This is a genomic window from Actinoplanes sp. NPDC026619 (assembly GCF_040638295.1).
Classification (GTDB): domain Bacteria; phylum Actinomycetota; class Actinomycetes; order Mycobacteriales; family Micromonosporaceae; genus Actinoplanes.
The window spans coordinates 1-57,671 of the sequence record NZ_JBEZYA010000045.1; the positions used below are offsets into that span (position 1 = coordinate 1).

Below are 57,671 nucleotides of genomic sequence, written 5' to 3' on the forward strand. Positions count from 1 at the left end.
ATCGGCTTCAGCGCGCCCAGACCGGAACCGGCCGGCTTCTCCGGGCTGCGCTTGAAGAAGATGTTGAAGAACGCCAGGAACCGGTGCCAGGCCACGCCCATCGTCGGGTTGAGCCCGATCGTGATCAGCCAGCCCATCGAGATGAACAGCTTGACCAGTGCCACCCACGTCGGGCCGTCATGCGCCTCGGGCAGCGCGCTTCCCACCGCGTGACTGAGCGGGGTCGCCCACGCCGGGAACTCGAACGTGTCGTTGGCGACCTTGAAACCCCGGATCAGGAACCCGCAGACGAGTACGCCGAGGATGACGGCCTCGACGAAGTACGCCTGCCACATGGTCGATCCGAGGAACCTGCTCCGCTTCGCACGGATGGTCCGCTGCCGCACGTAAATCAGGTAGAGGATGCCAAGCAGACCGAGGATGCCGATCCACTCGGTGACGAAGCCGTAGACCAGCCAGTGCCCGACGATCGGCAGCCCGCCCTCGGGGTCGACGACCTCGAAGTACGCCTCCACGACCAGCAGGAACAGGATCATGAAGGAGACCATCACGAGCCAGTGGGCCGCGCCGATCGTGCTCCACTTGAGCATCCGGGTGTGACCAAGCGTCTCGGTCAGCATCTTCCGGGTGCGGGTGCCTTTGTCGGTGAAGCGCTCCGGAGCCGGCTGTCCCTGCCGGATCACCGCGGTGATTGTCAGGACCGCCCGCACGGCGAGCACGACAGCCGTGATCGTGACGGCGCCCGCCAGGACGGTAGCGATGATCTGCGCTATCCCCACGTTGTGCCTCCTCGATCGGCCGCCCGTCGGCCCATGTTACCCACGAGTAATAGACGGCCGCGCGCCGTGGGTCAAGTGGCGCCTGGTCGCGCGTAGGCGAAAAGCGCACCCCGCGCATAGCGCGGGATGCGCTCAATTCGGACGAAGATCACACTACCCACACCAAAGCGGGCACCGGGGCCTAACGCCAGCGAGACAGGATGCCCAGCGACGCGACCATGCAGCCGAAGCCGACCGCAAGGTTCCAGTACGACCACGACTCCACCGGCCAGCGCTGCGAGGACAGGTAGTAGACGACCAGCCAGGCAATGCCGACCACGATCAGCGCGACCGCGGTGATCGGCAGCCAGACTGGACTCGGCTTCCTGCTGGCCGCGGCCGCCGCTGCTGGACGGATGTCCGTAGGCGGGGTGTAGACCTTCTTCTTGCGAACCTGAGACTTCGGCACGGTGCTCTCCTGAAGGGCAACAAGTGGTGAACAACCCACCGCTGAGCGGCTCGGGATGTCCCCGATTGCTGCCCGTGGCGAATACTGTTCGACAGCTAGCGTAGTCAAGGCGGCACGCAGACCGGCACCCGCCAGGCGACAAAAATACTTAGCGCGGTATTTCGGGAGGCTGATGCCTTTCGTAACTCGCTTTTTCGGAAGGGATGGGGACGTGGAATACACGACCGGCGCGCCCTCATGGCGGCTGGTGTTGCGACGCGCCCTGGGCGGCCTGCGACCCCGCCGGCGCACCCAGCGCACCCGCGGCTGGTCGGTCGTGGTGCCGCTGATCGCGCTGGCCGCCGGCCTCCTCTTCACCACTTCCGCCCGCACGGCCGACGGCACCCAGTTGCGCGACGACCGGCGGCCGCAGCTGGCTCAGCTGATCGCCGACAAGCGCACCCGCCTGGCTGCCCGGGCGAAAACCGCCGCCAAGCTGCGCGCCGAGGTCGACGCCGACTCGGCCCGGCTCGCCGAGACCAACCTTCCGGTCAAGGAGGCCCGCGAGCGGGCCGACGCGTTGCGCGCGGAAGCCGGCTTCACCGCGCTGAAGGGCCCCGGCCTCACGGTCACTCTGAACGACTCGCCGCGACGCGCCGCCGACATCGGCGCGGACGCCCCCGACAACGACGATCTTGTCGTCCACCAGGGTGATGTTCAGGCAGTCGTGAACGCCATGTGGGCTGGTGGGGCCGAGGCAATGTCGATCATGGATGTCCGCGTCATCTCCACCAGCGCGGTACGCTGTGTCGGCAACACGCTGCTGCTACACGGCCAGGTCTTCTCTCCACCATTCAAGATCACAGCGATCGGCGAACCCACAGGTATGCGTCGAGCGTTGGAATCCGCGGAGGGAGTCCAGCAATTCCGGGACGCCGTGGCCGATTTCGGCCTGGGCTATACGGAAACCGTCGAGAGGAACGTGACTGTGCGGGCGTACGACGGATCGAGTGATCTCCGATCCGCGCGGGTGGCTGAGTGATGGCTCCGGAAAATCCGGCCGCCAACTCTGGCCGCCATCGCGCGCCTGACAGCGAGGCCCAGACGGCTTACATCCCACGCATCACCGACGCGTCCTCCGACGGCGTCCCCGGCGGCCCGCTGGCGCCTCCGGTCGGCCTGGGCGGCTCCCCGGCCCCACCCGCGTCAGCCCCACCTGCTTTGCCCGCGTCCGGCCTGCCCGCATCGGCCCCGCCGGCGTCAGCCTCGCCCGCACCCCCACCGGCCGCTCCACGCACGCCGCCGCCTGCGTCGACGCCGCCGGCCGCGATGGCCGCAGCGCCACCGCCGTCCTCGCCGTCCGTACCGCCGCCGGCCGTGATTCCTCCGGCTGACGAGACCGCCGTGATCGGCACCGACGCGGAGGCCGAGCGACGCATCGCCGCCTTCGCCCGGCCGGCCTCACCGGCGCCAGCAGCTTCGACCCTCCCCGCCGGACAGTCACGATCGACTGATTCGCCGAATTTTGCGAGTCAGCCTCCACGGACGACCCGGCCGGCCGCACCTTCCAGGGGTCCGTTCATCACCCCGTCTGCTCCCGCCGCGGCACCCGGCCCGAACCGCGCCGACGACGTGCACGCCGCCGCGGCGGCAGCCCGCACCCGGAGTCCCGAGCCGCCACCCGCCACACCGAGCGGCAACGCATTCGACTTCTTCGCAGCCGCCACCGACCCAGCCGCCGCAAGCCCCGCCGCCGCAAGCCCCGCCGCCGCAAGCCCCGCCGCCGCAAGCCCAGCCGTCGCAAGCCCCGCCGCCGCAAGCCCGACCGCCGCAAGCCCGACCGTCGCAAGCCCGACCGCCACGAACTCGGCGCACGCGAGCCCGGCTGCCCCAGGCCAGGCCTTCGCCAAACCAGCCGTGGCAGGCCCCGCGGCCCAAGACCCGGCCTCGGCGAACCCGGGCCCCGCGAACTCGCCCTTCGCGAACCCGGCCACCGGAGGTCCGGGCTTCGCGAGCCCGACCGCAGTCGGCCCGGCCTCAACGAATCCCCGCGCCGCGAGCTCGCCCTTTGCGGGCCCAGCTGCCGCCGGGGCAACCTTTGTGAGCCAGGCAGGCGCAGGATCGGATTTTGCGAACCTGCCGGGTCCCGCCGGCGAGCCGTCTCGCTCGGCCGCCGCCTTCGCGCCCAGGGAGCCGGCACGCCGCGAGGCCCCGGTGAACGGACACGTCCCGGGCGTTGAGGCGAACGGCTATCCGGGCCGGCGCGACGAGGCCCGCACCAGCGGCTACGCCGACCTGAACGGGCAGGGTCCAAACGGCCTGGGCTTGAACGGGCCGGGCGCAAACGGCCAAGGCCTGAACGGGCACGGCGCCGGCCATCCGCTGCGCGCGCCTCAGCCTGCCGAAACCTTCCCCGCGGCGCATTCCGGCCGGGGCGGTGGTTACGCGAGCGAGCAGCCGACCTACCCGCACCCGGTTAACCCGGATCTCTTCGGCAGCACCGGCTCGATGCCCGGGCCGCCCGGCGATGGGTTCCCTGGAAGCCCCGCGGCTCGCAGTGCCTTCCCGAACAGCCCCTTCGCGGCCGCCCCGGCAGGTCGGCAGCCCGCGTTCCCCGGCGACCCGGCCGCCGGCCAGAACTTCGCGCCACCTCGCCAGGACGAGCACGGCTCCCTGCACCCTCGCCAGAACGGGTCTGGCTCCGTGCCACCCCGTCCGGACGGAACGACGCCCCGCCAGGACGGCCACGGCTTCGGTGCATCCCGGTCGCGGCCTGACGCCGTACCCCATGATGGGCAGTCGCTCGACCCGAGTCAGACCGCCATCCTTCGGACCGACAGCGCGCCCACCGGCGTACTCCCAGCAGTCAAACCCAGAGTGACCACCCCGCCGCCGGCGGTGAAAGAACCCACCGCTCTCCTGGCCGCGGTGCCCGGACTTGCGGCGAAGGCCGCGAAGGCCGGCGCCGACCCGAACGCCGCACTCGGCGCGGCCGCGGCCCCACCGGTGCGCCCCGGTGGCCCCGAGAGGCAGCCGGAGCCGTTCGACGGGGGCGAGGACGTGAAGCCGAAACGCGGCGAGCGGGTGGTGAAGCTGCGTCCCGAGCAGACCGGCGAGGGTTACAAGAGCGTCTATTCCGAGATGACCCGGCCGACCGTCGGCTCGCGGATCCGGACCGGCGTCCGGTTCTCCGGCGAAATGATGATCACGTTCGGTCTGATCATCCTGCTGTTCGCGGGCTACGAGGTGTTCGGCAACTCGGCCAAGGTGCAGGACGAGCAGAACGCGCTGGGCGACGAGCTCGACCAGCAGTGGAGCGACCCGACCGTGGCACCGACCGCGTCGGCGGCCAAAGCGCCGGCCGCTCCCGGCAACGGCCTGGTCGGCCGCCTCTACATCCCGAAGCTCGACAAGGAGTGGGTCGTCGTCGACGGTGTCCGGCCGCAGGACATCAAGTACGCGCCCGGCCACTACCCGGAGACCGCGCTGCCCGGCCAGGTCGGCAACTTCTCGGTCGCCGGACACCGCATCCGGAAGATCTTCTGGCGGCTCGACGAGTTGAAGCCCGGTGACGTGATCGGCGTCGAGACCAAGAATTACTGGTACGTCTACAAGGTCTACGGCCACGAGGTCGTGAAGCCGAGTGCCGTCGAGGTGGTCGCGGCCGTGCCCGACAAACCGGAAGCGAAGCCGACCAAGGCGCTGCTCACGCTGACCACGTGCAATCCGAAGTTCAACAACTACCAGCGCCTCATCGTGCACGCCGAGCTGGCCTCCAAGGTGCCGCGCAACCAGTCCCTGGCCGACGCCGGCATGCCGGCCGAGATGAAGGCGTAGACACGATGTACGCCTGGATCTGGCGCAAACTCCCGTTCGGCATCTGGGGCAAGCTGACCGGCTCGATCGGCCTGGCGCTCGCGACCACCGCCCTGCTCTGGTACGTGGTCTTCCCCTGGGCCACCCCGTTGCTGCCGTTCGACGACGTGCAGGTGGGCTCGGGCACCGAACAGGGCCCGGCGCAGGAGGACCCGAACGTCATCTCGTCGACCAGCAACGACGGCCCCGACGAGATCCCGTACAGCACCGAATCCAATGCCCCGCACCCCTCGGGCTCCGCCTCCCCCTCGAAGACGAAGGTCGTTCTCCCCGGTGACTGACGTGCGCATCCTCGTGATCGACAACTACGACTCTTTCGTCTTCAACATCGTGCAGTACCTCGGCCAGCTCGGCGCCGAGTGCGAGGTGCGGCGCAACGACGAGATCTCCGTCGCCGACGTCGGCACCTTCGGCGCCGCCGGCATCCTGCTCTCACCGGGGCCGGGCACGCCGGAACGCGCCGGCATCATGATGGAGACAATCACGGCGTACGCCGGAAAGGTCCCGATGTTCGGGGTCTGTCTGGGTCATCAGGCGATCGGCGCGGCCTTCGGCGCCACCGTGACCCGCGCCCCGGAGCTGCTGCACGGCAAGACGTCCGAAGTGCACCACAGCGGCGCCGGTGTGCTGGCCGGGCTGCCCGAGCCGTTCACCGCGACCCGATACCACTCTCTCGCGGTGCTCCCGGAGACCCTGCCGGACGAGATCGAGGTGACCGGCCGCACCGAGTCGGGCGTGGTGATGGCGATGCGCCACCGCACGCTGCCGATCGAGGGTGTGCAGTTCCACCCGGAATCGGTGCTGACCGAGGGCGGCCACACCATGCTGGCGAACTGGCTGGCCACCTGCGGCCTGCCGTCGGCGCTGGAGAAAGCGCCGCCGCTGGCCGCCGAGGTCGAAACCCGGCGGCGAGCGGCTTTCGCGACTGCCTAAGAGTCCTCGCGGATGGTCGCGAGGGCGCCGCCGATCACGTCTCCACCACCGGTGCCGCCGCCGTTGCCCGGCGTCGACGGATCGGTGGACGGATCGCTCGACGGGTCGGTCGAGACCTCGCCGACCACCGTGAGGACGACCTTGTCGCCCTTCTCGACGGTGGCGTTCGCCTTCGGGTTCTGGTCGATGACCTGGCCCACGACCGCGTTCGGATCGTTCGAGACGACGGTGTTCGTGCTGACATTGAAGCCGCCGACCTGATCGAGGACGGCCCGGGCGGCATCCTCCGACTTACCGGTGACCGGCGGCATTTTGATCTGGTTGGCCTTCGAGACGCTGACCGTGATCTTGGTGCCCGGGTCGACGCTCTCGCCGGAGTGCGTGACACTGGTCACCTGGTCCAGTGGCGCCGCGCTACTGACCGACTTGAAGGTCACCTGCAGGCCGAGCTTGGTCAGCGCGTCCTGGGCGTTCTGCTTCGAGTTGCCGACGAGGTTGCTCGGCACGGTGACCTGGTCCGGCTTCTGACAGATCTGGTAGCTGACCGTCGCGTCCTCACGGACCGTCGAGCCCGCCTTCGGATCCTGGTTGAGAACCGTGCCGTCACAGTCCGGACTGGTGCTCGGCGACTGAGTCTCGATCTTGGTCAGGTTGACCGCGGCGAGCGCCTTTCGCGCGTCCTCGTCGGTCAGGCCGACCAGCTTGGGCATCGGGTGCGTGGCGACCTGCTGCTGCTGGTTGTCGCCGGTCTTGTCGTCGTTGCGCGACATCGCCAGCGCGACCCCGAGCACGACCACCACCAGCACACCGAGGGCGGCCAGCGCGGCCATCACCCACGACGAGGACTTCCGCTCCGGCGGCCGCGGCGGGCCGCCGACCGGGCGCTGCATGGTGGTGGCGCCCTGCGGCTGCCACTGCCGGGTCGGGTGACCCTGCATCGCGATCGTCTCGGCCTCGGTCATCACCGGGGTGGCCAGCACCGGGCGGCCGGAGACGGCACGCAGCGCGTCGGCGCGCATCTCCTGGGCGCTCTGGTAACGGTTCAGCGGGTTCTTGGCGAGGGCCTTCAGGACGATCGCGTCGACGTCACGTGGCACGTCGGGGTTGATGTCGCTGGGCGCCTTCGGGTCTTCCCGGACGTGCTGGTAGGCCACGCTGACCGGGCTGTCGCCGACGAACGGCGGGTGCCCGACGAGGAGCTCGAACAGGACGCAACCCGCCGCGTACACATCGGATCGGGCGTCGACCGACTCGCCGCGTGCCTGCTCGGGCGAAAGATATTGCGCCGTGCCGATGACCGCGCTGGTCTGCGTCATGGTGGTCGCGCCGCTGGCCAGGGCCCGCGCGATGCCGAAGTCCATGACCTTGACCTGGCCGTTCTGCGTGATCATCACGTTGCCGGGCTTGATGTCCCGGTGGATGATCCCGTGCCGGTGGCTGAACTCGAGGGCCGCGCAGATGTCCGCGATGGTCTCGAGCGCCCGGCGCGTCGGCAGCCGCTGCTCCTGAGCGAGAACTTCCTTCAGGGTGTGGCCGTTGACGAACTCCATGACGATGAACGGCAGTTTTTCGCCGGTCGAGGAGATCTCCTCGCCGGTGTCGTAGACGGCAACGATCGCCGGGTGATTGAGTGCCGCCGAGTTTTGGGCCTCGCGCCGGAACCGCTCCTGGAACGTCGCATCCCGAGCCAGGTCGGAGCGCAGCGATTTGATGGCCACGTCGCGACCCAGCCGGAGGTCACGTCCGCGGTGCACCTCGGCCATGCCGCCGTAGCCCAATAGCTCGCCGACCTGGTATCTGCCACCGAGCAGGCGGGCCTGCGCCGTCATAACGTCTGTCGTCCTTCGTTAGCGAGGGTCCAGCCGGGTTTGTCGCCCGCCTGTCTGGTTAGACGGTACGACGCCGCCTGCGGTTCACTGTCGGCGGTGCCCATCTGGGCGACAGACACCGGGGTCAGTCGGCCAGTCGACGTGTTCTGCTTGCTCTGGTTGTAGAGGAACGAGATCACGCCGGCGCACAACAGAACCAGAAGTGCGAGAACGACGGCGAGGACGATCAGCACCTGGCGGCCGGCGGAACTCTCCGGCTTCGTCATCGGCATCGGCTGCGCCGGAGCCGGGCGGGGCGCGGCGTACGGCGGGCGGTATGGCTGCGGCTGCTGCACCGGCGGACCGGAGGGTACGGAGGCCGCGCCGCGCGCGCCCGAGGTGGGCCGCGGCACCGGAGGGTACGGCGGACGGGCGCTGCCGGAGACCGGTGAACCCGGGAACGGCGCGGGGCTGGCCGGGGCGGCCGCACGGGCGGACTGACCGACCGGCTGCTGTGCGGTGCCGGCCAGCGCCGACGCGGCCTGCCGGGCGACCGCGGCCATCGCCGAGGCGGACGGCCAGCGGGCGGCCGGGTCCTTGGCCAGGGCGCGGTCCACGATGGCGCGAACCGTCGGCGGGATGTCGGCGGGCAGCGGCCGCGGCGTCTCCCGGACGTGCTTCATGGCGATCTCGATCGGCGTGGAGCCGTCGAACGGCCGGTGGCCGGAAAGGCACTGATACGCGACGACACCCAGCGCATAGACATCGGAGGCGGCCGTCGCGACGTCGCCGGAGGCCTGCTCCGGCGAGATGTACGACGCGGTGCCGAGCACCGAGCCGGCCACCGTGAGCTGGCCGACCAGGGCGGACCGGGCGATGCCGAAGTCGGTGAGCACCAGCGTGCCGTTCGGACGCACCAGCAGGTTGCCGGGCTTCACGTCGCGGTGCACGATGCCGTTCGCGTGCGCGGCCTGCAGCGCGTCGGCGGCCTGGGCGACCAGCGCCATGGTGCGGGCCGGGGTGAGCCGGCCGACCCGGCTCAAGGTGCGGGACAGGGCGTCGCCTTCGACGTACTCCATGACCAGGAACGCGAGCTGCTGGTCACTGCCGTAGTCGTAGACGTCGACAACCCCGGGGTGGTTGATCGTGGCCATGGTGCGGGCCTCGCCGCGGAAGCGCTCGGCGAAGCCGGGCTCGTCCAGCAGGGCCGGGAGCAGGATCTTGACAGCGACCGTCCGGCCCAGCACCTCGTCGGTGCCGCGCCACACGTCGCCCATCCCACCGCCGGCGATGCGCTCGTCGAGGCGGTAGCGGCCGCCGAGGGTCACCCCAGGGCTGATCATTCAGTCCCCTCCCCCTCCGGCCGCGGCCTTCATGATGAGCCCGGAGATCCGGGCAGCCTCGGCGCTGGCATGGCCACCGGGCACGTTCTCCAGCATGACGCAGACCGCGGAGACCGGCTCACCCTTGTCGTTGTAGGCGAAGCCGATGAACCAGCCGTGCGGGTCGGCGCCGACCGCGTTCTGCGCCGTACCGGTCTTGCCGCCGACCGTGTAGCCCTTGATCTTGGCCTTGGTGCCGGTGCCGTTCTCGACGACGCTGACCATCATGTCCTTGAGGTCACCGGCGACGGTGTCGGTGATCGGCGTGCGGGCGACCGTCGGGCTGACCGTGTAGATCGTCCGGCGGTCCGGGCTGAGTTCCTTCTCGACCAGGTAGGGGCGCATCTGCTTGCCGCCGTTGGCCACCGTGGCGGCCATCAGGGCGCCCTGCATGGCGGTCATCCGCACGTCGCGCTGGCCGATCGACGACTGGGCCAGCGCGCCTTTGTCGACGCTGCCGTCCGGGTTGGCGATGTCACCGGTGCGGCTGGCCGCGACCGGCAGGCCGCCGCCACCGAGGTTGCCGACGGTCAGCTTGTCGTCCTCGAAGCCGAACGCCTTCGCCATTCCGACGACCTTGTCTTTGCCCAGCGTGACGCCCAGCTTCGCGAAACCGGTGTTGCAGCTCTCGGTCAGCGCTTCCTTCAAGGTGACCTGGCTGCCCGGGCAGACCTCGTCCTCGGCGTTGTGGATGACCGCGCCGCTCTCCTTGTAGGTGCTGCCGGCCGGGATCTCCGTCTCCTGGGTGTACTGGCCGCTGGTGAGGGCCGCCGCCGAGATGATCACCTTCATCGTCGAGCCGGGCGGCAGCGTCTCCTGCGTGGCCCGGTTGAGCAGCGGCTGGTCGTCGTCCTTGAGCAGCTTGTTGTACGCCGCCGCGGCCGCCTTCTCGTCGTGGCTGACCAGCGGGTTCGGGTCGTAGGTGGGGATCGACACCATCGCCTGGACGGCGCCGGTGCGCGGGTCGATCGCGACCGCGGCGCCCTTCTTGACGCCCCGCTCGTTGTTGAGCAGTTCCTTGTACGCCGTCTCCTGCGCCGCCGACTTCAACGACAGCACGATGTTGCCGCCGCCGGTGTTGTTGCCGGTGAACATGTCCTTGACCCGGTCGGCGAACAGCTTGTCGCTCTCCCCGGAGAGGAAGTCGTTCTCGCTGCTCTCGATCCCGGTGGCGCCCAGACTGACCGGGCGATAGCCGAGAACGGGCGCGTAGATCTCCTTCTTCGGGTAGACCCGCAGGTACTTCAGGGCGTCCTCGGTGACCTTGTTCTCAGCCAGGCCCTTGCCGCCGACCTCGATGATGCCGCGCGGGCGTTCGTACTGCGCGACGACCACCCGGCGGTTGAAGTCGTTGGTGCGATAGTCGTCCGCCTTGTATGCCTGAACCCAGTTCAGGTTCGCGAACAGCAGGCCGAACAGGACGAGGATCACCACGCCGGCCCGTCGCAGGGGTGCATTCACGGCTGGATCACCTCCGTCATGGCGCCGTGCAGCTGAGTGGGGGCTTTCTTCGGTCCGGGACCGGGGCGGTCCGAGCCACCGCTGCTGGCGGCCGGGCCTCGCGCCGCGTTCGAGATGCGCAGCAGCATCGCGATGAGCAGCCAGTTCGCCATGAGTGAGGAACCGCCCGCGGACAGGAACGGGGTGGTCTGGCCGGTGAGCGGAATGAGGCCGGTGATGCCACCAAGAATGACGAAGACCTGCAAGCCCAGCGTGAACGCGAGACCGCCGGCGACCAGCTTGCCGAACGAGTCGCGCACCGCCAGGGCCGACCTCATGCCGCGCTCGACGATCAGCAGGTAGACCACGAGCAGCGCGGCCAGGCCGAACAGCCCGATCTCCTCACCCATGCCGGCGAAGATGAAGTCGGTCTGCACCTCGGGCACGAAGCGCGGCGAGCCGGCCCCCGGTCCCGAGCCGAACAGGCCACCTGTGCCCAGCGACAGCAGGCTCTGCACCAGCTGATAGCTGCCGCCGTTGCGCTCGTAGTTGGTGAGGGCGAACGGGTCGAGCCAGACCTGGGCCCGGTCGTAGAAGTTCGCGAACGGCCCGCCCACTGAGGCGCCCAGCAGGTAGGCCAGGTAGACGCCGCCGAAGAAGAGCACCAGGCCGATGATCAGCCAACTGGCCCGCTCGGTGGCGACGTAGAGCGTCACGATAAACAGGCCGAAATACAACAGGGCGGTTCCGAGGTCCTTCTCGAAGACCAGGACCAGGAGGCTGAGCAGCCAGACCGTGACGACCGGGCCGAGGTCGCGGCCGCGCGGGAAGTCGATGCCGAGGAACCGCTTGCTGGCCAGCGAGAGCACCTCGCGCTTGCGCACCAGGTAGTAGGCGAAGAACGACACCAGGGCGAGCTTCGCGAACTCACCGGGCTGGATCGAGAACCCACCCAGCTTGATCCACAGCTTGGCCCCGTTGACCTCGGACAGGCTGGCCGGCAACACCGCCGGAATCATCACCAGCACAATGCCGACCAGGCCCAAGGTGTACGCGTACCGCGAGACCACCTTGTGGTCGCGGACCACCAGGAGCAGGACCGCGGCGAGAACGAGCGAGCCGAGCGTCCAGGCCAACTGGCGGCCGCCGATGCCCGCGAAGATCCCGGGAACCGGCAGCTTGTCGGAGAGCGCATCACCGATGTCGAGCCGGCGCAGGAAGCCCACACCCAGCCCGTTGATCAGGGCAACGGCCGGAATCAAGACCGGATCCGCGTACGGCGCGGTGAACCGGACCACGAAGTGGAGCCCCAGGAACAGCACGCTGAGCAGCGCGGCCGGCACCCAGAACGTCGGCGTGATCTCGCCGATCCGGTTCGCCTCGACGGTGGCGCCGTACGCCGCCACCAGCACCATCACGAAGGCCAGCAGGCCGAGCTCCGCGTTGCGCTGGGTCTTCATTCCCGGGATACGGGCCATCTCGCCCGTGGAGGCGGGCGTTGGAGCCGGTACTGCGGGCGCGGTCAAGACATCCCCAGACGTGTCGAGCGGATGGTCAGTTGACGGTCCGGCACCCGACCGGATCGTCAACCGGCGGGACGCTCTCAGTGACCTGAGCGGACGGTGTGGTGGCCACACTGGGCGCGGTCACGGCGGGCGCCGAGGACGGCACAGTGCCGGCCGGCGCCGTGGTGGCGCCGGTGGACGGCGCGGTGCTGGCGGTGGAGCAGAGCGGCTTCAGGTTGGGATTGGTCGGGTCCTCGTCGGTGAGCTCGGCGAGAGTCTCCACCGCGTCGGACCGATCCTGTGCGTGAATGCCCTGCTTGACCCGCTCCTGCGCGACCGAGGTCAGGTCCTCGAGCCGAGCCGGACTGGTCTCGTTGACGCTGGACAGGTCGAGCCCGGCGATCTGACCCGGGACACCCCGGAAGATCGCGAGCTGACCGGCCTCGGTCGAGCCCACGTAGTACTGGTCCTGGGTGTACCGGTAGCCCAGCCACAGGCCGCCGCCCAGCACCGCGAGCAGCACCACCACGAGCACGCCGGTGCGCACCGGGTGCCGTTTCGGCCCCGGCTCGCGGCCGTCGTAGTTCGTCGGCTCGGCCGGTTCCGGCTGTGCCGGGCGCGGCGACTTCAGCGCGGCCGCCCGGGCTGCCGCCGTCGAGCTGTCCGCCACCGTGGTGTTGCCCCGGTCGAGGGAGGCCGCGCCACCCACGATCGGCGCCTGCTCGATGATGTCGCCGTCGGAAGCGTCGGCGATCACCACGGTGATGTTGTCGGGCCCACCGCCGCGCAGCGCCAGCTGCACCAACCGCTCGACGCACGCCTGCGGGTCGGCGATCTCTCGCATCGCCTGCCCGATGGTGTCCGCGCTGACGACGCCGGACAGGCCGTCGCTGCAGATCAGGTAGCGGTCACCGGCAAGCACCTGGCGAACCGAGTACTCCGGGTCGATGTCGCGCCCGTCCAGCGCCCGGGTGAGCAGCGACCGCTGCGGGTGGCTGCTCGCCTCCTCGGGGCTGACCCGGCCCTCGTCCACCAACATCTGGACGTAGGTGTCGTCCTTGGTGATCTGGGCGAACTCGCCCTTGCGCAGCAGATAGGCACGGCTGTCACCGATGTGCACCATGCCGAACTTGCTGCCCGAGAAAAGGACCGCGGTCAGCGTCGTGCCCATCCCCTCCAGCTGGGGATTCGCGTCGACCGTGTCGCGTAGATGCTGGTTGGCCTGGCCGACGGCATGGCGGAGGGCATCCACCAGCGCGTCACCGGGCACATCCTCGTCGAGTGGCGCCATCGCAGCGATGACGATGTTGGAGGCCACGTCGCCGGCGGCCATGCCGCCCATCCCGTCGGCGACAGCAAGAAGCCGCGGCCCGGCGTAGAGGGAGTCCTGGTTCAGGTCTCGGATCAGACCGCGGTCGCTCTGAGCGGCATAGCGCAGGGTCAGGGTCATGGCCGTAACTCAAGAGATGTGCGACCGATACGAATCGGTACGCCAAGGGGGACGGGAGTAGGTCCGGAGACCTTACCGCGATCGAGATAGGTGCCGTTCGTCGAGCCAAGGTCCTCAACAAACCACTGTCCGTCCCGCGGCACAAGCCGGGCGTGCCGAGCCGAGGCGAAATCGTCAGTGATGACGAGAGTCGAATCCTCAGCCCGACCAATGGTGATGGGAATATCACCCAGCGTGATGCGCGTGCCGGCCAGGTTGCCGGCAGTCACCACAAGTTGCCGTGCGGCCTTACCGCGCTTCACCTTCGCCGGCCGGCCCGCCGGCATCGCGCCACCCACTCCCCGAGGGCTGGCGACGATGCTCTTGGACCGGACCCCCGCGAAGAGATCCCGCCGGATGACCCCGACCACCGTGAACACGAAGATCCACAGAAGGATGAGGAACCCGAACCGGGCGACGGTGAGGACGAATTCTGGCAAGGTGCCTAGCCGTCCACTCGGAACGTCAGCGTGGTGGTGCCCAGCTGGATCATGTCGCCCGGGTTGAGCGCCACGGCGGAAACCCGCTGGCCATTCACCATCGTGCCGTTCGTCGAACCCAGGTCGGTCAGAACCACCTGGTTGCCGTCGTAGTCCAGCCGGGCGTGCCGCCGTGAGATGCCGACGTCGGGCAGGCGAAGGTTCGCCTGATCACCCCGGCCGATCACGGTCGAGCCCATCTGAAGCGGGTAGGTGCGACCGTCACCGGAGACCAGCCCCACGCTGCGGCCGTTCGGCCCACCGTGCTGCTGGTAACCACCCTGTTGCTGGTCGTAAGGCGGGTACTGCGGGCCGGCGTCGTACGCCGGCTGCTGCACCGGGGCGACTTCGCCGCCCGTGTAGACCTCAGCGGTCACCCGGAACATCCCGGTGTCCAGGCCCTCGCCCCGCTCGATCTCGACGATCACATCGCCGTAGACCGTCCATGCCTGCTCACCGATGAACTCCGCCTGTGACTGCGCAAGTTCCTGCGCGAGCGCGGCTGCGTAAGGCGCCAGCCGGCTGTGGTCGTAGGGCGAGAGGTCGATCACGTAGCGGTTCGGGACCAAAGTGCGGCCACCGGCGAGGATGGCCTTGTGAGCCTCAGCCTCCCGCTGCATGGCATTCAGAATCTCCACTGGGTGCACGACACCCTTGAACACCTTGGCGAAGGCCCCCTCGACCAGGCCTTCCAATCGCTTTTCAAAGCGCTGCAGCACGCTCACCGGCTCCTCCTCGGCTTCCGAGGACATGATGGTATCCGGCCGCCGCTTCCGCATCTGCAGCGAAAGCGCAGCCGGCACTTCTGACCCTCGTATGACCCCCGTCGACGCCGTGCTAGTCTTCCCTGGCGCCGCGGGCGATAACAACTCGCTTGGTGACTTGCGACAGCGTAGTCTGTCGCACGCAGTAACGAAAAGTTGGCCTACCAGCCAGCTTTTGCCACGGGGATGTGGCGGAATGGCAGACGCGCACGGTTCAGGTCCGTGTGTCCGAAAGGACGTGGGGGTTCAACTCCCCCCATCCCCACGAGACGCCAGGGGCTCTGTGTTCGCGGAAAGCGCGAACCCGAGGCCTCTCGTCATATCTGCTCCGGGGGCCGAGCCCCCGGAAACCCCGCGTTGCGATGGTCACCCTGCGCGTGTCGGTCACGCATCCCCCGTGGTCACGCTCCGCGTGTCGGTCACGCATCCCGCGGTGGTTACGCTCCGCGTGTCGGTCACGCATCCCGCGGTGGTTACGCTCTGCGCGGCGGTTGTGCTTGCGTTTGGTTGCGCTTCCGGGTTTGGTTGCGGTTTGATCTCGCTCGTTCCTTCTTGCTTGGGTATCGGGTGGGACTTGTCACGTGGTTTGGTGGCTGGGCTTCTTGATCACGATTTGGTTTCGCGGTCTTGGGGTACGACGGGGCGTCGCCTAACGGGTGAAATTGCCGCCGCGAGGTAGGCTCGCGGCTGGCTTCATGCTGTCGGATCCTGGAGAGTCGTGTCGTGACCGTTGCTCGTAACGGGGTTGGCCAGGGAAAGCGAAACGTCCTCGGAGTCCTCGTCGACGTCACCGACTATGCCGATGCCACCGAGCGCATCATGCAGGCCGCCCGAGATCGCCAGGGCTTTGCCGTCACCGCGCTGGCCGTCCATGGCGTGATGACCGGCGTGCAGGACAAAGCTCACAACGCCCGGCTCAACTCGTTTGATCTGGTGACCCCGGACGGCCAGCCGGTCCGGTGGGCGTTGAACCTCTTGCACGATGCCGGGCTCACCGACCGGGTCTACGGGCCCACGCTGACGCTCAAGGTCGTCGAGCAGGCCGCAGCCGAGGGCATGCCGGTTTATCTGTACGGGTCGACCGAGCCCACGCTCGCCAAACTGGTCCCGGCGCTGGAGCAGATGTTCCCCGCGCTGAAGATCGCCGGCGTCGAGCCGTCCAAGTTCCGCAAGTCGTCGCCGGGTGAGCCGGCCGAGATCGCCGAACGGATCAAGGCCTCCGGCGCCCGCGTCGTCCTGGTCGGCCTGGGCTGCCCCCGCCAGGAGGTCTTCACCTACGCGATGCGGCCCCTGCTCGACATGCCGCTGCTCGCGGTCGGCGCCGCCTTCGACTACCACGCCGGCCTGCTGAAGAACCCGCCCGCCTGGATGCAGAAGTACGCGCTGGAATGGCTGTGGCGCCTGGGCCTGGAGCCCAAGCGCCTGTGGAAGCGTTACATCCTGCTCAACCCGGCGTACCTGTCACGGCTGTTCGCCCAGAAGCTCGGCCTCTGGAAGGCGACCCCGCCGGCCCCCACCACCGATCCGGTGGAGAGTTTCGCCGTCTGACCCCGGTTCCCTAAGGGTCGCGGTCAGGTCCTCTGTGGTTCCCCTACGGGGCAGCTCCGGTGATAACCCGGTTTCGGCCGGTCACCACCGGGTGAAGGCTGTCGATGTGGACATCGTCACTGATCTCGTGCTGGTGGGGGCGCTCGCCGTGGCTTGGACCGCGGCCGGGCTGGTCGCGGACGGGCTGCCGAATTCCCGCACCGCGGCCGAGCTGCGCCGGCGCGCCGGATGGCTCAGCGCGCTGGTAATAGGTGGAGCGGCGGTGTTCGTGGCGGTTCCGACCGTCAGCTGGATCCGGCCGGGGGAACAGACAGCGCCGACCGCGGCTCTGCTGGCGGCCATTCCGGGTCTGGTCGTGCTGACCGTGGGGGTGCGGCGGCTCGGGCAGGTGCGGCGCGGTGCGGGGGCTTTCGCCACCGCGCCGCATACGCCCCTGCCACCGGGCCTGCGAGCGGCCGCGGCACACCCGCTGATTCTCGTCCCGATGCAGGTGACGGGCCTGGCCGCGATGATCGGCGTGCCGATCGCAGCGCGGCTGGTGGAGGTGCCGACCTCCAATGTGGCCGGCCTGGCGACCACGATCGTCGGCATAGCAGTGCTGGTGATCGGGGTGCGGGCGGCCGTGCGGCACAGCCGGCTCAGCCTGCTGGCCCTGGCCCCGATCGATCGCGGCCGCCCCCGCGCGCCGCTCAGCTCACGCTGATCTCGTCAGTTCTTCTTGGCTTCCTGCACGTAGAGCAGTTCCAGAATGGATCGCGCCGCCTCGAACCATCGGTCCAGCCAGTCCGACGGGGGCAGCGTGCCGCGAGCCGGCAGCTCCAGGAGCAGGCCACGCAGCAGCGGGTGGTCGGCCATCGAGGAGGAGCCGGAGCTCGAGTCCGGCCAGCCCGACGACGGGAAGACCGGCTCGGTCAGGCCCTGCAGGTCCAGCGACGGCAGCATCGCCGCGCGATCGAGGGCGCTGGTGGGTTCGATGCTGTGCGATCGGCCCGGCGAGCGGGTGGGCAGCCCGGAGTTGCTCGACCGGGACATCAGCTCGGTTTCGCCGGTGTCGGAACCCAGTCCAGTGTCGCGCCGATTCTGCCGGTATGCGCTCACCCCACCGCTGAACCGGTCCTGCGCCGTACCGCTGCCGTTGCTTAGATTTTCCGAACCTATAGTCATGTGTCTGCCTTGCCTCGCTCGGTGATGACCCGGCCGTCGGCGCGGACCGGTCCGCGCTTGTGCCGTTCAACGAGGCGAGTCCAGAAATGACTACGGCCGGTCGGCCCGCGGGCCGCGGGACAACCGGCCGAAATCCAGTGTTTTGCGAGGTCAGAGGTCGAACTCGCCGTCCTTGGCACCACCTACGAACGCGTCCCACTCGGCGGCGGTGAAGATCAGTGCCGCTCCGTGCGGGTTCTTCGAGTCCCGGACCGCGATGGCCTCGTCGATGAAGGCGACCTCGACGCAGTTGTCGGAGTTGGGACCACTGCGCGTGCTCTTGAACCACTGTGCCCGGCTCAGATCTAGCCGGAACCCCTTCGCTTCGACTTCCACAATGGCTCCTCTACCAGCATTTCAATCCACTCGAGGGACGCGTCCGCGGAGAGCGCGGCCGCCCGGACGGTGTCGAAGATCGAGATGTACTTGCGCAGCTCCTCGGACTTCTCCAGAAAGAGTCCGCCGGTCGCGTTGTCGATGAACACCACATCGGCGTCTCCTTCCTCCTCGAACTCGAGGATCACGAACGTGCCGTCCATGCCGGCATGGGCGCCTGCCGCGAACGGCAAGATCTGCAACGTGACGTTCGGCAAGCGCGCGGCCTCGATCAATTTGGTGAGTTGGCCGCGCATGACCGCATCACCGCCGACCGGTCTGCTCAGTACCGCTTCATCCAGCACCACCCGAAGATCAATCGGATCGTCCTGAATCAATAACGCTTGACGTTCCATCCGGACACGCACTCGTTGCTCTAATTCCTGATCGGTGTAATCCTGTTGAGCACCCCGAATTAGGGCAATTGCATACTCTTCGCTCTGCAGAATCCCCGGGACGACTTGTTGCTCGAACGCCCGAATAGATCTTGCGGCCGTCTCGAGCCCCACATATGCGCCGGTCAGGACCGTGGAATAGGGATGCCACCATCCCTTCTGGCGAGCCTCCCTGGCTATCTGGACCAATTCCGCCTTGATGGAGTCGTCTACGCCGTAAATGTCCAATATGTTCGAAACATCGCCCGGCGTTGCGCTGGTATGACCTGTCTCAATTCTGGATACTTTGGACGTTGAGCAGCCGAGGCGATCGGCCACGACGTCGATCGTCACGCCCGCCGCCTCACGGTGCCGGCGCAGTTCGACCCCGAGCCGGCGGCGGCGAATAGTGGGACTCCGGTGGTGATTCACAGGTTCAGTCTCTATGTCGATCACTGAATCGTCCAAGATGAGCGTGACGAAGACCAACAATCACGGATGGCTGACATGCAACTTGCATCGGCCCCACTCGTGGTGCAATCTTTTCGGTATGGCCCGCATCACGCCGCACCATCGAGTGATGTGGTCCATCTGGCTCAGGACACCGAAACGGTGCCGATTACGGGGCGCCCGAGTGACCCACCATCCGACGTGGACTGATCCACTTTAGGACGAGGGTTGACAACGGCGAAGGTAACGTTCTGCAACGCTTTGGCGATTGGCATTGTCAGATGCTTGCATTGGTGTTTTGGCCCGGCACACTAAGTGCTTCTGTGTCAAGGTTCACCCCGCGACCAAAGTTTCAGGGCAGGAGATGACGGTGCTTCCTCGGTCCGGTGATGTCATACACGTGACGAAGGCAGCTAGCGTCCAATTCGCGGCGCCCATGCTCTTCCGGGTCATCCGGGTCCACGACTGGCCGACGTACGAGGGCTGGATCTGGCTTGACGGCTACGAGCTCAACACAGCTGGCGACGCGGTGGAACGCCGCTCAATCTTTGTGCAGGTCAACGGCCTGCGTGCGGTCGGCAAGGCGCCCGACCCGCGTGCCCGCAACGGTCGTCAGCCCGGCATGGTGTCCGGCACGATCCCGGTTCGCGGTGTGCGGACCAATCGCTGACCGCTAGTTGCCGGCGCTCGCCGACCCGGCCGACGTCGGCGAGCTCGACGGGTCTGTTCCCGAGACCACAATCGTGACCCTGGTGTCCGGTGGGACCTCCTGCCCCTCCGCCGGATCACTGTCGATCACGGTCCCCTGTGGCGCCGTGCTGTTGCGATATAACACTCGGTAACGCAAACCGGTCTGGTTCAACGCGTCCCGCGCGTCGTCGAGCGTCAGACCGAGCAGCGCCGGCACCAGAACCTCGGTCGTCGTCGGCTCAGTGGTCTGCGGTTCCGCGGAGGGTGTGGTCGTCGTCGGCACGCTGGACGGCGTGGTCGTCGCGGCACTGGTCGGCACGGTCGTGGCGGCCGTCGTCGCGGGTGCGCTGGTCGCCGGCGTGCTGTCCTTGCCCGAGTTCTGCACGATCAGGTAGACACCCCAGGCGAGCAGGCCCAGCAGGATCAGCACGACGATGCCGACCACGATCGGCATCCACCAGCGATCCCGCTGTTCCGGCCCGGGCGTCGGCCCGGTCTGCCAGTCGGTGTCGTAGGACGAGCGACCCGGCTGCGGCGCCCGCACCTCGGCGCGCCCGGCCCAGACGGGCTTGGCCCGGTTGGCCGCCCAGTCGTCGTCGGCCGCGGGCATCACCGAGGTCGCGTCGGCGCGCGGAGCCATCTTGGTGGCGTCCGGCTGGGCCGCGGCGTCGGCCTCGATCGCTTCGCCGGCCGGCAGGGTCTCGTCCAGCTCCGGCTTCCGGGCCGGACGACCGTCGGCCGCTGTCTCATCGAAGGGCGAGAAGCTCCGCGTCTCATCGCTCTCGTCGGACATGTCGCTCCTCCGCGTCCGCGTCACCCGCACGGGTCAACGTACTCAATCTTGCTGCACATAGCACCCGGACCGATGGATTCGCAGGTATAGGTGGTGACCGCTACAGTGCCCCGCATGGCCGACAAGGGCTGGACAGCACGGATTGCCACGGCGGCCGGAGTCGCCGCCGGCACCGGAGCCGCGCAACTTGGTCTGGGCTACGGCCTGGGCGTCGTCGTCTGGCCGGTGGCCACGACCCCCGACTCGAGCGTGTGGCTCGGCAGTCTCGGCTGGGCCACGTGGATCACCGCGAGCGCCACGGTATTCGGCGCGGTCATCGCGAGCCGAGCGGGTGACTCCGACCGGCCCCGCGGGCCGCTGGCCGCGATCTTCGCGATCTCGGCGGGGGTCGGGGCCCTGGTGGCCGTCGCGCTGATCGCGCTTCCGGCCCGGGATGCGGTACGGCTGGAAGCGCACACCCCCCAGGCGATCGCCGCTGCCTACGCGTTGATCGGGGTCGTCCTCGGCGTGCTGGTGGCGTACTGGGCGGTCCGTTCCCGACCGGTCGGCGCCAACCTGATCGCGACCGCGGTCTGGTTGTGGGCGCTCGCCATCACCGCGATCGTCGTCGAGCTGTCTCTGCACCGTGACTCCGCGACGTACCTGACCAGCTGGCAGTTCTCCGAGGCCACCTCGGGCGGCCGGTACGGCACGATCTACTGGCCGAGTGCGCTGCTCACCCTCGGTGCGGCGTTCCTGATCGGCATCCTGGCCGCGGCCCCGGCTGCCGCCCGCGGCGAGTTCGGCGTGAGCGCCTCGACATCCGGGGCGGTCGGCCCGCTCCTGGTCGCGGCATCGTTCCTGGTCCTGGCCCCGCGACTGACCGGCGACCTGGGCCCGCTCGAATCGGCCTACCTGATCGCCCCGTACGCCGTCCTGGCCGGTCTGGCCGGCTCGACGATCACGGTCGCCGCCGCAAAGTCCATGGCCGACCGGCGAACCGCCATCAACGAGTTCGCGGTCGCCGCCGACCCGCAGACCAGTCGACGTGACGCCACCACCGAGCCGGCCTTCGCGGATTCGCAGACCGGCAGCCGCGATGTCACCGCCGAGCCGGCCGTCGCCGACTTGCAGACTGGCCGACGCGACGCCGCCGACGAGCCGGCCGTCGGTACGAAATCTCGATCTTTCCTGCGTGGTCGCAGCGTCGGCAAGGCCGCGGTCGGCCTCCGGTCCGACCGGCGCGATGACCCCTCCGACCTGCCCGCGAACGTCGCGGATGAACCCGCGCGGGCCGACCGCGCCAAGCTACCTGCCCAGTCTCAGCCTGCTGCTCCCACACCGGCGCCCGCCGCACCTCCGGCGAAGGCGCAGACACCGGCGCCAACACCCGCCGCGGGGGCCGCTCCCCGGCGAGACGGACGGCCGTCCCCCACCCCAGTTGGTCAGGCCAAGAAGCCGACCCCGGTGAACGATCCGCCGAAGGCACCGAACGTCGCCCCCGATCCCGAGATCGCGGCCGCGGCTCGGCCCAGCCGCGGACGGAAGGCCACCCAACCGGCCAAGGGCCCGGCCCGCCAGGAAACGAAGTCGACGGTCACGCCGCCGCCGCACGTGCCGACAATCGCCCAGATCAACCCAAAGCCGAGTTCGAACGACTAAACCGGCCAGGTGTGCACCGGCTCCTCGGTCTCCTGATGGGCCCGGTAACGGCGGAGCATGTCGTGCAGAGCCGCCTCGCGGGTCAGACCGCGGCGTTCGGCGTCGCAGACCACGGCCGTCTGCCAGCTCGCCCCGTTCTGACCGGTCCGGCAGCGGTCGTCGATGATGCCGAGCAGCCGGTCGCGGTCGGCCGGGTCGACACCGAAGCGGTCCAGCCCCTGGCCGGCTTTCGGCAGCAGCACCGACCGGACCAGCTCGGTCACCGCGATCTCACCGATTCCCGGCCACTGCATGATCGCCGTGATGCCGTCGCGGGCGCCTCGATAGAAGTTGTCCTCGGCGGTGCCGAACGTCAGCCGCGACCAGATCGGCCGTTCCTCGTCGGCGAGCTGGCGGATCAGACCGAGGTAGAACGCGGCATTGGCCGCCAGGTCAGCGACCGTCGGCCCGGACGGCAGCACCCGGTTTTCCACTCGCAGATGCGGCCGGCCGTCCATGACGTCGTAGACCGGCCGGTTCCACCGGTAGACCGTACCGTTGTGCAGCCGCAACTCGCCGAGGTGCGGCACGCCACCGGCGGTGAGGACCTTGAGCGGGTCTTCGTCGTCCATGATCGGGAGTAGCGGCGGGAAATAGCGGACGTTCTCCTCGAAGAGGTCGAACACCGACGTGATCCACCGCTCGCCGAACCAGACCCGAGGGCGCACCCCCTGGGCCTTCAACTCGTCCGGTCGAACGTCGGTGGCCTGGTCGAAGACGGCGATCCGGGTCTCCGCCCAGAGCCGGCGCCCGTGGAACCAGGGCGAGTTCGCCCCCACTGCCACCTGCGCCCCGGCGATCGCCTGCGAGGCGTTCCAATATCGGGCGAAGCGACCGGGCGCCACCTGCAGGTGGATCTGCGCACTGGTGCAGGCTGCCTCGGGCACGATCGAGTCGCTGACGCTGAGCAACCGTTCCTCGCCGCGGATGTCGAGGCGGAACTGCTCGCCGCGGGCCCCGACCATCTCGTCGTTGAGCAGGCGGTACCGCGAGTTGTCGGAGAGGTTGGCCAGCACCAGGTGCTCAGCGGTGAGGGTGGGCAGCATCCCGATCATCACGAGACCGATGTCGGCTTTCGCCGCTCGTTCGGCCGCCCTGCGAAGTCTGTCCAGAATGTCCCGTTGATAGGACCCCAGCGAGCCCACCGGCTGCGGCGGCTCGTTCAGCTCGAGGTTGAACTGCCCCAACTCGGTCTGGAAGGCCGGATCACCGAGGTAGCCGAGCACCTCGGCGTTGCGCATGGCCGGCCGGCCGTCGTCGTTCACCAGATTCAGCTCGAGCTCGAACCCGGTCATCCCGTCCCGGTCGTCGAACGCGTCGGCGTCGAGCATCTGCGCGAGCGCATCCATGCAGCTCCGCACCTTGTAACGGTAATTGACCCGGTCCTCGGGCGCGAAGGCGACGGTTGCGAGATCCTTGCCCACTTACCCTCCCGGCACCGCCAGGCACGAAACGGACTCGATCACCGCGCTGTGAACGAACGTGTGCGCTCGGTCCACCTTGCCATCCCGAGCGCGCGTTCGCCAGACACCAAAAAGAGCCGCCTCCCGGTATCGGGCGGCGGCTCTTTTATGGACGGTCAGAAATCTCAGGCGTCGCGACGGATCGCTTCGCCCTCGATCTCGATCTTGACCTTCTTGCCGATCATGACGCCGCCCGACTCGAGGGCCATGTTGTAGGTCAGGCCCCAGTCCTCGCGGTCGATCTCGGTGGAGGCGCTGAAACCGAAGACGCTCTTGCCGTACGGGCTGGTGGTCGCGCCCTCGAACTCGACGACCAGCTCGACCGGCTTGGTTACGCCCTTGATCGTGAGCTCACCGTCGAGAACGAACTCGGCGCCGGCGTGCGACTTGATGCCGGTGCTCCGGAACTCGATCGTCGGGTACTTCTCGGCCTCGAAGAAGTCGCCGCTGCGCAGGTGGTTGTCACGGTCGGGCTGACCGGTCTCGATGCTGAGCGTCGTGATCGAGGCGGTGACGGAGGACTGCAGCGGGTCCTCGCCAATGGTGATCGTCGCGCTGGCCTCGGCAAACTGCCCACGAACCTTGCTGACCATGAGGTGTCGCACCACGAAGCCGACCCGCTTGTGCGCGGCGTCCAGGTCATACGTGCCCGCCACCGGGATCTGAAGACCCTCGAACGGGCGAGTGCTGACGACGGCGTCGGTCATGACTTGTTCCTTCTTTCGAAGCATGTGCGGGGATGTTTGCGTGACACAGCAACTATAGCCGCAGCAATATTCCGCTTGTCAAGTGAACGAGGTAGCATCTTGGTTGTGAGTACCGACCTGGATGACCCCCGCTTCACCGCGGTCGGCCTGTTCGCTGAGGCGTACACGGGATTGACCGCTAGGTTTGCCGCACAGTTCGAGGAACACCGCCTCTCCGCAGTCGAGTTCGAGGTGCTGATGCGCCTCGCGCGCTCGCCCGGCAGCCGCCTGCGGATGACCGATCTCGCCGGCCAGACGTCCCTGTCCACCAGCGGCGTGACCCGCGTCGTCGACCGGATGGACCGCGACGGCCTGGTCTGCCGCGAGGCCTGCCCCAGCGACCGCCGCAGCTCGTACGCGGTGATCACCCCGGCCGGACGCACCCGCCTCGATCAGGTTCTGCCTGGTCATCTGGCCCTCGTCCAGCAGTGGTTCATCGGGCAATTGTCACCCGATCAGCTGACCGGCATGCTCGATTCGCTGCGAACGATCCGGGACGCGGTGAACCCGTGCGCCACCGCCGGCAGTGCCGACGCGCCCGTTGTCGAAGCGGCCTGAGCAACCGGCAGAAATACCGGCAGAACCGGGTCACCCGCCGGTCGAAACGGACATATCTCCCGAGTTAGCTGTTCTCCCACGGCTACTGTGATCAGCGCAAGGGGGATGCGGCGCGACCGAGGCGACGTACGGGGCTGACGGGGGAGCTTCGTTTTCGCCGCGTTACTGGTGGGGCGTTGCGACGGCCGGCGCGTGGGGGGCACGACCGCCGGCCGTCCGCGCCACACCGGTGGGGCCACACCGGCCGGTCACGCACCCACCTGCTCGGTGATCGTCGGCCCAAGTTGTTCGCGCTCCCGCGGAAGCAACGTGATGCCGCCCGACCGGCAGAGGTCGGTCAGCCGCCGCACCGCCGCCGCCCGCTCCTCCTGGTTCGGTGTGCTCGTAATGAGCCCGACCAGGGCCTCCACCACGTCTCGCGGATCATGCGCGCCGTCGTAGGCCTCGGCGGCACGCGCGAAGAACTCCGCCGCATGCTTCTGCTCGCCCTGCCGCAGCGCCACCGCCGCCTCGACCACCGCGGCCGGCCCGTCCGGCGGCTGGTCGTCGGGCAGCCGCAGCCGCTCGAGAATCTGCTGAGCCTCGTCCACCCGCCCCGACTCGGCCAGCGCCAGACCGATGGTGGCCAGCAGCCGCCGCCGATGGTTCGGATCGCCGACCTTCTCCAGCTCCGGCATCGCGCTGCGGCCCAGCCGCTCGGCCTCGACCAGCTCACCGCCGAGTCGCGCCACCTCGGCCAGGTTGGTCAGCGCCACCGCCCGCAGCCGCTCCTCGCCGCATTGGCCGGCCAACTCGTCGACCGCGGCGAGCCGGCGGCGCGCGGCCGGCAGATCGCCCTCGCGGATCTCGTGCCAGATCAGGTTGTTCTCGGCGACCGCGATGTCCCGGATCCGGCCGCTGTTCCGGGCCAGGACCAGCGCGGCCTCGCCGTGCCGGCGCGCTTCGCCGTAACCGCCGGTGGTCATCCACAACGACGCGAGCTGGGTGTGTGCGGCGAGTTGACCGGTCACCGACCCGAGCTGCTCGAACTCGGCCACCGCCGCGGCCGCTGACCCGATCTCTTCGGCGCCGGCGCCGTGCTCGAGGGCGAGCTGGGCCAGGCCGATCTTGGCCCAGGCCCGGGTGGCCGGGTCGGCATCGGCGGTACGCGGGTCAGCGAGCAGGCGGCGCAGCCACTGTCGGCCGCTCATGTCCCGCCCGCGGAACCGCCACCAGCGCGGCAGCGCCGCCGCGAGACGCAGAGCGGTGTGCGGATCTTCCCCCGCCGCGAACGCGATCGCGGTCCCGAGGTCACCGACCACGTCGTCGAGACGGTTCGCGGCATCGGTCAACCCGCTGCCGATCAGGTCGGGCGCGATCGCCTGGGCCAGGTCGGCGAAGACGCGGGCGTGCCGGCGGCGGGCGTCGGTCAGCTCGCCGGCCGCCACCGCCCGCTCGGCCGCGTAGTCGCGCACCACGTCGAGCAGCCGGAACCGGAACGTGCGGCGCCCGCGCACGTTGAGCAGACCCAGCTCGAGCAGACGGTCGAGCAGGTGCACGACGTCGGCGCCGTCGGTCTGGGTGCCCTCGGTGATCTGCTCGGCGAGCGCCAGCGACCAGCGGTAGCGGAACACCGCGAGGCGGCGCAGCGCGTGCTGCTCACCCGGGTTGAGCAGGCGATAGCTGGCTGCCACCGCGTCGCGCAGCGAGACCACGCTCTCCGACGAGCCGCTGGGGCGGTCCAGATCGAGGACGCGATCGCCGTACCGGTCGAGGATCTCGGGGATGGTCAGCACGCGACCGCGGGCCGCGGCCAGCTCGATCGCGAGCGGAATGCCGCCGAGGCGGCGAACCAGAATCGCGAGCGGCGCGATCTCGTCGGGCTCGAGCTCGGTGCGGCGCACTCGGCCAAGGCGATCCAGAAAGAGACCGACCGCGGGGTACGCCGAGATCGCCGCGATCGTGTTGGCCGTCTCGGGTGGCGGCGCGACCAGCGGGGCGAGTGGCCAGACCCGTTCGGCGGACAGGCCGACCGGGTGCCGGCCGGTGGCCAGGAACCGCAGTGACGGAATCCGGTCGAGCAGTTGGCTGAGTGCCTCGGCGGCGGTCTCGGGTGAGCGCTCCACCGCGTCCACGAAGATCAGGGCGGCTCGGCCGGCGAAGTGTCCGCGCAGGTCATCGGCGCGACCGACGCCGAACCCGGCCGCGGTGTCGCCGAGCATCTCGCCCACCGACAGGCCCTCGGTGATCACGATGCCGGCCACGCCGCCCGGGTAGGCCGCGGTCACCCGGTGCGACACCACCAGGCCCAGGCTGGTCTTGCCGACGCCGGCGAGGCCGACCAGGGTCACACCGCGCGGACCGTCCGGCTCGGCGAGCCGGGTGACCAGCTCGGCAACGTCGTCGTCGCGCCCGACCAGCTCGATCGTGGGTGGCATCTGCTGGAACGAGGTGGGCGGCAGCGGGTCCTCGCCGTGCTGACCGCGGGCCGCGGCGAGGAACGTCTCGCGGTCGGCGCCGGCCAGGCCGAGAGCGGCGGCGAGCAGCTCGACGGTGGTGCGCTGCGGGCGGGACGCGCGGCCGCGCTCCAGGTCACGAACCGTGCGGACGCCGATGGCGGCGCGGGCGGCCAGCTCGTCCTGAGTCAGCTTGGCCCGGAGGCGGTGCTGGCGCAGCACGACGGAGAAGCCGGAGCTCCCCTGGCTCGCACCCCCATCTGCCGCCATGGTCCGAACCTATGCACGTATGCGCGTACGAGCGAGCAGACATCCAACCTTGTCGGAAAGCGGACGGAACTCTGGTCCGCATATGCCCGAACTATCCACCGTGCCAATTACAGCCCGAGGCCGCGCGCGATCAGCATCCGCTGCACCTCGGAGGTGCCCTCGCCGACCTCGAGGATCTTGGCGTCCCGGTAGAAGCGGCCGACCGGCGACTCGTTCATGAAGCCGTAGCCGCCGTGCACCTGAGTCGCATACCGGCTGTTCTCCATCGCGGCGTTGCTGGCGTTGAGCTTGGCGATCGCGGCGTACCGCTTGAAGTCCTCGCCGGCCAGCATGCGGGACGCGGCGTCGTAATAGCCGAGCCGGGCCGTGTGCGCCCGCAGCTCCATGTCCGCGATCATGAACTGAACGGCCTGGTAGTTGCCGATCGGGCGGCCGAACGCGACGCGCTGGTTGGCGTATTTCACCGACTCGTCGACACAGCCCTGGGCCAGGCCGACAGCGAGCGCCGCGATCGCGATCCGCCCCTCGTCGAGGATCCGCAGGAACTGGGCGAAGCCGCGACCGCGCTCGCCGAGCAGGTTGGCGGCCGGCACGCGTACGTCATCGAAGGAAAGCTCGTGGGTGTCGGACGCACACCAGCCGACCTTGGAGTAACCGGGCGCGACCGAGAAGCCGGGCGTGCCGGCCGGCACGATGATCGTGGAGAGCTCCTTGGAGCCGTCCGGGTTGACGCCGGTCGCCGCCATCACCGTGACCAGGCGGGTGATGTCGGTGCCGGAGTTGGTGATGAACGCCTTGGCGCCGTTGATCACCCACTCGTTCGTCGACTCGTCGAGCACCGCGCGGGTGGTGATCGCCGCGGCGTCGGAGCCGGACCCGGGCTCGGTCAGGCCGAACGCGGCCAGCCCTTCACCGTTGGTGAGCTGCGGGAGCCACCGCTCCTTCTGCTCGGCGCTGCCGAACCGGTGGATCGGCATGATGCCCAGCGACACCCCGGCCTCGAGCGTGACGGCGAGTGAGCTGTCCACTCTGGCCAGTTCCTCGAGGGCGATGCAGAGCGCGAAGTAGTCGCCGCCCATGCCGCCGCACTCCTCCGGGAAGGGCAGGCCGAACAGACCCATCTTGCCCATCTGCCGGACCAGGTCGTAGGGGAACGTCTTGTGCTCGTAGTGATCGGCGATCACCGGCGCTACCTGCTGCTGGGCGAAGTCACGCACCGTCGCACGCAGCGCCTCCTGCTCTTCGTCGAGCCGGAAGTCGACCATGTCCCACTCCTGTCAGACGGGCGTGACGCCGTGCCGGCGCCGGGAAAAAGCACGATCCTTGGTGCGGGCGGCGGCGATGCGCCGGCCGATTTCGGTGCGCAGTTGGCCGGGCTCGACGACCGTGTCCACGACCAACTCGCTGGCCAGGCGCATGATGTCGATGTCCTGCTCATACTCCGCGCGGCGCTGGGCGATGAAGGCGGCCCGCTCCTCGTCCGAGGGCAGGGCGGCGATCTTGTTGGCGTAGACCGCGTTCACCGCGGCCTCGGCACCCATCACCGCGATCTTGGCGGTGGGCAGGGCGATCGTGGCGTCCGGGTCGAAGCCGGGGCCGGCCATGGCATAGAGACCCGCGCCGTACGCCTTACGAACCACCACGCAGATCTTCGGCACCGTGGCCTCGGAGATCGCGGTGATCATCTTGGCGCCGTGACGGATGATGCCCTGCTTCTCCACCGCCGAGCCGACCATGAAGCCGGGCACGTCGGACAGGAAGATCAGTGGAACGTTGAAGGCGTCGCAGAGCTGGACGAACCGGGCCGCCTTGTCGGCCGAGTCGACGAAGAGGACGCCGCCCTTGAACATCGAGTTGTTGCCGAGCACGCCGACGACCTCGCCGTTCAACCGGGCGAATCCGACCGTGAGCTCTCTGGCCCACAGGGCATGGATCTCGAAGAACGAATCCTTGTCGACCAGGCCCTTGACGTACCGCCGCATGTCGAAAGCCTGGCGCTCGCTCGCCGGGACCAAGGCGCCCAGATCGACCGTCGGCTGGCTCTCCGGGATCTGCGCCGCAGGCGGTTTCTGCTGCCAGTTGGCCGGCAGGTAGGAAAGGTAGCGCTTGACCGTGTCGAGGGCCTCGGGCTCGGTCTTGCAGAGGAAGTGACCGACGCCGGACTCCGCGCAGTGCACCCGGGCGCCACCCATCGCCTCGAGCGTCGTCTTTTCCCCGGTGACCATCTCGACCATGCGGTCGGAGCCGAGATACATACTCGCGTTGCCCTCGACCATGATCACGATGTCGCAGAACGCCGGGATGTAGGCGCCACCGGCGGCGGACGGGCCGAACAGCGCGCACACCTGCGGGATCGAGCCGGAGGCCCGGACCTGGGTGTGGAAGATCTTGCCGGCGCCGCGGCGGCCGGGGAACAGGTCGACCTGGTCGGTGATCCGCGCGCCGGCCGAGTCGACCAGGTAGACCATGGGCACGCCGTACTCATACGCGCGCTCGATGATCCGGATGATCTTTTCGACCGTGCGGGCGCCCCATGAGCCGGCCTTGACCGTGGAGTCGTTGGCCATCAGGCAGACGTCGCGGCCGTCGATCCGGGCGGTTCCGGTGATCACGCCATCGGCGGGCAGCCCGTCGGCGAGACTGTTGGCATAGAGGCCGTCCTCGACGAAGGAATCCTCGTCGACCAGCAGGGCGACGCGCTCGCGGGCGAAGAGCTTGCCCTTGGCCGCATTGGCCGCGTGGTAACGCTCGGCGCCGCCGGCCAGCACGCGCTTGCGGACCTGCGCGAGCGACTCTTCGTCGATGGTCAAGACGTTCCTCCCGGGGATGTTAAGGCTCCTTAACGATCGTTAGAACCTGAACGATCGTTAGGTTAGCGCATCCGGAGAGCGAACGGCAACGACGAACGGGAGCCCCCGCGGTCGCGGAGACTCCCGTTCGTTTTCTTACCACCGGTGCCGTGGAGGGGCACCGGGTCTTGCTCGACGCCTCGTGGCGTCGCCAGGTCGCGCCCGGGACGGCGCTACCCGGTATTTACCGCTGTCGCCGTGGTTCAGCGCAGCGTGTTGAGCAGGCCCAGGCCGGCGATGCCGGAGGTGTCCGAAACGCCCGCGACGGCCTCGGTGATGCCGGTGACCGGGGTGCCCTCGGCCTTCTTGCCACGGCCGCCCTTGCTGTCGCTGTTCGAACCAGCGGTCACCGGCTTCTCGCCGCCGTAACCGTTGTCGTCAGCGGTCGCCGGCTCCTCGCCGCCGTAGCCGTTGTCGTCCGCGGTCGCCGGCTTCTCGTCGCCGTAGCCGTTGTCGTCCGCGGTCGCCGGGTCCTCGTCGCCGTTGTCGCCCAGGTAGTCGCCGTCGTCGTCGCCGTTGTCACCGGCGTTGTCGCCGTGGCCGTGGCCCTTGTGACCGTGACCGTTGTGACCGTGGCCGTTGTGGCCGTGGTCCGCGTCCCAGCCCCAGTCGTCCTCGTCGTCGTTGCCGAGGAAGCCGGCACCGTTGACGCACGCCGCGTTGGAGCTGGCCGCGCCGAGGATGCCCAGCGAGTTGCCGCAGGCGTTGATCGGCACGCTGATCGGCACAGCGATCTGGGTGCCGTTCAGGATCCCGTTGTTGGCACCGGTGAACTGGCCGAACCCGCCCGGGCCGTCCTGCGCCGACTCGTTCACCGAGACCGCGTGCGAGCTGGCCGAGCCGAGGAGCGCAGCCGAGTTGCCGGACAGGTTGATCGGCAGGCTGATCGGCGCCAGCAGCTGGGTGCCGTTCGCGATGCCGTTGTTGACGCCGGTGGCCTGCCATCCGCCCTCGGTGACGTGACCGCTCTCCTTCTTACGGGAGAAGCCGGTGTTGTTCGCGCAGATCGCCTGGGAGTAGGCGCCGCCGAGGATGGCGAGCGAGTTGCCGCAGACGTTGATCGGAACGTCGATCGGCGCGTAGATCTGGGTGCCGTTCAGGAACCCGTTGTTGCTGCCGGTGAACTGGCCACCGCTGCCGGGCCAGAAGCCACCGTTGTTCTGCGCGCTCTCGGTCTTGCGACCACGAACGCCGTTCGCCGCGACGGCGTTGGACTGGGCAGCGCCGAGCACCGCGGCGGAGTTGCCCGCGATGTTCACCGGCACGCTGACCGGGAGGTAGGCCTGGGTGCCGTTCAGGATGCCGTTGTTGACACCGGTGAACTGGCCACCGCGGGGGCCGTGGGCGCTCTCGGTGACGTTGACGCCGGCGGCGTGCGAGTCGGCGACGCCGAGGATGCCCAGCGAGTTACCGACGATGTTGACCGGAACCCGGACCGGCACGGCGATCTGCGTGCCGTTGAGGATGCCGTTGTTGGCACCGGTCACCTGACGGCTGTCGGCGTGGGCGGCGCTGCCGGGGGCGAACAGCAGGGCGCCGGCGGCCAGGACACCGACGCTCAGAGTCTTGCGAACCCAAGTCTTCATGGGGAAGGAATGCCTTTCCAGAAATGTATCGGCAGATTGTGTGACTTATTCAGTTAGGGACGTTCCGGAACTGCATTCGGGCGCAGCGGTGCCCTGGCTTCATTTGTGGATCTGCCCTGACTCCGCTTGTCGACGCGCGCCCCTTTGGCTGGCGCTTCGGTGCGGTTGCGTGATTCAGGCGTCGGTGATTCGCCGCTTGTTCGCAAGCGGTTGGGGAATCAGTGCCGGAACGCGGACACCGAAGCCGGTGCCGGCCGGTTGCCGGCGGTCGGGCGGACCGCCGGACGCCATCACTCAGTCAGGTGAGACGGTCGGTGCCTCGGCGTCGTGACGCCGGACCTCGACATCGGATGCGATCGGCAGCCGCTGGCAAGCCATCGTGCTGTTCGCGATCGCAGCCGGCAGGAAGGCCGCGGAGCCACCTTCCGTCGGTGTTCCCGACCCGCTGGTCGGGTTTCCGCTGACATCACCGAGGTGCAGTTGCAGCGGCGCGGCCGGACCGTCGCCGCCGCCGGTGACCTCGCGCATCGTCGCCGGCCCGCTGACCACCGCGTGAGCGGCGTCGTGCCGGTGCCGGTGAACAGTCGATGCGGCCTTGACGTGCCGGGCCACGGTGCCACTCCGGAGGGAAGCGGCCGGGGCCCGCAGAGCCTTGGTGAGAGGTACGCGGTTCGTCTGCGCGACCGGGACCGGCCGAACCGGCACTACCGCCGGTTCCTGCGGCCGCTCTGCGGCCGGGCGCGCGTCCTGCTGGTCCTCGATGCCGATCGAGTCGGTCACCGTGGTGACGATCCGCTGGTCGGACGCCGTTTCGCCGGTGAGGCGAAGTGGTCCGGCGACCTCCCGCAGAACCGTGCCGACCCCGCCGGCGGCGGTGTCCACATCGGTCCCGGTTACGCCGTAGGTGACCTCGTCGACGGTCTCCACCGGGAGCGTGAGCACCCGTAACGGAGCCGCGATGACGTCGGCCACGGCGTGGCGTTCATGGGCCGGAGTGATCTCCAGCGGCTGGGCGGCCGCTGTCAGGAGACCGGAAACCGGCGCGGTGACGTCGCCGTCCATAACCGCGCCGAGCAACGAGCCGGATGGCTCGTCGGCCCGGTCCGCGGCCTGTGCGGCGGCGCCGGTGAGCAGCCAGGCCGCACCGGCCAGACCGCCGACCACGAGCAGGCGCAGACCCCACCGGCTCCGGCGCCGCTCCGCCCCCTGGATGTGAGGCGGCAAGGGCGTGGAGACCGCGGTGGGCGACACGGACGGCGCCGGGTTCGCGGCACGCGATGCGCGCTCGATTCCCCACCCCGTCATCGGTTCCGCCCCTCGTCGTCAGACTTTCGACCGGTGGCAGATCCGCCGTTTTGGCGATGTCCGGCCACTCGATATTGGTAACGAAGCGGCCGTGCGAGGGTCACGCGGACAAATAGGAAAAATGATCGCGCCTTTAGTCACACCAATCTCGTACGCGGTCCCGCGCGCAAGACACCACTAGGGAGGGTGCGGCCGAGCAGTTTTTCCGCCAACTCGGCCGTTTTGATCAGGTGGTCCAGGTCGATTCCGGTGTCGATGCCCATGTCGTGCAGCATGTGGACGACCTCCTCGGTGGCCACATTTCCGGAGGCGCCCGGGGCGTACGGACAACCGCCGATCCCGCCGACGCTCGCGTCGAATTCGGTCACCCCCAGCTCCAACGCGGTGAGGATGTTCGCTAACCCCGTACCCCTGGTGTTGTGGAAGTGCAGCAGGTCGGGGCGGACGGCCGAGAGAAGATCACGCACCCGGCGGGGAGTCGCCATGCCGGTCGTGTCGCCGAAGGCGATGCGGTCCGCGCCGTCGGCGTGGACCCGAGCCACGATCGCCGCTACCCGCTCCGGATTGATGTCGCCCTCGAACGGGCAGCCGAAACTGGTCGCCACGATCACCTCGAGAGTCGCGCCGGCGTCGTGGACCAGCGGAATCAGACCGGCGATGTCGTCCAGCGACTCCTGTGTGGAGCGATTGAGGTTGCGCCGGTTGTGCGTGTCACTGGCCGAGACGACGACCTCGATCTCGCGGAAGCCGGCGGCGATCGCCCGCTGCGCTCCCCGGGTGTTCGGGATGAGCGCCGAATAGCGGATGTCCGGGTTCTTCTTCGCCTGCCGCCAGACCTCGTCGGCGTCCGCCATCTGCGGAATCGCCTTGGGGTGGACGAACGAGACGGCCTCGATGCGCCGGACGCCCGTCTCGCTCAGCGCGTCGATCAGACGGACCTTGGAGTCGGTCGGGATCGGCTCCTCGTTCTGCAGCCCGTCCCGGGGCGCGACCTCACGGATGCTCACGCTGGTCATGGCGCTCACCGCATCCGGCCGACGATGCCGGTGTCGTAGTCGCCGGTGAGGAACTCGTCGTTCGCCAGTAACTCCGCGAAGAACGGCAGGTTGTTCTTGGGGCCGGCGATCTGGAAGCCGGCGACCGCCTCGCGCGCCTTGGCGATCGCGGCGTCGCGGTCCTCGGCGAAGACGATCAGCTTGGCCATCAGCGAGTCGTAGAACGGGGTGACCGTGTTGCCGTCGGCGTAGCCGGAGTCGACCCTGGTTCCCTCGCCGGTCGGCTCCACCCAGGTGCTGATCTTGCCGGGGCCGGGGAGGAAACGCTTCGGGTCCTCGGCATTGATCCGCAGCTCGATCGCGTGGCCGCTGGTTTCCGCGGGAATCGCGACGTCCTCGCCGGATGCGATCCGCAACTGCTGCTCGACCAGGTCGATGCCGTGAATCAGCTCGGTGATCGGGTGCTCGACCTGGAGGCGGGTGTTCATCTCCAGGAAGAAGAACTCACCGGTGGCCGGGTCGAGCAGGCACTCGACCGTGCCGGCATTCCGGTAACCGACCGCCTCGCCGGCCTTGACCGCGGCTTGCAACAGGCGTTCGCGCAGCTGCGGGTCGACCGCCGGGGACGGGGCCTCCTCCACCAGCTTCTGGTTGCGGCGCTGGACCGAGCACTCGCGCTCGCTCAGGGCGATCACCCGGCCATCGGCGAGGCCGAGGATCTGCACCTCCACATGGCGTACGCGTGGGAAGTAACGCTCGATCAGCACCGAGCCGTCGCCGAACATCCGCTCGGCGAACGCGCGGACCTTGTCGTACTCCTTCTCGAGGGCCTCCTGGTCATTGGCGACCGCCATGCCCATGCCGCCGCCACCCGCCGCGGCTTTCACCATTACCGGATAACCGATGGTCGCGGCGGCCTCGATCGCGGCCTCGACGGTGGCGGCCGGATCGTGCGTGCCCGGCGCGACCGGCACGCCGGCTTCGGCCATCAGGTTCCGTGCGTTGATCTTGTCGCCCATCGCGGTGATCGCGTCAGCCGGCGGGCCGACCCAGATCAGGCCGTTTGCCTCGACCGCGCGGGCGAAGTCGGCATTTTCGCTGAGGAAGCCGTAGCCCGGGTGGATCGCCTGGGCGCCGGTCGACTTCGCGGCGGCCAGGATGGCCTCGGTGTTCCGGTAGCTCTGCGCGGGGTTGGCCGGACCGACGCAGACCGCCTCGTCCGCTTCGAGCACGAACGGCAAATCGGTGTCCGCCTCGGAGTGGACCGCGATCGTGCGGATCCCCAGCCGGTTGGCGGTGCGAATGATCCGGCGGGCGATTTCGCCCCGGTTGGCGACGAGAAGCGACTCGATCATGTCGACCTTTCTGCCGTCTTCGTGGCCCTGGGCGGTGGCCCGGGCCGCACGGGTCAGCGGCGCCTTGGCTTGTGGCCGGCTCCGCTGCTTTTTCAGTTTTTATCTTTTGAAGCTTTACAGCTCAGCGACCGGCCAGGGCGTGGATGGTGGCCTCGCGCAGCAGCGCGGCCCGGCGCCGGCGGTCGACCTCGCCACCGAGGAACGGCGTCGAGTTCATCAGGCCGAACGCCGAATGGGCGAGCACCCGGGCCTCGGCCGCCTCCAGCTCGGGGCGCAGCGTCGCCAGCACGCCGACCCACTCCTCGACATAGAGGCGCTGGAGTCGGCGGATCTGGCGGCGTGGCTCGTCCGGCAGGCGGTCGAGCTCGTGCAGGTGCAGGGCGATGACGGCCGGGTTGGCCAGGGCGAACTCGACGTGGAAGTCGATCAGATCGCCCAGGGCGGCGCTCGCGTCGTCGGGGTGCTGGGCAACTCGGGCCTTGCCGCCGTGCAGCAGGCCCTCGCTGACCGGAATCAGCGCGGCCACCAGCATCGCCTCTTTGCCGGCGAAGTGGTGGTAGAGCGCCGGGCCGGTGACACCGGCGGCTGAGCCGATGTCATCCATCGACACGCCGTGATATCCGCGCGCCGCGAAGAGTCCCACCGCGATCTCGAGGATCTCGTCACGGCGCGACCGCCGCCGGGGTGCGGGCGGCCCCGGCCGCTGCTGCTGATCAACCGTCGTCACGTGGCAACTCTAACCCCTTGTCAAGCGGTTGCCTTAACGCTCGTTCAGGATTTCTCGGCCTCTCCGAGTATGCGCTCCGCCAACTCCCGGTTGGCAGACTCCGGGGCCATGGCCGCCAGCAGCTCGCGAAGATGGGTCGCGGCCGCCGCCGGATCGCCCGAATGGTGCAGGGCCTCGCCATACATGGTGTCGAGGCGGTCGGCCTCGTCGATGGCCCCGATCCGGCGCAATCGGGGCGGGAGGTCGCGCAGGACCGGGACGGCGTCGGCGTGCCGGTCGCGGGCCATCAGCATGCGGGCCTGCTCGAACGCGGTCACCCCGGTCTCCCAGATCGCACCTGGCTCGGCGGCCAGCTCGGCCGGCAACGCCGCGAAACGCTCGCCGGCCAGCCGGTAGGTCTCCTCGGCGGCCGCCGGGTCATCCGCGTAGTGCAGCGCCGAGATCCGGCGACGCAGTGTGCGCAGCTCGCCGAGCAGGTCGCCGGCCTCGCGCAGGGCATCGCCGGCCGCGCGGAACGCCTCCGCCGCCTCGGCGTCCCGGTCCAGGTCGAAGAGCAGACCGCCGACCTCCTCGCCGACCTGACCGCGGCCCTCCGGGTTGTCGGCGAGCTGCTCGATGAGCTCGCGGTAGCGGGACACCGCGCCGGCCCTGTCGCCGATCTCGCGGTACTGCTTGGCGAGCAGGAACCGGGCGTTGTTCGCGCTCTCCCGGTCACTGAGCTCGTCGAACGCGAGCAGGGCTTCCTCGGCCACCTCGGCCGCCTCCACCGAGCGACCGGCCAACGCGTACGCCTCGGCCAGCTCCCATCGGGCGTAGGCGCCGCCCGGCACCAGGCCCTGCTCGGTGCAGAGCGCAACCGCCTCGACCAGGTCGGCGATCGCGTCGCCGGCCCGATCGGCTCGCTTGAGCGCGCGGCCGCGGCCGATCCGGGCCGGCAGCACCTCACCGGCGTCGCCGGTGGCGATCGCTGTGCCGAACGCCTCGATCTGCCCCGCCGGGTCGTCGAGCAGTTGGCCGTAGACGGTGGCGATCGGGGCCAGCCGGAACGCCGGGCCGTGCACCCGGTAGAACTCCCACGCCTGGCGGGCCGCGGCCAGCGCGCCCGCGCGGTCGTCGGAGTTGGCCAGGATGCGGGCCCGCAGGTCGGCGTGCGACGCGACGGTGCGGGGGTAACCGGACTCGGTCGCATAATCCGCGCAGCGGCCGATCGCCTCGGCCGCCTCCGCCATCTCGTCGCGCACCGCGTGCAGCACGGCGAGCCGGGCCCACGCGTTGGCCCGGCCACGGGCGTCGCCGTTCTTCTCCTGATGCTCGACATCCGCCTGGATCGGCGCTGGGTCGGGCTCGCCCTGCTGCGTGCGGGCCAGAGCGGCCCGGGCCCGGAGCACGATCGCATCGCTCTCGGCGCCGGCGGTGTCGAACAGGTCGGCGGCCACGCTCCATCGCTCGGCGAACGTCTCGTCGCCCTGCCAGCTCAGCAGGTTGCCGATCATCGCGAGCCGGCGGGCGGCCAGCAGCGGATCGGCCAGCACCGGAAATCGCTCGTCGAGCGCGGTCAGGGTGGCGGCCAGCGCGGCCGGCCGTTCCTCGAGGAAGTGCTCGGTGGCCAGGTCGAGCAGCTCGGCCGGGTCGGCCGCGGCCGGGACCTCGAGCGCCGGCTCCGGCTCCGGCCGCACCGTCTCCGGCCGGGCGAGCCGGGCGGTCGGCGACAGGACGAGGTCGATCCCGTACGGCTGGGCGTTGATCGTCTCGGCGATCAGCTCACTCTGGTGGCCGGTGCCGTTGCGGGCGTCGAAACGGGCGGCCAGGATCAGGGCCCGCTCGGCCAGCTCGGGCGCGAGCTCGGTGACGGTGATGTCGGCCCGGTCCTTGCGGCGGACGGTCAGCTCGCCGTGGCCGGTCTCGCTGAGCCGGCGCAGCAGCATGGCTGCCTCGGCCGCGAAGTTCATCTCGGCGGCGGGTGACGGCGCCCGCTCGAGCCAGTCGATGTGCCGCTGCAGCATCTCGAGACCGCGGTGCTCGTTGCCGGTGCGCCCGCAGAAGCCGAGGTGCGTGCCGATGTTCCACAGGTCGGCCAGGTTGCCCCGCTCCAGGCGGTAGGCCCGGCGGTGCGCGTCGGCGGCTTTCTGCAGTTCACCGGTCTGCAGGTAGGGGACGGTCAACTCGCGGAGAATGCCCTGCGGCTGCTCGCTGCAGCTCAGTTCGCCGGACAGCACCGGCTCGGCCAGCGCGACGGCGTCGGCGAACCGGTCGCGCGACGACAGGTATTTCGCGACGTCGGTCGGGTCGCAGCCGGCGCAGTCGGAGAGGGCGTCGCGTTGCGCCGACTGCCACCGCTCGAACCACGCGTCCGCCTCCTCGGTCTGCCCGACGTGTGAGGCGACCAGGTAACGGTGTTTGTAGACGGCGTGCATGCCGTGGCCGGTCTCGCGGTAGCGCCGCTCCATGTCGTCGAGCACCGCATAGGTGCGGGCCAGCGGCACCTCGTGGAACGTGGTCAGCGCGTTGACCATCGTCTTGAACAGCCAGAGCAGGTTGTGCTGCCACCGCTGGTGATAGGGCGCCGGGTTGCGGTCGAAATCGGCGACGCACCAGGAGAACGGGACGAATGCCTTGCCGGGCTCACCACCGTAGACATACGCCGTCGTGGCCAGCAGCCGGGCGTAGAACGCCAGCTCGGGGTCGCCGGCCTCGTCGACGCGCCGCAGCACCTGCTCGACCAGGGCGATCTGGGCGGCGCCGTGGGGCAGATCCTGGGCTTGGCCGACCAGGGACCACAGCTCGGGGGCGGTCTTCACTTCTGCTCCTCGGCGGTCACGGCCCGATTGAGCAGGCCCAAGAAAGACGTATTCAGCAGGGCCGCGTCGGCCGGGCGCAGCGGGTGGTGGCCGAGCATCAGGGCCTGTCCGTACAGCGACTCGACGGCCAGCCCGGAGAGTTCCGGATCGGCCAGCGCGACCACCCGGCGGACCAGCGGGTTGCGGTGGTTGAGCACCAGCTGAGGGCGTTCCGGCGGACTGACCTGGGCGAGTGCGTCGAGCACACCGCCCCAGAGGTCGTCGGCCTTGTCGCGGCTCGTCGTGAAGTCCTCGTGGAACGCGGCCGCCCGGCTGACCAGGTAGAGCGCGGGCACGGTGACCGGGTCGAACGCGCGGATCACCACCTCGCAGCCGAGCCGGTCGAGGCGGCGCTGCGCGACCGACAGGAACGGGCGCAGCCGCAACTCGGTCTCAGCGTCCAGCCCGGTGAAGCGGGTGGCCAGGTCGGACGGCTCGAGCCGCTCGGCCCGCACCGCCTGGTCCACTGTGGCCAGCCGCTCGATGATGTCGGCGTCGTAGACGTAACCGCCGTTGATCAGGCCGAGGTCCTGCGCGGCGGCGACCGCGGACAGCTGGTGGTATTCGTCGGTGGTGGCGGCGTAACGGATCACGCCGTGCCGCTCGCGGAACTCGGCGAGGGTGACCCGGCCCATGTTGGTCTCCATCGGCCACCACTGCTCGACCAGGCGCAGCATCTCGTCGTCGTGCAGGGCCAGCGCCTTCACACCGAGGTGGTGCACACCGAGGAACCGGGCGAGCCGGTGCGGGTCGGTGGCGGCGAGCCGGACCAGCCAGCCGCGCAGCTGGTCGGCGATCGCGTCGCGGACGTCGGTGAGCAGGCCGTCCTCGTAGAGCGCCTCACGGCTCGCGGTCGGCCGCAGCTCGGTGCTGTCGACCACGCAGCGGGCGAAGAACGCCCACTCGGGCAGCAGGCCCTCGACATTTTCGGCCAGCAGCATGCGCTTGAGGTAAACCCGATGGCCGCCACGGGTGGCCGGGTTGACCGCCGTGGGCAGCACGAACGCGGCGCCGGTGAGGCCGGCCTCGGGCACGTTGAGCTCGATCACGTCGAACGGGGTGAAGCCGAAGACGCGCTGGCAGTAGGCCTCGCGGTCGGATTCCCAGGGCAGCACCCCGGTCGTCACCCGGGCGCCGTCGACCTCCACCGTGACGGGCAGCAGGGAGCCGTAGAGCTCGGCGAGCTCGGTCACCGTCGGACCGGTAAGAAGGTGCTCGGCGCCGCGTCGCGGCATCAGGGTGACCGTGGTCCCCGGCTCGCGCTCCTCGCCCGGCCGCACCTCGTAACGGCCGTCGGAGTAACCCGTCCACAGCACCGGCTCGGCGCCGGCCCGGCGGGTGTGCACCCGGATCTCGTCGGCCACCAGGAAGCAGGAGAGCAGGCCGATGCCGAACTGGCCGAGGAACTCGTGCCGTGCGAAGCCCAGCTCGTCCCGCTTCGAGCTGCGGCCGATCGTGGCCAGCAGTTCGTGCACCTGCGCCTCGGTGAGACCGATGCCGTTGTCGGTGATGCGCAGCGCGTCGGCGCCCGTGGTGATCTCGACGCGGCCGTCTTGCGAATCGGTCGCGGTGATCGCGTCCACGGCGTTCTGCAGCAGCTCGCGGACGTAGACGCGGGGGCTCGCGTAGAGGTGGTGGCTCAGCAGGTCGACGATGCCCCGTAGATCAACCTGGAAGGTGTTGCTCACGGGCGAGAAGCTACCGGTTCCCCCGGACAGTTTTCTCGCCCGTTCCCATTACTCGTCAGCTCAGGCCGCCCGCTTCGGGACCGCGGGCGATCGGGGCCTTGACCAGATTGCCCCATTCCGTCCATGAACCGTCATAGTTGCGGACCTGGGGATAACCGAGCAGGTGGTGCAACACGAACCAGGTGTGACTCGACCGCTCGCCGATGCGGCAGTAGGCGATGATGTCGTCGCCCGATTCGAGACCCAGCTCGGTTTGGTAGATCTTGGTCAGCTCGTCGGCCGGCTTGAACGTGCCGTCCTCGTTCGCCGCCGACTTCCACGGCTTGCTCACCGCGCCCGGGATGTGCCCGCCACGCAGCGCACCCTCCTGCGGATAGGCCGCCATGTGGGTCAGCTCGCCGGTGTATTCCTGCGGGGAACGCACGTCGACCAGCGGCCGGCCGCTGGAGATGTGGCCCATGACCTGGTCACGGAAGGCCCGGATCGCGGCGTCGTTGCGCACCGGCACCGGGTAAGCGGCCTGGTCGCGTGACGTCTTCTCCCTGGTCAGCGTGCGGCCTTCGGCCACCCACTTCTGCCGGCCACCATCCAGCAGGCGAACGTCGCGGTGGCCGAAAAGACTGAAGACCCAGAGTGCGTACGCCGCCCACCAGTTGAAGTTGTCGCCGTAGAAGACGATCGTGTCGTCCCGCCCGATGCCCTTGGCCTCGCACAACGCCGCGAACGCGGCCGGGGCGAGGTAGTCGCGGGTGACCTGGTCGTTCAACTCGAGGTGCCAGTCGACCTTGACCGCACCCGGGATGTGCCCGGAGTCGTAGAGCAGCACGTCCTCGTCCGACTCGACCACCACCAGGCCGGGCGCGTCGAGATTCTCCGCCAGCCACTCGGTGGTGACGAGCTTGTCGGGGTGTGCGTACGCCTGCAGCGCAGGTGTCGGATCGTTCGCAACGGACATGGTTGCCACGCTAGCGCTCCCGATTACTCGATAGGGGCCAATGAGGGCCGCTTCGCGGTGATCAGTTCGCCGCTCGAGTGGCCGAGCAGGTGGCGGCCCACCCACGGCACGAAGTGCTGGCGGGCCCACCGCAGATCGGCGCCGCGGGCCATCAGCCACGGGGTCGGTTCCGGGGTCGGCGGCACCAGCAGCCATTCCTCGTCCACGCCGACACCGAGCGCGGTCAGCACGTGAGCGGCGACCCGCCGGTGGCCGCCCGGTGAGAGGTGCAGGCGGTCCGGCGACCACATGTGCGGGTGCCGGAATGCGCTGTCGCCGAACAGATCGACCACGTACGCCCCGTACTTCTCGCCGATCGCGGTGGCCCCGTCATTGAGCACTGCCGCGCGCGGCCCGACGATGCGCTGCCCGGGCAGGTGCGCGGTGACGTCGGCGAACCGGAAGACGATCACGTCGGCGCCGGTGGACCGCAGCCGTCCGACCACCGCGTCGATCTTCTCCACCAGCGAATGCGGGTCGACACGTGGCCGCAGCGAGTCGTTGCCGCCACCCGCGACGCTGACCAGGGCGGGTGTCATGGCCAGGGTCGGCTCGAGTTGTTCGTCGATGATCTGATCGAGGAGTTTGCCGCGGATCGCGAGATTGGCGTATCCGAAGTCCGGCCCGGTGTCGATCGCGAGACGCGCGGCCACCAGGTCGGCCCAGCCCCGGAACGTTCCGTCCGGATACGCGTCGTTCATGCCCTCGGTGAAGCTGTCTCCCATCGCAACGAAGCTGCCCCAGCTCATCGGCCGCCTCCTTAACGTTCCCTCACTCGTTGTTGCGGTGACAGCATTCCACCGGACAGGCATCGATCCCAGAGTGACGATGGCGACACTCCGAATATTGGGTGCTTATGTCGGACCTCGTATCTACGCTGCTCGGCATGCTCTTGCGAATGTCCACGTTGCTGCTCAAGACCCTGCGCGAGGAGCCGGCCGAGGCGGAGGTGCCGAGTCATCGGCTGCTCCTGCGCGCCGGTTACATCCGTCGCGCGGCACCGGGCGGATACACGTGGCTCCCGCTCGGCAAGCTCGTGCTCGACCGGATCACTACGGTGATCCGCGAGGAGATGACCGCCATCGGCGGCCAGGAGGTCGCTTTCCCGGCGCTTCTGCCCCGGGAGCCGTACGAGATCAGCAACCGCTGGACGGAGTACGGCGATGACATCTTCACGCTGCACGACCGGCGCGGCGCCGACTACCTGCTGGCGCCCACCCACGAGGAGATGTTCACCCTGCTCGTGCAGGACATGACCAGCTCCTACCGAGATTTCCCGCTGCTGCTGTTCCAGGTGCAGACGAAGTTCCGGGACGAGGCCCGCCCCCGGGCCGGCCTGCTGCGTGGCCGCGAGTTCCTGATGAAGGACGCCTATTCGTTCACCCTCACCGACGAGGGCCTGGCCGAGACTTACGCCGAGGTTCGCGCCGCCTACCAGCGCATCTTCGAACGGATCGGGCTGTCCCACACGATCGTCTCGGCGATGTCCGGCGCGATGGGCGGTTCGGCGTCCGAGGAGTTCCTGGCCGCGGCCGAGGTCGGCGAGGACACCTTCGTCGGCTGTACGTCGTGCGCCTACGCCGCCAACACCGAGGCCGTGATCACCCCGGCGCCGTTGTCCGCCGAGATTCCAGCCGGCTCGCCGTCGGTGCATGACACCCCCGACACTCCGACCATCGTCTCCCTGGTCGAGCTGGCCAACGCCCGCCAGTTGGGTGGGCGCAGCGACTGGACCGCCGCCGACACCCTGAAGAACGTCGTGGTCACCGTCCATCACCCCGGCCGGGCGGACGAACTGCTGGCGATCGGCGTGCCCGGCGATCGCGAGGTCGACATGAAGCGCCTCGACGCGGCGCTCGCTCCGGCCACCGCCACCCTCTTCGACGACTTCGACTCTCGTCCCGACCTGGTCAAGGGCTACATCGGGCCGCAGGGCATCAAGATCCGTTACCTCGCCGATCCGCGGATCGCCACCGGCACCGCCTGGCTGACCGGCGCCAACGAGCCCGGCCGGCACGCGATCGACGTGGTGGCCGGCCGCGACTTCACGCCCGACGGCACGATCGAGGCGGCCGGGGTGCGGGCCGGCGATCCCTGCCCGGCGTGCGGCCACGGCAAGCTGACCATGCGGCGGGGCATTGAGATCGGGCACATCTTCCAGCTCGGCCGGCGTTACACCGACGCGTTCAAGGTCGACGTCCTGGGCGTCGACGGCAAACCGGTCCGCCCGACCATGGGCTCGTACGGGATCGGCGTCTCGCGCGCGGTCGCGTCGATCGCCGAGCAGCACCACGACGACCGCGGGCTGCTCTGGCCCGACGAGGTCGCCCCGGCCGACGTGCACATCGTCGCCGCCGGCAAGGACGGTCAGATCGAGGCCGCGCTCGCGGTGGCCGGCACGCTTGTCGCGGCCGGCCTGCGGGTGCTCGTCGACGACCGGCCGCAGCTCTCGGCCGGGGTGAAATTCACCGACGCCGAACTGATCGGCATCACCCGCACGGTGGTCGTCGGCCGCCGGCTCGGGGAAGGATTAGTGGAATTCCGCGATCGGCGAAGTGGTGAGCGTGCCGACGTGCCGATCACGGACATACTGCGTGTAATCACGGGTGCACGCGGGTAACCGGACCCTCTACACGGGAGGTACACCATGGCCAAGGTCTCGGTCGCGGATGTAATGACCCGGCAGGTCGTCTACCTGCCGGAAGCAACGACGCTCGACGAGGCCGCGCAGGCGATGCGCGACCAGGGCATCGGCGACGTCGTGGTGACCAGCGGCCCGACCATGATGGGTCTGGTGACCGACCGCGACATCGTGGTGCGGGCGATCGCGGAGAATCTGATTCCCCGGCAGACCACGCTCGGCTCGATCACGTCCCGCGAGCTGATCATGGTGGAACAGTCCGCCACTGTGGAGGAGGCGGTGCGCGCCATGCGCGAGCGCGGCGTCCGCCGCCTGCTGGTCTGCGACTCCGACCGCAAGGTCGTCGGCATCATCAGCCTGAGTGACGTAGCCCTCCTCCCAACAGCGGCTGTCTAGCCGCGTTCGATCCCGCGCTGGGTATCGTCGTTGTCGTGAGCGACATGCCCCCGAAGCTGGCCGAGATCGTCGAGGAGTTCGCCACGGCGCCCCGTGAGGTCGTCCTGGAGATGCTGCTCGAGTTCGCCGATGCCATGCCGCCGCTGCCCGCCGACCTGGCCGGGCACGACGGCATGGAACAGGTGCCGGAGTGCCAGACCCAGTTCTTTCTGAAGGCGGTCGTCCAGCCGGACGACACCGTGCAGACCTGGTTCGACTGTCCGCCGGAGGCGCCCACCACCCGCGCCTTCGCCGGCATCCTGGCCGAGGGCCTGGCCGGCTCGACGGCCGCCGAGATCCTCGCCGTGCCGGACGATCTCTATGCCCGGATGGGCCTCGCGAACGCCATCAGTCCCCTGCGCATCCGGGGCGGCTCGGCGATCCTGGGCCGCCTGAAGCGGCAGGTCGCTGCTCAATCTCGTTAAGTTGGAGTCTGCTCGTGGATATCCAGGTCTGGTCCGACGTCGTCTGCCCGTGGTGCTACATCGGCAAGGCGCGTCTCGAGAAGGCGATCGCCGAGTTCGACGGTGACGTGACGGTGACCTACCGGGCCTACCAACTGGACCCCGCGCCGGTGCCACAGCCGATCGCGATCAAGGACGCCATGATCGCGAAGTTCGGCGGCCCGGAACGCGCCGAGCAGATGTTCTCCCACGTCACCTCGATCGCGGCCGCTGACGGCTTGCGGATCGACTACGACCGGGCGATCGCGGCCAACACGTTCGACAGCCACCGGCTCATCGCCTGGGCGGCCGGGCAGGACAAGCAGGCCGAGCTGCTCGACGCGTTGCAGCGGGCCCACTTCACCGGCGGGATCGACCTGGGCTACCGGCCGGCGCTGGCCGACGTGGCCGGGTCGATCGGCCTCGGCCGGGCGGCCGCGCTGGCCTACCTCGAGTCGGAGGCCGGCACCGGCGCGGTCACCACCGACCTCACCGAGGCCCGGGAGCTCGGCATCACCAGCGTCCCGACGTTCGTGATCGACGGGAAGTACGCGGTGCAGGGCGCCCAGGAGCCGGCCACTCTGCTCGCGGCGCTGGAGGAGATCGCCCGCCGGGAAGCCGTCGACGTCGGTCTATGAGGTTTCACGTGGAACCAGATCGACGATCTTAAACGGGATTCGCCAAACCCTCGATGACCTCGGCCCCGGGCAGGGCGCCGAGCGCCGGTCCGGCCACAGCGATCTTGCTATGGCGTACGCCGGAGCCGACGATCACATGCGGGGTGGCGGCTACCCGACTGTCGACCAGGATCGGCCAGTCGGCGGGTAGGCCGATCGGGGTGATGCCGCCGTACTCCATGCCGGTCAGGGCGACCGCGTCGTCCATCGGGGCGAAGCTGCACTTGCGCACGTTGAGGTGGCGGCGGACCACGCCGTTCACGTCGGCGCGCGTGGTGGCCAGGACGATGCAGGCCGCGTACTTGGGGACGCCGTCCCGCTTGCCCGCCACGATCACGCAGTTCGCCGAGACGGCCAGGCCCACCTCGTACGCGTCGCAGAACGCCGCGGTGTCGGCCAGGCCGGGATCGATCGGCGCGACCAGCACCTGGTCACCGTCGATCGGCGCATCGACCGGCCACACCGCGAGGGCCTTCGCCACCGGCGGGGCCAGCAGATCGGGGCGGGACTGGGCGGGCTCGAGCTGCAGGGTTCCCATCACGCCCGCCATCCTCGCTCAATACTTCGCGGCCAGGTAGTCCTCCCACGTACGGGTCCCGGTCGGGGTGGCGGTGGTGGTCTGCCCACCATCCCGGATCGCCCGCGCCATCCGGCCCGGGATCCGGACCCGCCAGACCGGCCGTTTCCGTCCGCGCGCTCGGAGCCACGACCGGACCAGGTCGTCGAACGTGTGCACCTGCGGTCCGGCGTACTCGGTGGTCCCGCCGGTTGCCGGGTGGGCGATCAGCTCGGCGATCCGCTCGGCGACGTCCTCGATCGCCACCGGCTGGAGCTGCCACGTCGGGTCGACGATCACCGGGCCCAGCTTGCTCAGCGCGGACAGCATCGTCTCGGCGAAGTCGTGGAACTGGGCGGCCCGCAGGATCGTGTACGGGATGCCGCTCGCCTGCACGACCTTCTCGGTTTCGAGCTTCGCCCGGTAGTAGGCGTACGGTACCCGGTCGATGCCGTTGATCGACACGTAGAGGACGTGCCCGACCCCGGCCTTTCGCGCCGCGTCCAGCAGCCGCCGCGTGCCCTCGACGTCGGTCCGCTGCGGCCGCCCCGGAGACGACGCCAGGTGCACGATCACGTCCACCCCACGCACCGCATCGTCCAGCCCTTCGCCGGTGCGCAGGTCGGCCGTCACCCAGCCGGCCCGCGCCGACCGGGTCATCGGCCGGACCGCGTACCCCTGCTTCGCCAGCCGCGGCGTCACCGCGGATCCCAGCGTCCCGCTCGCTCCGGTGACCAGAACCGTGATGTTTTCGTTCATGCCAGCTCCTCGCTTCGCTCCGAGCTGCCAAGAGCAAATTCCCTACTGAGCCGGCTGATTCGCTCGCTTCGCTCGTTCATGCCAACGGGACGATCGACTCAGCCGGAGAGTGACGTGCTCTCGGTCACCGAGGATTCTCAGCCTCGGACGGATCTTGCCGACTGTCAGAGGTTGTGGAGGAACGTCGTGCAGGCCGCATCGGGACCGTGAGTGGTCTCGCGCTGCTCGGGGGCGGTACCGCGATAGCGGCCGTCGCCGGCGGCGCCCATTCCGTGTTCGCAACCGTGCTGCTGGGCCTGCTCGCGATCGGCATGGGCCACTCGCTGCTGGTCGAGATCCGGCGCCAGGCGCGTCGGCGGATCCGGCGCTGGGACCGCACTGACACGATCAACGCGATCCTGCTCGGCTGCTGGGCCGAGGCGGCGCTGATCCTGACGATCCTCGAAGCGGGGCCGCCGGTGCGCGCCGTCGGTGGGGTGCTTGCCGCGGCGTACGGACTCAGTTGTGCTTATTTCGTCACCGAGCGCAGGCGGGCCATCCGCGCCCTGCCCCGCGTGCCCCGCCCGGCGGAGCCGGAAGCGGAGGTCATCGTCGCCCACGATGCCGCCTCTGTTTGATCTACTGTCGCGGTGCGTCGTCGATCTCTTCTCCTCCTGCCCGCGGCCGGTTTCCTCGGCGCGTGCAACTCGCGTAGCACTGGGAGCCCGGCCCTCGCCGCGACCCAGCGCGAGGCGGTCGCCGACGATTACCGCTGGTTCTCGCCGGACCGCGAGTTCGGCGCGGGTTACTGCTTCACCTGGGTGCGCGGCCTCATCCCGCGGCAGGTGCTCGATCGGCTCGGCGCCAAGGACCTGGAGCGGATCACCTGGGAGCAGTTGGTCGGCGCGGGCGACGGGCAGCAGGGACCGGCGTACCGCTACTTCCTCGGCATCACCCGGGTCGACAGCTGGTCGCTGATCGTCGAGGACAACGGTGATTTCGGCGTCACCGATGACCTGGTTCGACCGCTGTCGGCCGGCACCACCGTGGTGGCCAACCATCGACGCCCGGACGGGCACGGCCGGTTCCTGCAGCTGACGGACGGGCGGACGGTTCTCGATTTCGACCCGCTCGCGCCGGCCGTGATCACCCCGGAGATGGCGGCGGTCGGCTTCGCGGCCGGGATCGACGCGGACACCTCGATGGCGGCGGCGCTGGCGCTGGCCGAGCGGCTCACCGGCGAGGAGATGAGCCAGCTGCTGTTGATCACCCGCACTTACACGATGACCGAGGTCCGAAAGAATCAATAGCCGTTCGGTTGTTGCATCGCCACCGGCCGTACCGCCAACATTCATCCGTGACGATGCGCACCTCCGAGCTGCTCAGCATCGGTGAGGCCGCGATCCTGCTGCGCTCCTCGCGGCAGCACGTGGTCGACCTGTGCTCCCGTGGCCTCCTGCCGTACGTGACGGCCGGCGCCCAGCATCGCGTGCGGCGTTCCGACGTCGAGGCGCTGATCCGCCCCGCGCTGACCCGCCAGCAACTCGAGCAACTCTGGCTGCACCAGGCCATCGCCGGCAAGTTCGTGTCGAACCCGGACGCGCTGCTCGCGGCGGCCGAGATCAACCTGCGCCGGCTGCGCCGCCTGCATCCCGAGGGCCGCGCCTGGGATTGGCTGGACCGGTGGCAGGTGGTCCTCGACAGCGGCCACGAGGCGGTGCTGGACGCCCTGACCTCGTCCTCGGAGTACGCGGTCGAGCTGCGCGGAACCTCGCCGTTCGCCGGCATCCTGTCCGAGGTGGAGCGTCGCACGGTGCTCGCCGCCCTGGCCGAGAGCAGGCATGATCGAGCCCGGACGATGCCGCAGGAGAAGCTCGAACGCGTCATGCGCGCTGTGTGAGTCCTCGATCACAAATTTATAAAAGCACCTTATGGAAACGGCTTCTCCGGGCGGATAGTGGATCAGTTCAACCCCGGCCGCCGCCTCTGCGATGTCGCAGCGACGACTGGCTGCGCCCCCGGGAGGTCTAGTGGCAATCCTCACCCCCCACGTCACCACCGCGACCAAGCTGGCCGGCCTACTCGAGGCCATCCTGCAGGTCCCGATGCCCGTGCGAATCCGCGCTTGGGACGGCTCCACCGCCGGTCCTCCCGATGCGCCTACCCTGATCATTCGGCACAAACGGGCCATGCGCCGCATCCTGTGGCAGCCCAACGAGCTGGGCCTGGCCCGTGCGTACGTGGCCGGCGACATCGACCTCGAGGGCGACCTGTACGACGCCCTGAGCCGTCTCGCCGCGCTGCTCTGGCGGTCGCCCGACATCAAGGACCTGCCGCTGCACACGGTCGCCGGCGATCTGCTGCGGCTCGGCGTGCTCGGCACCCAGCCCAAGCCGCCCCCGGAGGAGATGCAGGTGGCCGGCGACCGGCACAGCCGGCGGCGGGACCGGCAGGCGGTCAGCCAGCACTACGACGTAGGCAACGACTTCTATCGGATCGTGCTCGGCGAGAGCATGGTCTACTCCTGCGCCTACTGGACGTCCGACGCCCCCGGCTACGGTCTCGCCGACGCCCAGCGCGACAAGCTCGACCTGATCTGCCGCAAGCTCGATCTGAAGCCCGGCATGCGCCTGCTCGACGTCGGATGCGGCTGGGGCAGCCTGGCCGTGCACGCTGCGCAGAACTACGGCGTCCGGGTTCTGGGCATCACGCTCTCCACCGAGCAGGCGGAGTTCGCCCGCAAGCAGGTCGCCGAGGCCGGCCTCACCGACCAGGTGGAGATCCGGATCCAGGACTACCGCGACCTGGATGACGGCCCGTTCGACGCGATCTCCAGCGTCGGCATGGCCGAGCACGTCGGCACCGAGCCCTACCGGCAGTACGCGGAGATCCTCTACGCCCAGCTCAAGCCGGGCGGCCGGCTGCTCAACCACCAGATCTCCCGGCTGCATCTGCCGCCGAAGGCACCGCACCAGGTGCGCTCCTTCATCGATGCGTACGTCTTCCCGGACGGGGAGCTGGCCCCGGTCGGCACGACGGTCACGCTTCTCGAAGAGGCTGGTTTCGAGGTACGGGATGTGCACGCGCTCCGCGAGCACTACGCCCGCACGCTGCGCGCCTGGGTGGCGAACCTCGAATCCGACTGGTCGACGGCGGTACGCCTGACCAGCCCCGGCCGCGCCCGGGTGTGGCGTCTCTACATGGCCGCCTCGGCCCTGGCCTTCGAGCAGGCCAAGATCGGCGTGAACCAGGTCCTCGCCGTGAAGACGCACCGCAACGGCGACGGTGAGATGCCCGCCACACGAGCCGCCTACGCGGCCTGATTCGACCCGCCGTGGTGCCCCGTCACCTGCCCCGATGGGGCGCCACGGCTCACCCTCGAGTGTCCATTTCGGCCGGTGAGTTGCCGCTTACCGCCCGATAGATACGGAAGTTATCCACAACCGTTGAGCGACAACGCCTTCGTCCGGTTAGCCTGCGACTCGTGAGCGAACTCGTAACGGAACGAAAACGGGCCGCCGCCGTGATCGTGCGTGACGGCCGAGTGCTGATGGTGCACGAGCGGAGCCGACGATCCGGCGGCGGTGAGTGGTGGACCCTTCCCGGCGGCGGCATCGAACCGGGCGAAACACCCGAGGAGGCCCTCCGCCGGGAGGTCTTCGAGGAAACGGGCCTGATCGTGAGCAAGGCCCGGCACGTTCTGGAGATGCCCTACCCATCCGGCATGACCTCGGTGTTCGCGGTGACCGTGATCGACGGCGAGCCTCGTCTGGGCCCCGACGACGGCATCGGCCCCGAGCCGCTGGGCCTGGACTGGTTGCCGGCCCCCGAGCTCCCCACCGGTTCCCCGCACAGCGTTCCCATCCCGCCGCTGATCGTGGTCCTGCCCACCTAGCGGCCATTTGTGACGGGCTGATGACCTGAGGCCCGAATCATTCGTCCAGACGACCCTGGAAGGACCGGTCGGCCCCCTCGCCTTGAGCGGACCGAGCTTTTCCCGGCCGAACCGTCGCGGACTCGGTCCGCTCGGCCCCGCCCGCCGCTGGCAGGACTCTCGTAACTTGTCATCGGTGGTTTCAGGTTTCCAAGGGCAGGCGGGACACTCGTGGCGGTAGGGATTCTCGGCACCGGTTCATATCTTCCGGCGCGGGTCGTGACCAATGTGGACCTCAACGCTCTGGTGCCGGATGCGGACCCGGAGTGGGTCGCTCGTAAGACCTTGATCGAGGCTCGGCGTTTCGCCGCTCCGGAGGAGGCCGCTTCCGACCTCGCGGCCGAGGCGGCCCGGGCGGCACTGGCGCAGGCCGGCGTGGCCGCGGCTGAGATCGACTACATCGTTCTCTCCACGTCGACGGGCGATTCGCCCCAGCCGCCGACGTCGAACCTGGTGCAGAATCAGATCGGCGCCACCCGTGCGGCCTGCTTCGACGTGAACGCCGTCTGCTCGGGCTGGGTCTTCGCCCTGAGCGTGGCAAACGGCTTGGTGGCCGCAAACCCCGGCGCCCTGGTCCTGGTGATCGCGACGGACATCTACTCCCGCATCCTCGACTTCAGCGATCGGCGGACAGCGGTCCTGTTCGGCGACGGCGCCGGTGCCGCGGTGGTGGGCGCCGTCCCCGAGGGCTACGGCATCCTCGACCTGGACCTCTCGTCAAAGGGCGAGTCAAGTGACCTGATCTACGTCAAAGCAGGCGGCAGCCGCCTGCCGGCCTCAGCGGAGACGGTCGCCAACGGCGACCACTACTTCCGCATGAACGGCCGAGGCGTACGCGACTTCGTGGCCACCGAGGTCCCCCCAGCCCTGGAGGCCCTGCTGACCCGAGCAAGCCTGAAGGCCACGGACGTAGACCACTTCGTCCCCCACCAGGCCAACGGCATCATGCTCCGGGAACTGGTGACCGCAGCCGGCTTCGAGAACGCCCAGACCCACCTGACGCTTCAGCAGTACGGCAACGTAGGAAGCGCCTCAGTCCCGGTAACCCTGGACCACGCAAACCGCTCAGGTGCCCTGAAGCGAGGCGACCTGCTACTGCTGGCCGGCTTCGGCGGCGGCATGTCCATGGGCGCCTGCCTACTCCGCTGGACCTAAAACGCAATAGCAGGAAGCCCCGGCCGCCGTAAGGCGCCGGGGCTAATTTTCTATCAAGTGGAGCCTAGGGGACTTGAACCCCTAACCCCCGCCTTGCAAAGGCGGTGCTCTGCCAGTTGAGCTAAGGCCCCGAATTACGGATTAACGCAAGTCAGGAGCAGTGGTCGCCTCGTGCCAGAGCGCCCGCTCATCACTGGACGCCTTGACCTTCTTGACCACGAGGGCAGCAACCCCAACAAGCCCGGCAACGATCAGGAGCTTCTTGAACAAAACAGATCCCCTAACAGGAGGGCCGCAGAGCGAGAAACAAAGGCCGCAGGGCGAGAAAAACACCCCAGCGCAACCACCGCTACGCGGGGCTTCCGGGGGCTCGGCCACCGGAGTAGATATGACGGGCGATTCCCGGCTCGCGCTTTTCGCGAGCAGGGAGTGGCCAATCGTCCGTGGGGCTAGATGGAATCGAACCATCGACCTCAGAGTTATCAGCTCTGCGCTCTAACCGACTGAGCTATAGCCCCGTGCGACTCAGAGAGATTACCGCACTGGGCTGTGGGCCGCCAAAACGGGGTGACCCACAGCCGCGCGTCTTGTCAGTCGCGCTCGGCGAGGGTCAGCTCGACGCCGCCGACCAGGTCGGCACACACGTTGTAGATGAACGCGCCGAGTGTGGCCAGCGCGGTGAACAGGACCACGTTGACCGCTCCGATCAGCATCGACGTGCCGATCACGCCCCAGGCGGTGATGCGGAAGCCGCCGCTGGTCGAGCCGTCGGTGCCACCGCTGGCGCTCACCAGTTCCTTGAGGCTGCTGTTGACCTCGGTCCAGACGCCCATGGCGTCGAGCGCGAGGTAGAGCACCGAGGTGGCGACGACCACGACGATGAACAGCACGACGGAGACGGCGAACGAGAACTTCATGACGGACCAGGGGTCGATCCGCTTGAGGTTCAGCCGGGCCCGGCGGGGACCGCGGGCGGCCGCACCGGTGACGGTGGACCGGGCGGACCGGACGGCCTCGCTGACGCGAGCCGCGCCGACGGCGGCACTGCCGGTGGTCGCGCCGGGACCGTTCGGACCGGGCCCGTTGGGGCCGGCCGGCCGCTTGGTGGCGCCGGGGTTGCTCCCGGGCTGGCTGGGCGCTCCCGGCGGGCCGGCGGGCCGCTGCGGGGCGGCCGCCGGACGTGCCTGGGAGGTCGAGCCCGGGACCGCGCCCTTGCCCTTGGTGACGACGGGCACGGTCGCCGAGCCCTTGGCCACCGAGGGACCGCCGGCGCGCTTCGCATCCGACGACCCGTCTTTGTCGGCGGGCGGCTCACCGGGCGGCGGGGCCATGCCCGGCGCCCTGGTGAACTTCGGCGGGGACGGGGCTTCGGCGGGTGCACCGGCACGTGCCGCGGCCTCGCGTCCGTTCGCGGCGGCGCTGTCTTTCTTCGCCGTCTCGTCCGGTGTCGCTGAGGCCCCTGTGCCGCCCCCCGACTTCGCCTGTGTCTCCGGCATCAACTAGTCCTGTTCGTCAGGCTCGTCGGCATTGCGAGCAAGCGCCACGATGGTTACACCTTCTGGGAGGTCCATCAGCTTGACCCCCATTGTGTTCCGATCCCGTGTGCGCCGTACAGGCTTCACGGGAGTCCGGATGACACCACCATTGCTGGTGATGGCAAATAGTTCATCCTCCGGGCTGATCACCAGGGCGCCCACGAGACCACCCCGGCGCTCGGTGATCTTCGCGGTCAGGACGCCTTTGCCGCCCCTGCCCTGCACCGGATACTCCTCGATCGGCGTGCGCTTTGCATACCCACCGTCGGTGGCGACCAACACATCCATGCCCTCACGAACCACTTCCATCGCAAGAAGCTCATCGTGGTCACCGAAGCGCATGCCGATCACGCCCGAGGTGGCGCGGCCCATCGGGCGGAGCGCCTCGTCGGTGGCGTTGAACCGGATGGCCTGGGCCTTCTTGGAGACCAACAGCAGGTCGTTCTCCGATGCCGCCAGCGCCGCGCCCACCAACTCGTCATCCTCCCGCAGGTTGATGGCGATGATGCCACCGCTGCGGTTGGAGTCAAATTCCTCGAGCCGGGTCTTCTTCACCAGCCCATTCTTAGTGGCGAGCACAAGGTAGGGCGCGACCCCGTAGTCAGGGATCTGAATTACCTGCGCGATGTGCTCGTCCGGCTGGAAGGCGAGCAGGTTCGCGACGTGCTGTCCCTTTGCGACTCGTGCGGCTTCGGGCAGTTCGTAGGCCTTTGCCCGATAGACCCGACCCTTGTTGGTGAAGAACAGCATCCAGTCATGGGTCGAGATGACGAAGAAGTGCGAGACGATGTCGTCCTGCCGCAGCGTGGCGCCGCTCACGCCCTTACCGCCGCGCTTCTGCGAACGGTAGAGATCGACCTTCGTGCGCTTCGCATAACCGGTACGTGTGATCGTCACCACAACGTCTTCCCGGGCGATGAGGTCCTCCATGGAGACCTCGCCGTCGAACGGGATGATCTGGGTCTTCCGCTCGTCGCCGAACTTCGCCACGATCTCGGCGAGTTCCTCCGAGACGATCGCCCGCTGCCGCTCCGGCTTCGCGAGGATGTCCTTGAGGTCGGCGATCTCGATCTCGATCTTCGCGAGCTCGTCGATGATCCGCTGACGCTCGAGGGCGGCCAGGCGGCGCAGCTGCATGTCGAGGATCGCGGTGGCCTGGATCTCGTCGACGTCGAGCAGCTGCATGAGGCCCTGGCGGGAGTCCTCGACGGTGGGCGAGCGCCGGATCAGGGCGATCACCTCGTCGAGCATGTCGAGGGCCTTGACCAGACCGCGCAGGATGTGCGCCCGCTCCTCGGCCTTGCGCAGGCGGAAGGCGGTGCGCCGGCGGATGACCTCGATCTGGTGGTCGACGTAGTGGCGGATGAACTGGGCCAGGTTGAGCGTGCGGGGCACGCCGTCGACCAGGGCCAGCATGTTCGCGCCGAACGTCTCCTGCAGCTGGGTGTGCTTGTACAGGTTGTTCAGCACGACCTTGGCGACCGCGTCGCGCTTCAGGACCAGGATCAGGCGCATGCCGGTGCGGCCCGAGGACTCGTCCCGGATGTCGGCGATGCCGGTGAGCTTGCCTTCCTTGACCAGCTCGGCGACCCGCTCGGCGAGGTTGTCCGGGTTGACCTGGTAGGGCAGCTCGGTGACGACCAGGCACGGGCGCCCGCGAGCGTCCTCCTCCACCTCGACCACGGCGCGCATGCGGATCGAGCCGCGACCGGTGCGGTAGGCGTCCTGGATCGCCTGCTGGCCGACGATCAGGCCCTTGGTCGGGAAGTCGGGGCCCTTGACCAGCTCGAGCATCGCCTCGAGGGACTCGGACTCCGTCGAGTCCGGGTGGTCCAGCTGCCACTGCACGGCCGACGCGATCTCGCGCAGGTTGTGCGGCGGGATCTTGGTGGCCATGCCGACGGCGATGCCCTCGGAGCCGTTGACCAGCAGGTTGGGGAAGCGGGCCGGCAGGATCGTCGGTTCCTGCGTGCGCCCGTCGTAGTTGTCCTGCATGTCGACGGTGTCCTCGTCGATGTCCCGCAGCATCTCCATCGCCAGCGGGGACAGCTTCGACTCGGTGTACCGCATCGCGGCCGGCGGGTCGTTACCCGGCGAGCCGAAGTTTCCGTTGCCGTCGATCAGCGGGTAACGCAACGACCAGGGCTGCCCCATGCGCACGAGAGCGTCGTAGATCGACGAGTCACCGTGCGGGTGGTAGTTGCCCATCACGTCGCCGACGACGCGCGCGCACTTGACGTAGCCCCGGTCGGGACGGAAGCCGGAGTCGTACATCGCGTACAGGATCTTGCGGTGGACCGGCTTGAGACCGTCGCGCACGTCGGGCAGCGCCCGGCCGACGATCACGCTCATCGCGTAGTCGAGGTACGACCGCTGCATCTCGACTTCGAGGCCGACCGGTTCGACGCGCTGCGTCACGCCCCCGCCGATTTCCTCGGGGATTTCGTCGCCGGCGGGCGGTTCGGGAGTGTCAGTCACTGTTAACCCTTACTCAAGGTGAAACCAGACAAGCACGACGAAAGTACGCATCTTGCTGTGGATAACGTTGTGGAAAGCGCGTTGACGCTGTGGATAGCGCGGGGGACAACGTTTCCCCGCGCTAGCCGGCTCAGATGTCCAGGAACCGCACGTCCTTGGCATTGCGCTGAATGAACGAGCGCCTAGCTTCCACGTCCTCACCCATGAGAACGCTGAAAAGCTCATCCGCCGTAGCGGCGTCGTCGAGCGTCACCTGACGCAGCGTGCGCGTCGACGGGTCCATCGTCGTGTCCCACAGCTCGTGGAAGTTCATCTCGCCCAGACCCTTGAACCGCTGGATGTCGTCGGGCTTGGCGTTCGCCTTCTTCTGCTGGCGCAGCGCGATCAGCCCGTCCCGCTCCCGGTCGGAGTAGGCGTACTGCGCGTCGTCGCCCCGCTTGTTCCACTTGATCTTGTAGAGCGGCGGAGCGGCCAGGTAGACGTGGCCCATCTCGACCAGCGGCCGCATGAAGCGGAACAGCAGGGTGAGCAGCAGCGTCTGGATGTGCTGGCCGTCGACGTCGGCGTCGGCCATCAGCACGATCTTGTGGTAGCGCAGCTTGGCGACGTCGAAGTCCTCGTGGATGCCGGTGCCCAGCGCGGTGATCAGCGACTGGACCTCGTTGTTTTTCAGCACCCGGTCGATCCGGGCCTTCTCCACGTTCAGGATCTTGCCGCGGATCGGCAGGATGGCCTGGATCTGGCTGTCGCGCCCCTGCTTGGCCGAGCCGCCGGCCGAGTCGCCCTCGACGATGAACAGCTCGGAGACTCGCGGGTCGGTCGACTGGCAGTCGGCCAGCTTGCCCGGCATCGAGCCGGACTCCAGCAGCGACTTGCGGCGGGCCAGCTTGCGGGCCTGCTGCGCAGCGATCCGGGCCCGGGCCGCCTGCGACGCCTTCGTGATGATCATCTTGGCGTCGGCCGGATTGCGGTCGAACCAGTCCGCGATGCGCTCGTTGGCGACCTTCTGCACGAAGCCCTTCATGTCGGTGTTGCCGAGCTTCGTCTTGGTCTGGCCCTCGAACTGCGGGTTGGCCAGCTTCACCGAGATGATCGCGGCGAGACCCTCACGGATGTCCTCGCCGGAAAGCTTCTCGTCGCTCTTGAGGAACTTCTTCTCGGTGCCGTACCGGTTGACGATGCTCGTCAGCGCGGCCCGGAAGCCCTCCTCGTGGGTGCCGCCCTCGTGCGTGTTGATCGTGTTGGCGAAGGTGTAGACCGACTCGCCGTACGACTC

51 protein-coding genes, 3 tRNA genes and 1 pseudogene (1 of these 55 running past the window's edge) are annotated in these 57,671 nt (G+C 69.0%); 20 read left to right on the plus strand and 35 right to left on the minus strand.

The features are described 5' to 3' along the window. Together AB0E90_RS48130 and AB0E90_RS48135 are read right to left on the minus strand one after the other, a co-directional pair. Positions 1 to 779, minus strand: a pseudogene (locus AB0E90_RS48130) (Fe-S oxidoreductase); the annotation flags it as partial. A 181-nt stretch (positions 780 to 960) separates the two neighbouring features. Then, positions 961 to 1,227 carry a cell division protein CrgA gene (locus AB0E90_RS48135; protein WP_360419877.1) on the minus strand — a complete coding sequence of 89 codons (267 nt, stop codon included), beginning with the start codon at positions 1,225 to 1,227 and terminating at the stop codon, positions 961 to 963. Positions 1,228 to 1,438: 211 nt separating this feature from the next. On the opposite strand from AB0E90_RS48135, the gene AB0E90_RS48140 reads away from it, so the two are divergent. The 4 genes from AB0E90_RS48140 (at position 1,439) to AB0E90_RS48155 (ending at position 6,015) form a co-directional block, all read left to right on the plus strand. After that, positions 1,439 to 2,248 carry a DUF881 domain-containing protein gene (locus AB0E90_RS48140; protein WP_360419879.1) on the plus strand — a complete coding sequence of 270 codons (810 nt, stop codon included), beginning with the start codon at positions 1,439 to 1,441 and terminating at the stop codon, positions 2,246 to 2,248. 1,172 nt (positions 2,249 to 3,420) lie between these two features. Continuing rightward, positions 3,421 to 5,043: a class E sortase gene (locus tag AB0E90_RS48145; RefSeq protein WP_360419881.1), complete on the plus strand. Its 1,623-nt coding sequence runs from the start codon at positions 3,421 to 3,423 to the stop codon at positions 5,041 to 5,043. A gap of 5 nt (positions 5,044 to 5,048) precedes the next feature. Next, positions 5,049 to 5,363: a hypothetical protein gene (locus tag AB0E90_RS48150; RefSeq protein ID WP_360419883.1), complete on the plus strand. Its 315-nt coding sequence runs from the start codon at positions 5,049 to 5,051 to the stop codon at positions 5,361 to 5,363. A 1-nt stretch (position 5,364) separates the two neighbouring features. Beyond that, the gene (locus AB0E90_RS48155) at positions 5,365 to 6,015 is read left to right on the plus strand and encodes an aminodeoxychorismate/anthranilate synthase component II (protein ID WP_360420002.1); all 651 of its coding nucleotides are present in this window, start codon (positions 5,365 to 5,367) and stop codon (positions 6,013 to 6,015) included. On the opposite strand, the gene pknB is transcribed toward AB0E90_RS48155, so the two are convergent. The 7 genes from pknB to AB0E90_RS48190 all read right to left on the minus strand — a co-directional run bounded on the left by pknB (position 6,012) and on the right by AB0E90_RS48190 (position 14,870). Then, positions 6,012 to 7,844, minus strand: coding sequence for a Stk1 family PASTA domain-containing Ser/Thr kinase (gene pknB / locus AB0E90_RS48160; protein ID WP_360419886.1), 1,833 nt, complete (start codon positions 7,842 to 7,844; stop codon positions 6,012 to 6,014). The genes AB0E90_RS48155 and pknB overlap by 4 nt on opposite strands. Next, complete coding sequence (locus AB0E90_RS48165) at positions 7,841 to 9,166, minus strand: serine/threonine-protein kinase (protein WP_360419889.1); 1,326 nt, start codon at positions 9,164 to 9,166, stop codon at positions 7,841 to 7,843. Before AB0E90_RS48165 ends, pknB begins: the two co-directional genes overlap by 4 nt. Further along, the gene (locus AB0E90_RS48170) at positions 9,167 to 10,666 is read right to left on the minus strand and encodes a penicillin-binding protein 2 (protein WP_360419892.1); all 1,500 of its coding nucleotides are present in this window, start codon (positions 10,664 to 10,666) and stop codon (positions 9,167 to 9,169) included. Beyond that, positions 10,663 to 12,123: an FtsW/RodA/SpoVE family cell cycle protein gene (locus AB0E90_RS48175; protein ID WP_360419894.1), complete on the minus strand. Its 1,461-nt coding sequence runs from the start codon at positions 12,121 to 12,123 to the stop codon at positions 10,663 to 10,665. The genes AB0E90_RS48170 and AB0E90_RS48175 overlap by 4 nt, the downstream gene beginning before the upstream one ends. Positions 12,124 to 12,199: 76 nt before the next feature. Continuing rightward, positions 12,200 to 13,600: a protein phosphatase 2C domain-containing protein gene (locus tag AB0E90_RS48180; protein ID WP_360419896.1), complete on the minus strand. Its 1,401-nt coding sequence runs from the start codon at positions 13,598 to 13,600 to the stop codon at positions 12,200 to 12,202. Then, the gene (locus tag AB0E90_RS48185; RefSeq protein WP_360419898.1) at positions 13,597 to 14,079 is read right to left on the minus strand and encodes an FHA domain-containing protein; all 483 of its coding nucleotides are present in this window, start codon (positions 14,077 to 14,079) and stop codon (positions 13,597 to 13,599) included. The genes AB0E90_RS48180 and AB0E90_RS48185 overlap by 4 nt, the downstream gene beginning before the upstream one ends. A gap of 5 nt (positions 14,080 to 14,084) precedes the next feature. Beyond that, positions 14,085 to 14,870 (minus strand): DUF3662 and FHA domain-containing protein, encoded by a 786-nt coding sequence (locus AB0E90_RS48190; RefSeq protein ID WP_360420005.1) that lies wholly within the window; start codon positions 14,868 to 14,870, stop codon positions 14,085 to 14,087. 194 nt (positions 14,871 to 15,064) lie between these two features. On the opposite strand from AB0E90_RS48190, the gene AB0E90_RS48195 reads away from it, so the two are divergent. The 3 genes from AB0E90_RS48195 (at position 15,065) to AB0E90_RS48205 (ending at position 17,133) form a co-directional block, all read left to right on the plus strand. Then, positions 15,065 to 15,147, plus strand: a tRNA-Leu gene (locus AB0E90_RS48195). Positions 15,148 to 15,605: 458 nt separating this feature from the next. Continuing rightward, positions 15,606 to 16,430, plus strand: coding sequence for a WecB/TagA/CpsF family glycosyltransferase (locus AB0E90_RS48200; protein ID WP_360419901.1), 825 nt, complete (start codon positions 15,606 to 15,608; stop codon positions 16,428 to 16,430). Positions 16,431 to 16,536: 106 nt separating this feature from the next. Next, the gene (locus AB0E90_RS48205; RefSeq protein ID WP_360419904.1) at positions 16,537 to 17,133 is read left to right on the plus strand and encodes a hypothetical protein; all 597 of its coding nucleotides are present in this window, start codon (positions 16,537 to 16,539) and stop codon (positions 17,131 to 17,133) included. A 5-nt stretch (positions 17,134 to 17,138) separates the two neighbouring features. Here AB0E90_RS48205 and AB0E90_RS48210 read toward each other — a convergent pair whose 3' ends face one another. From AB0E90_RS48210 to AB0E90_RS48220, 3 genes are all read right to left on the minus strand, one after another. Then, positions 17,139 to 17,594 (minus strand): hypothetical protein, encoded by a 456-nt coding sequence (locus tag AB0E90_RS48210; protein WP_360419906.1) that lies wholly within the window; start codon positions 17,592 to 17,594, stop codon positions 17,139 to 17,141. A gap of 150 nt (positions 17,595 to 17,744) precedes the next feature. Further along, positions 17,745 to 17,969, minus strand: a complete 225-nt coding sequence (locus AB0E90_RS48215) for a DUF397 domain-containing protein (RefSeq protein WP_360419908.1) — start codon at positions 17,967 to 17,969, stop codon at positions 17,745 to 17,747. Continuing rightward, on the minus strand, positions 17,939 to 18,814 hold the full coding sequence (locus AB0E90_RS48220; RefSeq protein ID WP_360420008.1) for a helix-turn-helix transcriptional regulator: 876 nt from the start codon (positions 18,812 to 18,814) through the stop codon (positions 17,939 to 17,941). The genes AB0E90_RS48215 and AB0E90_RS48220 overlap by 31 nt, the downstream gene beginning before the upstream one ends. Before the next feature lie 388 nt (positions 18,815 to 19,202). On the opposite strand from AB0E90_RS48220, the gene AB0E90_RS48225 reads away from it, so the two are divergent. Further along, complete coding sequence (locus AB0E90_RS48225; RefSeq protein ID WP_360419910.1) at positions 19,203 to 19,502, plus strand: hypothetical protein; 300 nt, start codon at positions 19,203 to 19,205, stop codon at positions 19,500 to 19,502. Positions 19,503 to 19,505: 3 nt separating this feature from the next. Here AB0E90_RS48225 and AB0E90_RS48230 read toward each other — a convergent pair whose 3' ends face one another. Next, positions 19,506 to 20,315, minus strand: coding sequence for a PASTA domain-containing protein (locus AB0E90_RS48230; RefSeq protein ID WP_360419913.1), 810 nt, complete (start codon positions 20,313 to 20,315; stop codon positions 19,506 to 19,508). A gap of 114 nt (positions 20,316 to 20,429) precedes the next feature. On the opposite strand from AB0E90_RS48230, the gene AB0E90_RS48235 reads away from it, so the two are divergent. Beyond that, positions 20,430 to 21,956, plus strand: a complete 1,527-nt coding sequence (locus AB0E90_RS48235) for a Hansenula MRAKII killer toxin-resistant protein 1 (RefSeq protein ID WP_360419915.1) — start codon at positions 20,430 to 20,432, stop codon at positions 21,954 to 21,956. On the opposite strand, the gene AB0E90_RS48240 is transcribed toward AB0E90_RS48235, so the two are convergent. Further along, entirely contained in the window at positions 21,953 to 23,419 is a 1,467-nt protein-coding gene (locus AB0E90_RS48240; RefSeq protein ID WP_360419917.1) for a glutamate--cysteine ligase, read from the minus strand. The genes AB0E90_RS48235 and AB0E90_RS48240 overlap by 4 nt on opposite strands. A gap of 164 nt (positions 23,420 to 23,583) precedes the next feature. Continuing rightward, positions 23,584 to 24,165 carry a YceI family protein gene (locus AB0E90_RS48245; RefSeq protein ID WP_360419919.1) on the minus strand — a complete coding sequence of 194 codons (582 nt, stop codon included), beginning with the start codon at positions 24,163 to 24,165 and terminating at the stop codon, positions 23,584 to 23,586. A gap of 105 nt (positions 24,166 to 24,270) precedes the next feature. On the opposite strand from AB0E90_RS48245, the gene AB0E90_RS48250 reads away from it, so the two are divergent. Further along, positions 24,271 to 24,762: a MarR family transcriptional regulator gene (locus AB0E90_RS48250; protein ID WP_360419922.1), complete on the plus strand. Its 492-nt coding sequence runs from the start codon at positions 24,271 to 24,273 to the stop codon at positions 24,760 to 24,762. A gap of 248 nt (positions 24,763 to 25,010) precedes the next feature. Here the strand turns inward: AB0E90_RS48250 and AB0E90_RS48255 are convergent, their stop codons facing one another. The 12 genes from AB0E90_RS48255 to AB0E90_RS48310 all read right to left on the minus strand — a co-directional run bounded on the left by AB0E90_RS48255 (position 25,011) and on the right by AB0E90_RS48310 (position 42,552). After that, positions 25,011 to 27,467: a helix-turn-helix domain-containing protein gene (locus tag AB0E90_RS48255; RefSeq protein ID WP_360419924.1), complete on the minus strand. Its 2,457-nt coding sequence runs from the start codon at positions 27,465 to 27,467 to the stop codon at positions 25,011 to 25,013. Between the two features lie 107 nt (positions 27,468 to 27,574). After that, positions 27,575 to 28,732, minus strand: a complete 1,158-nt coding sequence (locus tag AB0E90_RS48260; protein WP_360419928.1) for an acyl-CoA dehydrogenase family protein — start codon at positions 28,730 to 28,732, stop codon at positions 27,575 to 27,577. A gap of 12 nt (positions 28,733 to 28,744) precedes the next feature. After that, on the minus strand, positions 28,745 to 30,277 hold the full coding sequence (locus AB0E90_RS48265) for an acyl-CoA carboxylase subunit beta (RefSeq protein WP_360419931.1): 1,533 nt from the start codon (positions 30,275 to 30,277) through the stop codon (positions 28,745 to 28,747). Between the two features lie 242 nt (positions 30,278 to 30,519). Continuing rightward, a complete protein-coding gene (locus tag AB0E90_RS48270) occupies positions 30,520 to 31,902 on the minus strand; it encodes a chaplin family protein (protein ID WP_360419934.1) in 1,383 nt (460 codons plus the stop codon). A gap of 294 nt (positions 31,903 to 32,196) precedes the next feature. Continuing rightward, positions 32,197 to 33,207 (minus strand): hypothetical protein, encoded by a 1,011-nt coding sequence (locus tag AB0E90_RS48275; RefSeq protein ID WP_360419936.1) that lies wholly within the window; start codon positions 33,205 to 33,207, stop codon positions 32,197 to 32,199. A gap of 137 nt (positions 33,208 to 33,344) precedes the next feature. After that, a complete protein-coding gene (locus AB0E90_RS48280) occupies positions 33,345 to 34,223 on the minus strand; it encodes a hydroxymethylglutaryl-CoA lyase (protein ID WP_360419939.1) in 879 nt (292 codons plus the stop codon). Positions 34,224 to 34,228: 5 nt separating this feature from the next. Next, entirely contained in the window at positions 34,229 to 35,557 is a 1,329-nt protein-coding gene (locus AB0E90_RS48285) for a biotin carboxylase N-terminal domain-containing protein (RefSeq protein WP_360419942.1), read from the minus strand. Positions 35,558 to 35,678: 121 nt separating this feature from the next. After that, complete coding sequence (locus AB0E90_RS48290; protein ID WP_360419945.1) at positions 35,679 to 36,284, minus strand: helix-turn-helix domain-containing protein; 606 nt, start codon at positions 36,282 to 36,284, stop codon at positions 35,679 to 35,681. 44 nt (positions 36,285 to 36,328) lie between these two features. Then, entirely contained in the window at positions 36,329 to 39,082 is a 2,754-nt protein-coding gene (locus tag AB0E90_RS48295; protein WP_360419948.1) for a tetratricopeptide repeat protein, read from the minus strand. Continuing rightward, a complete protein-coding gene (locus AB0E90_RS48300) occupies positions 39,079 to 40,809 on the minus strand; it encodes an HSP90 family protein (protein WP_360419950.1) in 1,731 nt (576 codons plus the stop codon). Before AB0E90_RS48300 ends, AB0E90_RS48295 begins: the two co-directional genes overlap by 4 nt. 55 nt (positions 40,810 to 40,864) lie before the next feature. Next, a complete protein-coding gene (locus tag AB0E90_RS48305) occupies positions 40,865 to 41,764 on the minus strand; it encodes a sulfurtransferase (RefSeq protein WP_360419953.1) in 900 nt (299 codons plus the stop codon). Between the two features lie 23 nt (positions 41,765 to 41,787). Next, positions 41,788 to 42,552, minus strand: a complete 765-nt coding sequence (locus AB0E90_RS48310; protein WP_360419956.1) for an SGNH/GDSL hydrolase family protein — start codon at positions 42,550 to 42,552, stop codon at positions 41,788 to 41,790. Between the two features lie 137 nt (positions 42,553 to 42,689). Here AB0E90_RS48310 and AB0E90_RS48315 point away from each other — a divergent pair, with 137 nt between their 5' ends. The 4 genes from AB0E90_RS48315 to AB0E90_RS48330 are packed head-to-tail and all read left to right on the plus strand — an operon-like array spanning position 42,690 to position 45,960. Next, positions 42,690 to 44,423: a proline--tRNA ligase gene (locus tag AB0E90_RS48315; protein ID WP_360419958.1), complete on the plus strand. Its 1,734-nt coding sequence runs from the start codon at positions 42,690 to 42,692 to the stop codon at positions 44,421 to 44,423. 27 nt (positions 44,424 to 44,450) lie between these two features. Further along, positions 44,451 to 44,840, plus strand: a complete 390-nt coding sequence (locus AB0E90_RS48320) for a CBS domain-containing protein (RefSeq protein WP_360419961.1) — start codon at positions 44,451 to 44,453, stop codon at positions 44,838 to 44,840. Positions 44,841 to 44,875: 35 nt separating this feature from the next. Continuing rightward, a complete protein-coding gene (locus AB0E90_RS48325) occupies positions 44,876 to 45,304 on the plus strand; it encodes a SufE family protein (RefSeq protein WP_360419963.1) in 429 nt (142 codons plus the stop codon). A gap of 14 nt (positions 45,305 to 45,318) precedes the next feature. Next, positions 45,319 to 45,960 (plus strand): DsbA family oxidoreductase, encoded by a 642-nt coding sequence (locus tag AB0E90_RS48330; protein WP_360419965.1) that lies wholly within the window; start codon positions 45,319 to 45,321, stop codon positions 45,958 to 45,960. A gap of 28 nt (positions 45,961 to 45,988) precedes the next feature. Here the strand turns inward: AB0E90_RS48330 and AB0E90_RS48335 are convergent, their stop codons facing one another. Beyond that, the gene (locus tag AB0E90_RS48335) at positions 45,989 to 46,537 is read right to left on the minus strand and encodes a YbaK/EbsC family protein (protein ID WP_360420011.1); all 549 of its coding nucleotides are present in this window, start codon (positions 46,535 to 46,537) and stop codon (positions 45,989 to 45,991) included. An 18-nt stretch (positions 46,538 to 46,555) separates the two neighbouring features. After that, positions 46,556 to 47,314 carry an NAD(P)H-binding protein gene (locus AB0E90_RS48340; protein WP_360419968.1) on the minus strand — a complete coding sequence of 253 codons (759 nt, stop codon included), beginning with the start codon at positions 47,312 to 47,314 and terminating at the stop codon, positions 46,556 to 46,558. Between the two features lie 206 nt (positions 47,315 to 47,520). Here AB0E90_RS48340 and AB0E90_RS48345 point away from each other — a divergent pair, with 206 nt between their 5' ends. The 6 genes from AB0E90_RS48345 to AB0E90_RS48370 all read left to right on the plus strand — a co-directional run bounded on the left by AB0E90_RS48345 (position 47,521) and on the right by AB0E90_RS48370 (position 52,382). Continuing rightward, on the plus strand, positions 47,521 to 47,931 hold the full coding sequence (locus tag AB0E90_RS48345) for a hypothetical protein (RefSeq protein ID WP_360419971.1): 411 nt from the start codon (positions 47,521 to 47,523) through the stop codon (positions 47,929 to 47,931). A 12-nt stretch (positions 47,932 to 47,943) separates the two neighbouring features. Then, complete coding sequence (locus AB0E90_RS48350; RefSeq protein ID WP_360419974.1) at positions 47,944 to 48,603, plus strand: DUF6461 domain-containing protein; 660 nt, start codon at positions 47,944 to 47,946, stop codon at positions 48,601 to 48,603. Positions 48,604 to 48,656: 53 nt separating this feature from the next. Then, positions 48,657 to 49,193: a helix-turn-helix domain-containing protein gene (locus AB0E90_RS48355; RefSeq protein WP_360420013.1), complete on the plus strand. Its 537-nt coding sequence runs from the start codon at positions 48,657 to 48,659 to the stop codon at positions 49,191 to 49,193. 130 nt (positions 49,194 to 49,323) lie between these two features. After that, a complete protein-coding gene (locus AB0E90_RS48360; protein WP_360419976.1) occupies positions 49,324 to 50,616 on the plus strand; it encodes a cyclopropane-fatty-acyl-phospholipid synthase family protein in 1,293 nt (430 codons plus the stop codon). A 161-nt stretch (positions 50,617 to 50,777) separates the two neighbouring features. After that, on the plus strand, positions 50,778 to 51,188 hold the full coding sequence (locus AB0E90_RS48365; RefSeq protein WP_360419979.1) for an NUDIX hydrolase: 411 nt from the start codon (positions 50,778 to 50,780) through the stop codon (positions 51,186 to 51,188). A 210-nt stretch (positions 51,189 to 51,398) separates the two neighbouring features. After that, complete coding sequence (locus tag AB0E90_RS48370) at positions 51,399 to 52,382, plus strand: ketoacyl-ACP synthase III (RefSeq protein WP_360419981.1); 984 nt, start codon at positions 51,399 to 51,401, stop codon at positions 52,380 to 52,382. Positions 52,383 to 52,440: 58 nt separating this feature from the next. Here AB0E90_RS48370 and AB0E90_RS48375 read toward each other — a convergent pair. From AB0E90_RS48375 to gyrB, 6 genes are all read right to left on the minus strand, one after another. After that, positions 52,441 to 52,513 (minus strand) — tRNA-Ala (locus AB0E90_RS48375). A gap of 10 nt (positions 52,514 to 52,523) precedes the next feature. Next, the gene (locus AB0E90_RS48380) at positions 52,524 to 52,652 is read right to left on the minus strand and encodes a DLW-39 family protein (RefSeq protein WP_360419984.1); all 129 of its coding nucleotides are present in this window, start codon (positions 52,650 to 52,652) and stop codon (positions 52,524 to 52,526) included. Between the two features lie 174 nt (positions 52,653 to 52,826). Beyond that, a tRNA-Ile gene (locus AB0E90_RS48385) sits at positions 52,827 to 52,900 on the minus strand. 72 nt (positions 52,901 to 52,972) lie between these two features. Continuing rightward, positions 52,973 to 53,878 carry a DUF3566 domain-containing protein gene (locus tag AB0E90_RS48390; protein WP_360419986.1) on the minus strand — a complete coding sequence of 302 codons (906 nt, stop codon included), beginning with the start codon at positions 53,876 to 53,878 and terminating at the stop codon, positions 52,973 to 52,975. Positions 53,879 to 53,881: 3 nt separating this feature from the next. Then, positions 53,882 to 56,359 (minus strand): DNA gyrase subunit A, encoded by a 2,478-nt coding sequence (gyrA, locus tag AB0E90_RS48395; protein ID WP_360420016.1) that lies wholly within the window; start codon positions 56,357 to 56,359, stop codon positions 53,882 to 53,884. A gap of 166 nt (positions 56,360 to 56,525) precedes the next feature. Beyond that, on the minus strand, positions 56,526 to 57,671 hold the 3' portion of the coding sequence (gene gyrB, locus AB0E90_RS48400) for a DNA topoisomerase (ATP-hydrolyzing) subunit B (protein WP_360419989.1). The gene runs 807 nt beyond the window's last position; 1,146 of the gene's 1,953 nt are visible here — the last part of the coding sequence; the start codon falls outside the window, past its right edge; it ends in the stop codon at positions 56,526 to 56,528.

Coding starts and splice junctions, on each gene's coding strand:
- AB0E90_RS48150 (WP_360419883.1), top strand. CDS start 5,049: ATGTACGCCTGGATCTGGCGCAAACTCCCGTTCGGCATCTGGGGCAAG.
- pknB (WP_360419886.1), bottom strand. CDS start 7,844: ATGACGGCGCAGGCCCGCCTGCTCGGTGGCAGATACCAGGTCGGCGAG.
- AB0E90_RS48165 (WP_360419889.1), bottom strand. CDS start 9,166: ATGATCAGCCCTGGGGTGACCCTCGGCGGCCGCTACCGCCTCGACGAG.
- AB0E90_RS48175 (WP_360419894.1), bottom strand. CDS start 12,123: ATGGCCCGTATCCCGGGAATGAAGACCCAGCGCAACGCGGAGCTCGGC.
- AB0E90_RS48180 (WP_360419896.1), bottom strand. CDS start 13,600: ATGACCCTGACCCTGCGCTATGCCGCTCAGAGCGACCGCGGTCTGATC.
- AB0E90_RS48190 (WP_360420005.1), bottom strand. CDS start 14,870: ATGTCCTCGGAAGCCGAGGAGGAGCCGGTGAGCGTGCTGCAGCGCTTT.
- AB0E90_RS48210 (WP_360419906.1), bottom strand. CDS start 17,594: ATGACTATAGGTTCGGAAAATCTAAGCAACGGCAGCGGTACGGCGCAG.
- AB0E90_RS48230 (WP_360419913.1), bottom strand. CDS start 20,315: ATGTCCGACGAGAGCGATGAGACGCGGAGCTTCTCGCCCTTCGATGAG.
- AB0E90_RS48235 (WP_360419915.1), top strand. CDS start 20,430: ATGGCCGACAAGGGCTGGACAGCACGGATTGCCACGGCGGCCGGAGTC.
- AB0E90_RS48245 (WP_360419919.1), bottom strand. CDS start 24,165: ATGACCGACGCCGTCGTCAGCACTCGCCCGTTCGAGGGTCTTCAGATC.
- AB0E90_RS48255 (WP_360419924.1), bottom strand. CDS start 27,467: ATGGCGGCAGATGGGGGTGCGAGCCAGGGGAGCTCCGGCTTCTCCGTC.
- AB0E90_RS48260 (WP_360419928.1), bottom strand. CDS start 28,732: ATGGTCGACTTCCGGCTCGACGAAGAGCAGGAGGCGCTGCGTGCGACG.
- AB0E90_RS48270 (WP_360419934.1), bottom strand. CDS start 31,902: ATGAAGACTTGGGTTCGCAAGACTCTGAGCGTCGGTGTCCTGGCCGCC.
- AB0E90_RS48275 (WP_360419936.1), bottom strand. CDS start 33,207: ATGACGGGGTGGGGAATCGAGCGCGCATCGCGTGCCGCGAACCCGGCG.
- AB0E90_RS48280 (WP_360419939.1), bottom strand. CDS start 34,223: ATGACCAGCGTGAGCATCCGTGAGGTCGCGCCCCGGGACGGGCTGCAG.
- AB0E90_RS48285 (WP_360419942.1), bottom strand. CDS start 35,557: ATGATCGAGTCGCTTCTCGTCGCCAACCGGGGCGAAATCGCCCGCCGG.
- AB0E90_RS48305 (WP_360419953.1), bottom strand. CDS start 41,764: ATGTCCGTTGCGAACGATCCGACACCTGCGCTGCAGGCGTACGCACAC.
- AB0E90_RS48310 (WP_360419956.1), bottom strand. CDS start 42,552: ATGAGCTGGGGCAGCTTCGTTGCGATGGGAGACAGCTTCACCGAGGGC.
- AB0E90_RS48315 (WP_360419958.1), top strand. CDS start 42,690: ATGCTCTTGCGAATGTCCACGTTGCTGCTCAAGACCCTGCGCGAGGAG.
- AB0E90_RS48320 (WP_360419961.1), top strand. CDS start 44,451: ATGGCCAAGGTCTCGGTCGCGGATGTAATGACCCGGCAGGTCGTCTAC.
- AB0E90_RS48335 (WP_360420011.1), bottom strand. CDS start 46,537: ATGGGAACCCTGCAGCTCGAGCCCGCCCAGTCCCGCCCCGATCTGCTG.
- AB0E90_RS48340 (WP_360419968.1), bottom strand. CDS start 47,314: ATGAACGAAAACATCACGGTTCTGGTCACCGGAGCGAGCGGGACGCTG.
- AB0E90_RS48355 (WP_360420013.1), top strand. CDS start 48,657: ATGCGCACCTCCGAGCTGCTCAGCATCGGTGAGGCCGCGATCCTGCTG.
- AB0E90_RS48390 (WP_360419986.1), bottom strand. CDS start 53,878: ATGCCGGAGACACAGGCGAAGTCGGGGGGCGGCACAGGGGCCTCAGCG.